The sequence below is a fragment of the Leptothoe sp. PORK10 BA2 genome (genome assembly GCF_034932105.1).
In the GTDB taxonomy this organism is placed as follows: Bacteria; Cyanobacteriota; Cyanobacteriia; order Phormidesmidales; family Phormidesmidaceae; genus Leptothoe.
On record NZ_JAYGIG010000002.1, the window covers coordinates 57,672 to 115,342 of the forward strand.

Genomic DNA, 57,671 nt, shown 5'->3' on the forward strand with positions numbered 1-57,671 from the left:
TCGCTGGCAGTCTGCTGGGTCTTGCCGTTTGGTTTCGGTCTGAATTGATCTGTCTGGCGGCCATTATAGTGGGGCTGACATTCTTACAGTGGATTAGCCGCCGGGCTTGGCTGCCGACGCTCCATGGCAAAGCTCACCTGTTTATGGCCGGGATTTTGGTGACCATTGCGGTCTTTTTTGGACTAAATCACATCATTTATGGTCACTTTTTAGGCATCCATGCGCTGCAGGTGGTTGAGGAATCGTCCATTAGCCAGCAAATATCCCAGGCGGTGGCTAACTATAAGCAGTTGCTGAATGCTCTGCTTCAATACTTTCCATTTACTCTGTGGGTGCTGGCGATGACGGTTTTAGCGGGCCCAGGGGAATGGCGGGAGTCTCGGCAGCAGATTATTACCACCTGGCTAATTCTGCTGCTGTTTGTCCTGGCTGTGCCGTTGATTATTCCGCCGGGGGCTGGCGGCAAACAATGGGGAGCGCGGTTTTATTTGATGATAATCCCGATGCTGGCCCTGATTGGCGGCATCTATATGAATGACCTGCTGAAGCAAAGGGGCGGTTGGAAACGATATTTCATCCTCGGTAGCATGGCGGTAGCATTTGTAGCAGGGGCCGAGCTCAATGTGTACCACGGTACAATGACCAGCTATCGCGATAGCGACACCAACTCCACCTCCCTGCGATATAACTACGCACCGATTGCGCCTGCGATCGCAGCCATCAATCAGCATTCAAGCCCGTATATTGCCATGTCCCATCAGTTTGTCGCCCAGCAGCTATGGGCCGCAACCCCGGACAAGCTATTCTTTTTAACGGAATCAACGGCGGATGTTTACACATTAGCCGATGGTTTATATCAACAAGGACATGAACAGTTCCTGTACATTTGCTATCCCCACCGGCCCTGTCCCACACCGGCAGAATCGAACCCATCAGTATCAGCGGCAGACACACCGTTGCAGCTGCAATTTTCCGACATTGGCACCTTTGGTAAGTATCCCCTGTATGACGTCACCATCTCCCAATTGGTAACCGCCCCTGGAACTTGAAAACGGTTAGCATCTCAACGAAGTTAATAGGGTTTCAGGCGTTGGACAACCTGCGGTTTAGCGATCAAAATCGCTGAAACGACCAAAACTCGTTAAATATTTAGGACGGTTAACCCAATTGTTAGCCAGTGGTTAGCACCCTCAGGCTGCTCAGAAGGTTGTTTCCAAGGAATATCAGCCGCTCTTCGCCCCTGCTGTCTCCGTGAATACACTTAGCTGTCCAGGAACTTTATGTTGTCAAAACAAGTATAGTTTTTCTATGAAGAGCCTTTGTCTTTGTATGCCACACCCAAGGCTTCGTGCCATTATGTCACCAGTATATTCCAGTAAAAATCTGCAGTATCAGGTTTTACATTACTGCCTTTAACAGGCTGTGCTGGTCTCTTAATCGGTGTATAAATCGAGCGGTGTATAAATCGAGGTGATTGGTTCAAAGCAGACTAACAATTTGTTGTCTAGGACACAGTTTTCTTTAGATTTTAGTTATTCTTTAATTTTTATTAGGAGCTTTGCTACATTTTATGTTTCAGCTCCCTTCGTCCCCCAGGTTTTCCACCCTTGTTGATTTACTGCGCCATCGGGCCCAAGAGGAACCAATTTGTTATCTAGGGCACAGTTTTCTTTAGATTTTAGTTGTTATTTAATTTCTATCAGGAGCTCTGCTACATTTTATGTCTCAGCTCTCTTCGTCCCCCAAGTTTTCCACCCTTGTTGATTTACTGCGCCATCGGGCCCAGGAGCAACCCGATCAGCTCGGCTACCAGTTTTTAGAGGATGGTAAAACCGAGGCTGCTCGCTACACCTATCAACAGCTTGACCAGCAGGCAAGGGCGATTGCTGCCCGGTTGCAGCAGGCAAATACTACAGGGGAGAGAGCCCTGTTGCTGTATCCCCAGGGTGTGGAAGTGGTGGCGGCCTTTTGCGGCTGTTTGTATGCCGGGGTGATTGCGATTCCGGTGCCGCCGCCGGATGCTGGGCGGATGAAGCGAGCCCTACCGAGGCTGCTGGAAATTGTCAAAGATGCCGACGCGACCTTAGTCTTGAGCAATCAGCGGATTATTGATTTGCTCAAAACCAATGAAGATGTTGTTGCATCTCAGTTTGAGCAAATGACCTGGCTCAATACTGAAGCGGTGGACTTAGCCCTGGCCGACCAGTGGCAGAACCCCCAGGTTGACCAGAATGCCCTGGCCTATTTGCAATACACCTCAGGATCAACGTCAGTGCCCAAAGGGGTGATGCTCAGCCACTACAACCTGATGCACCATTCCGACTATTTGCAGCGGGCCTGTGGCTATACCCCGGATGGGGCAACGGTCACCTGGATGCCCTATTTTCATGACTATGGTTTGGTGGAGGGGGTAATTCAGCCGCTATACACTGGGGTGCCCTGCTATGTGATGTCTCCCCTGGCCTTTGTTAAACGGCCCCAGCGATGGCTGGAGGCTATTTCTAAATACCGGGCCACCCACAGTCAGGCCCCTAACTTTGCCTATGACCAATGCGTGCGGCGGGTAAAGCCAGCCAAGCGTGAAGGCTTAGACCTGAGCTGTTGGCGGGCGGCGGGCAATGCCGCAGAGCCGATTAACCCTCGGGTGATGCGTGAGTTTGCCGAGGCCTATGCCCCCCATGGTTTTAGGTGGACCACCTTTGCCCCCGCCTATGGTCTGGCGGAAGCGACGCTGCTGGTGTCTAGTAAAGCCGTGGGCACCGAACCGGTGATTACCTCCCTGGATGCGGCTGAGCTGGAGCGGGGTCGGGTAACTCCTGCGCTGGAGGATGTTCTGCAGCGCGACCTGGTGAGCTGTGGTCAGCTGGTATGTGAGACTGAGGTGGTGATTGCCAACCCGGATACCCTGGCTCGCTGCGCTGCCCATGGGGTCGGTGAGGTTTGGGTGGCAGACCCGGGGGTGGCGGCTGGCTACTGGCAGCGGTCTGAGGCTACCGAGGAAACCTTTCAAGCCAGACTTAAGGACGAGCCCCAGGCGGGTCCCTACATGCGCACAGGGGACCTGGGTTTTATGCAGGCGGGCGAGCTGTATATCACTGGCCGCATCAAGGACCTGATTATTATTCGTGGCACTAACCATTATCCCCAGGACATTGAATGGACCGTACAGCATCTGCATCCGGCCCTTCGCCCTGACTATGGTGCGGCCTTTTCGATTATTGATGAGGGCGAGGAGAAACTGGTGGTGGTGCAGGAGGTGGAGCGATCGCATCAGCTTACCCTGGCGGCGGATGAGATTTTGGCGGACATCCGCCAGGGGATTTCGGAAGGCCATGAACTCCAGGTCAGCGCGATCGCATTGGTGAAATCCGGCAATGTGCTCAAAACCTCCAGTGGTAAAATCCAGCGGCGGGCCTGCCGCCAAAACTTTTTGGCCGGTAAGCTGGAGATTATCGCTGAGTGGAGCGAACGTCCCCAGCTATCTGGCAGTATGGGAGATTTTAAGACCGACCTGGATACCCCGGAACGTCCGGTGCAAGTGGCTTCCTATTAACAGCTGCGGCTAGCGTGGCCCATCACACTTTAAATTTTTAGGCCTATGAAACCTCTTAAACAGTATCAAGTGGCGGCAGCTCTAGAGCGCGATTTAGGTAGCCCGTTTGTGGCTAAAAATCCACTTTCCTTTGAGCAAACAGCGGCCCTGGATGAGCAGGAAGTCTTTCCTGACGCTGAGGTCAAGTGGCTTTATGACTGGGGCTTGCAGCACTATTATGTACCCACCGAAAACGGCGGTAAGTTTACCTCATTTGAGGAATTTGTCGCCTTTGTGCGGGTTCTTTCCCGTCGCGATTTGAATATTGCGATCGCATTTACCACCATGTTTTGGTCCTTTCTCACCTGGATGGCCGGCACCGACCAGCAAAAGCAAAAGCTGGCCCGGTTTATGCAGGAAGAGTACGGCACCATGTGTCTGGCCTATTCGGAACGGGACCACGGCAGCGACCTAGTGGGCGGCAGCGTTGTCGCCAAAAAAGTACCCGGCGGCTATCGCCTCACCGGAGAGAAGTGGCCGATCAACCGAGCCACCCGCTCAGGCATCACCTTTGTCCTGGCCCGCACCGATGAAGCTGGCGGCAACCGAGGCCTGTCCCTATTTATGGTGGATAAACAGGAGATTGACCCCGCTAGCTTTGGCAACAATCCCAAAATTAAGACCCACGGCATTCGCGGTGCCGACATGAGCGGCATTTATTTTGAGGACTGTTTTGTGCCCGATGACATGCTGTTGGGTAAAGAAGGCCAGGGTTTGGAGCTGGCCCTCAAGGGATTTCAAATTACCCGTGCCCTGTGTGCCGCCTTCTCCCAGGGGTCTGCCGACACCTGTTTGCGCACCACGCTCAATTTTGCCCTCAGCCGCAAAATCTATGGCAAGACCGTCTGGGATATGCCCCATCCCCGCCGAGTGCTGGTGAATGGCTTTCTCGATATTCTCACCTGCGACTGTGTCAATATCGCCGCCGCCCGTGGTTTCCATGTGGCCCCGCGACAGTTTAGCGTCTGGTCAGCGGTGGATAAATACTTTGTCCCCGTCACCCTGGAAAAAATGCAGCAGGACATTTCTGTAGTATTGGGGGCCAGGTTCTACATGCGGGATGAACATGATGCTGGCGTCTTTCAAAAAATGTTGCGGGACAGCTCCATCATCAGCGTATTTGACGGTAGCTCGGTGGTTAATCTGCACTCTTTGATCCTGCAGCGACGACATTTAGCCAAAGCCCGCGGCCGCCGTCAGCCCAAGGATTTAGCGGCGCTCCAGGAGCGGTTACGCAACAGCTTTAATCTGGCCACAGACCTGCCCACCTTTAACCCCAGCCAGCTGGAGCTGATCAGCCGGGGGGCCGATGATGTCATCCAGGGGCTGGAACCGGCATTGACCGCCCTGGAGTCCCTGGACCAGCCGCTGGATACGGCGGTTCTAGACTGTCTTAAACAACAGTACCAGCGGTTTCTCACCGTCCTGGATGAACAGGATGAAGCGCTGGCCCATGGCTCCTTTGAACATGGTCACGACCAGTCCTTTGAAGCCTTTGAAGCCGCTAAGCAATACTGCTATATCCACGCAGCCACCGCCTGTTTACACATGTGGCTCCACAACCGCCACCAGCTGGGAGAGTTTTTTGCCCAGGGCAAATGGCTAGTGCTGTGTGCCGAGCGACTGCTGGCCCAGCTCACCCCGGATCGGCCAGCGGTGCCGCTGGCTGATTACGAAACTGTAGCGGAGGAACTGTTACAACTGCATGCTGATGACAAAATGTTTTCAATTGTGCCTTTCCAGCTGGCTGGTGTAGCACCGGTTACCCCTCCGGTACCAGCGCTTTTGATTTGATGATCCCTGTTTTCATTGTTCTATACCTGTCAATTTTCTCTTAATTAAATCCGAATTAAATCCGATGACATCTTCTACAACCCAAAACCTGAACGCCACTTCCCCCGTTGCCGCCATTCAGTCCTGGCTGGTTAATCAGATAGCGGATGTGCTCTCCCTGGACCCCACCACGGTGGATGTAACTCAGCCCCTAACCCGTTATGGTCTGGACTCCATTGATGCGGTTACCATGGTGGCTGATTTAGAAGACTGGCTGGACATGGAATTGCCATCCACCCTGCTGTGGGACTATCCCACCATTGCCAAGGCGGCCACCTATTTAGTCAATGAGTTTGACGTTTCCCTAGGCTCCGACCAGTAGAGCCTAGGGGGGCATCGCCTTGAATTTTTCTGACTTTTCCTTTTGGTGGATCCTGCTATTGTTTTGTGTACCGTTTTTTACGGTGCGCTTTCTGGGTCAGGTTTTTAACGTCTGGCGCGGTGTTTTTGATACCCTCGGCATTGCGGTCCTGTCGCTGCTGTTGTTTTTTCATGCCAGCACCACCAGTTTTGCCGTTTTTCTAGTCCAGATCCTATTTAACTATGGGATGGTGCGGTGGATGATTAGCCGCCCAGCCAAACAGGAACGGCTGATTGCCACCCTGCTGATCATTTTTGATGTGGGGGTGCTGGTCTATTTTAAGTATCTAACGTTCTTTGTTGAGGATCTCCTGGGGCTGGCGGTGACGGTGCCCGACAACTGGCGATCGCAGTTTCCCCTGCCAGTATTTGGCGGCATTCCACCGGGGGTATCGTTTTACACCTTTCAAATGGTGGCCTTTGTGGTCGACTCCCTCAAGGCCCGGCGTAACAAGTCCATCGCCTTTATGGACTATGTTAACTTTGTGTCCTTTTTCCCACAGATTGTGGCGGGTCCCATTGAGCGCCGGTCGGACCTGCTGCCACAGATCTCTAACTTTAGATTTAAATTTACCGCAGAGAACTGGGACTGGGGCCTACGCTGGCTCTCCCTGGGGCTGTTTATGAAATTTGTCTTGGCGGACAACATTGCCCCCTATATTGATTTGCAGGAAGCGGGAAATGCCTGGCTGGTGTGGTTTTATGCCTTTCTGTTTACCCTGCGGATTTACTTTGACTTTGCTGGCTACAGCTTTATGGCGGTCGGCCTTGCCCGCGTACTTGGGGTCAGGCTCACCATTAATTTTTTAGCCCCCTACACCTCCCAGAGCATTAATGAGTTCTGGCGTCGCTGGCATGTGTCTTTGAGTACCTGGTTTCGGGACTATGTGTTTCTGCCCCTGATGGGGTCTCGTAAAACTTGGGCTCCGGCGTTTTTGTTTGCCACCTTTACCCTGTCCGGCTTTTGGCATGGGGCCTCCTGGAACTTTATTCTCTGGGGGGTCTACCACGGGGCGCTGTTGCTGCTGCTGCGCTATGCGGGGCGGCCCTTCCAGCGGGCCATTGGCCAGTATGTCAAACGGCCTCAGCTGATTTCCTGGGCCTTAACCTTTGGTTCGGTGGTGCTGGGTTGTTTATTTTTTATGGAGCTAAACACCACCCGTCTGGTGACAAAGTTGCTGACCCTGGTCACCCCCTGGTCCTATTCCCTGGCAAATCTCGGCAGTGCCTTTAGTCAGTACAGCCTAAATGAGGGTCTGGCCTTGGGACTGACGCTGCTACTGGCGAGCGGATTTTTACTGGTGGAGCACATTGCCGTCTGGCAGGAGCGCTCTCTGGAATATGAGCTGTTTTTGATTCCCTGGGTGTCTAAGGCACTGCTGGTCTGTACGATTTTGTTTGCGGCCAATATTCCATCTGAATTTATCTATTTTGAGTTTTAAACCGCTGGAGGGGGAGTCGGCCATGGCATGGCGAAAACTATGGAGCTGGGCTGCGATCGCAGGGTTGGCCTGGGGGGCTGGCACCCTGTATAACGTCTACGGTGGTGGCGAAACCACCTGGCTACGTTCTCTATACCAGCGGAAAGTGGCCCTGGCCCAAACCATCGAGTCGCCTAAGTTGATTGTGACCGGTGGCTCGGGGGCGCACTATACGATCAATTCCGAGGTCCTAGCCGCAGAGCTGGGGCTGCCGGTGATCAACCTGGGGATTGACGGTCCGGTGGGTCTAAACCTGATTTTGCCCAGCGTACTACCCCAGGTGAAACCGGGGGACACGGTGCTATTGATTCCCGAATATTTGCTGTTGGAGCATGAACAGGGACTGGGAGACCGCTCCGGTGCCTTTGCCCTGGCCACAGGACAGCCTCTAGCAGGAAACCTGTCGCCCCAACAGCTGGCCCAAAATGTGCTGATGTTGGGGGTGCCGTCGCTGCGGGCCATGGTCAAGTCCGCCAATGATATAGCCACCCTGGGTCGCGTCACCGGCTACTACGACGATCCGCTCACCGAGCAAGGGGACCCCACGGTCACCAAGGAACGCACGGGCCAATGGTGGCAGATGACAATCAAACAACCAGCCACCCCCTATGCGCTGGAGCGCATCGCCGCATTTCGCCAGGAGGTGGAAGCCCAGGGAGGAACGTTGTTGCTAGCGCTGCCCTGGATCTATGGCGACACCAGCGATCCAGCCACCCAGTCCAATATTGAGGCCACGACCCAGGCACTATCGGCCATTGCCCCCCTGCTGTATGATGCCGAGACCTTGAACATCCAGAACGATTCCGGTCTGTTTGCTGATACCCATTACCATCTCACCCCCGAGGCCCGCCGGTTGCGATCGCAAATCCTGGCCCAAGAGCTGCAGCCGCTGCTATCCAACTAATCCCTTTGCCCTTTTTGACCCGTTGTGCCATGGCTATCCCCATTCCCCGCCTCGGATTTTTGGAAAAACGCTATGGCCTCGACCTCAGGTCACTGGCCTTACTGCGCATGGGTCTGGCGCTGGTGATTTTAGCCGATCTGTTCACCCGCATGGGGGATTTAATCCCCCACTACACCGATGTCGGGGTGCTGCCCCGCCAGGCCGCCGCTGAGCTTTTACCAGACGGATACTGGTCACTGCATCTGATCAGCGGTCACCCCTGGGTGCAGGCAGGGTTATTTGCGATCGCCATCGCCATCGCCCTGGCGCTGCTGGTAGGCTACAAAACCCGGCTGGCGACCATCGCCTCCTGGGCCATGCTAGTCTCGCTTCACAACCGTAATCCGGTCCTGATTTTTGCCGCTGACGATGTGCTGCGGGCCGTCATGTTCTGGGCTATGTTTCTCCCCCTGGGGGCGCAATATTCCATCGACAGCGCCCTCAATTCGGCCCGGTTGCCCAAGCGCTTCTTTGGCGTCGCCACCATCGCCCTGATGGTGCAGCAGTGCTACATCTACATGTTTTCCGCCTTCTTTAAAACCACCAGTTCCACCTGGTGGCCCGAGGGCAGCGCCGTCTACTACTCCCTCAGCTTTGACCAGTATGTCACCCCGTTGGGGGCCTGGCTATTAAACCTGGGGGCGCTACTGCCCATCTTCACCTTGTTTACCCTGGTGCTGGAATGGGTCGGTCCCCTATTTCTATTTGTGCCGATCCGCACCGACCTGTTTCGCAACCTTGCCATTGTCACCTTTATTTTGCTGCACCTGGGGTTTGGGCTAACGCTCAATCTTGGTATTTTTCCCGTCCTGAGCGTCGTCACCTGGCTAGCCTTTATTCCCACCTCCACCTGGGAGGGCTGGACCAAGCGTTTTTATGGACGGGAACAGGACGGGCTGGTGATTTACTATGATGCCGACTGTGGCTTTTGCAAAAAGGTGGTGCACCTGATTCGCACCCTGGTGCTGCTGCCAGCGACCCCTTTGCGCACCACCCAGAGCGACCCAGATATCTATGCCGCCATGGAGCGCTACAACTCCTGGGTGGTGGTGGACTGGCAGGGGCAGCAGCACTACAAATTTGAAGCAATCGCCTATGTGTGCAGCGTTTCGCCCGGGTTTCGGATATTTGAACCGCTGCTGCGGTGGTCGCCACTCATGGCCGCTGGCAATCGGGTTTACGAAGCGATCGCCAACAACCGGCGTCGGGCCGGTCTGTTCACCCGCCCCTTCAAATTCAAATCCTTCTCCGTGGGGCCTTCCTGGTTAAACAACGGGCTGGCCGCCATCCTGCTGCTGCTGATCTCCCTCTGGAATCTGCGCAGCATCACCCATCACCACGCCTTTGTCGATAGCCCCAATCCAGCTATCCAGACACTGCGACGGATCACCCATAGCCGCACCGCCAATCGGCTACAGCTGCCGATGCAGGCGGCCCGGTTAGACCAGTCCTGGAGCATTTTCTCCCCTGGCCCTCCCCGTGATGACGGCTGGCATGGAGTCACGGGTACCCTGACCGATGGCAGTCCCATCAACCTGCTCCAGCCCGATCGGCCGATTGCCACCGATAAGCCCACCCTGGCCCAGCGCCAGGCGATTTACAAAAATCTGCAGTGGCGCACCTATTTTATTAATCTCAACCGTTCCGGGGGTGAAAAGCTCTACCCCCACTATGGCGACTATGTCTGCCGCCGCTGGAATCAGCGCCACACAGACGGGCAGCGGCTCAATAGCATCAGCGTTTCCTTTACCCAGGAACCCACCGTTCCCCCCGGAGAGCAACAAACCACCACCGTCACCCAACCCTGGAGTCAATCCTGTCCTCAATAGGCCAAGCACTACCCTTTGCCATGAACCACATGCCCAACTCCAGCAGAGCCAGGAGATCTCCCTAGACACCGATCGTCTGGCCCCAGTTCCAACTCAGTCTGTTTGGCTAAAATGAGGGCATAGAGTTTGGAGGTCACAGCAGATGGCCAAACGTAAGCAACGAGGAATCGCCGGGGATAAAACGATCTGCCTACCGATAGCCGAGGGGATTGATTATGAGCAATTGGTCGAGGACCGCGAGGTCTACCGTGAGTATCTAGACAACCAGATAGCATCCCATCCAGAACTCTTTCCCGAAGGCATCGAGGAGGGGTATCGATTTCATGGATGGGTGACGTCGTCTCGGCAACACGTAAAGACTCGTCGGATCTATTTGCCCCATATGGAAACGGCCTATCAGCTCCGCCCGGATTTCGTCACCCCCTACATGAGTGAGACGGCTGAGGTGGCGGGTAAAGCCTTGTACTTGAGAAAACATGGCATCTCCTATGATGGCATTGCCTATATCTTGGGGCGCTCAGAAATGCATTGGTACCGCTTGTGTCAATCACTTGAACGTGCATCCATCGTTGGTAGTACTCCAAAAACAGAGGCGACTCTCCCCCTGTAAGTGTCTATTGCCATGAACAACAGGCTCTCTCTTGAGAAGCCAGCAGGATCCATATGATCAAAATACCTTTGTTGCTCCCTGTTGTACCGCCGCCTATCGCAGTAGTTTTCAACAGTTCTCCGATGTCACCATTACCGATTTTGACAATGACCAAATACAGCAATTTATCCAGCGCTGGTTTAACTCCAAGCTAGACCAAGAAGCTGACAGCGCTAACGAGTATTGGCAACTGCTACAACAACCCGAAAACAAAGCCGCCAAAGAGCTTGCCCAGACTCCTCTACTGCTCACATTTCTGTACTTAATTTACGAACGTGAGCAAACACTACCCAACCGACGTAGCCCCCTCTATGGACGAGCCTTAAATATCCTATCGGCCACTACAATCGGCATCACCACCCCATTATGCTGCAGACTTGCTGACCGATTCAGCTCCAACCGCTCATTGCGCAATACCTCCGCACCCGCATCAGATGCCGCCCCGCTGCGGATAATGCCTGAATCAACCAGTCCCCAATAAATTCGCTAAGCTGTAGACAGTGACTGTTTTGTGCCCAGGGTTGAATCAAAAACAAATTTGCGCTGCCCATAGCCGTTGTACATTAAAAATTTCATGGGCGAAAGCTTATTTCTGGGTGTAAGGATGAGGTTGTGATTTGGTAAAAATGCTATTTAAGCAGAGACCCCTAGCCTGGATTATGGGCGGTTTGGTCCTGAGTCTGCTTGGCATTGGGGCGGTGGTTGCGGTCAGTCGTTCCCGTGACAATGGCTATGATGTGACCGCCTTAACCGTACCGGTGGAGTCTAAGGAAGTTACGGTAAGGATCAATGCCAGTGGTGAGGTTGAAGCATTTAACACGGTCAATCTGAGCCCCAAAAACGCAGGCATTGTGGCTGAATTATTGGTAGAACAGGGGGATAAGGTAGAACAGGGGCAAGTGGTGGCCCGGATGGACATGGATGATCTGAACGCCCAGCTGCGCCAAAACCAGGCAAATTTGGTGGAGGCACAGGCCCAGCTCCAGGATCTACAACAGGGTACGGATCGGCCACAGCTAGCCCAGTCAGAAGCCAACCTGGAGGCGGTAAAAGCCCAGGTAGTGGAAGCGGAGGCCAACCTGAGGTTGGTGGAAAGCGATTTGGATCGCGATCGCAACCTCTACACCCAAGGCGCAATTTCTGAACGAGAACTCGACAACAGCCAAAACGCCGTCGACAGCGCTATCGCCAATGTCAACCAACTCAGGGCACGCCTCAACGAAGCCCAACAACGCCTCAGCGATCTAGAAGACGACCCAGACCCAGAAGATATCACCCAGGCCAATGCCCGCATAGAGCGTGCCCTTGGCCAAATTTCAGCCATCGAAACCCGCATTGACAACACCATTATTCGAGCCCCCTTCGCCGGCATTGTCACCCAAAAATTTGCCGCAGTCGGGGCCTTTGTTACCCCCACCACCTCAGCATCAGAGGCTGCATCCGCCACCTCTAGCGCCATTGTCTCCATTGCCAATGGTTTAGAAGTGATCGCCGAAGTCCCCGAAGCCGACTTGGGCCAAATCCAAATCAACCAAGCAGCCGAAATTGTATCCACCGCCTATCCAGAAAACATCTTTACCGGCAAAGTGCGGTTAATCGCTCCCGAAGCCATTGAGCGCCAAAACGTTACCATCTTCCAAGTCAAAATAGAGCTAGAGACCGGCCTAGACCAACTCCGCTCCAACATGAATGTGGACGTTGCCTTCCTCGGCAATCGCCTGAGCGATGCCCTAGTGGTGCCAGCCGTCGCCGTGGTCACCCAGGGCGGAGAAACCGGTGTGCTAGTCCCCGATGAAAACGACAAAAGTATTCGCTTTCGGCCCGTCACCCTAGGTCCCCAAGTGGGCGAACAAATTCAAATTTTAGACGGTGTCACATCAGAGGACCGGGTGTTTATCGACTTACCCCCCGGCCAGACCCTGGATAATCTACGCTTTAACCGCGATGAGGAAAACTAGGCCGCCCCAGCCACACCCAGTTAGCCATAACAAACAAGAAAACAAACAACAAACAAATAAAAAAAAGGAGCAAAGACGCCTTGAGAGCGCTCTTTACCCCTAACTGTCACAGCAAAACTTAAAAACTTAACGGGCCTCCTAGACGGAGGCCTTAGTTCGATTAGCAGCAGTCAGTACCACAGTCTGTCGCGTCAGGTCTGAACTTATGCCACAGGAACAACACCAGACTGGCAAATAAAGCCTTACGCTGCGTTCTCATTGCTTGCATGGATGCTAGAACGGTCATAGTGAAGTCCTCCTGATATAGGGTGGATATACTTAACTCAGACGGTTGACCAGTAAATTGGCACGGCCATCAGTTTTTGGGTAGCTCAATCACGATAGTGCGGGTATTGTCTTTCTTTTCCTTTTTCTTGGGCTTAGTAGTTGAAGCTTCTGAAACCACGAAGAAGATGAAGCAAACTAGAAAGAAGGGTAGAAAAGGCATTTCACGAGCTCCAAGGGAAGAGAGTAGTATGAAACAGAGAAATGACAACTAAACACTGTCTGCCGGTAGGCGCTCCAGATGAAACTCAGCTAAACCACATAAAAAATTCAGCTGATTCACTGTTTCCTTACCCAACAATCACAGAATAGCGAAGGCTTCCTAGCAATACAATTTCCTTTTCTGTAGATCCGTGATCTCTTTTGTTTAGGTCGTTGCTATCTTCTCTGCAAAGGCCTTGCTACTTTTGTACAAAGTTAGGCAACTTTTACTAAAAAACGCCGTGATTCCAAGGGGAATCACGGCGTATGTGTGATTTAAATCATTTCCACTCAGGCAATATCAACGAGTAGAGTTGCTTGTCCTACCAGTGGTCCGATTAGGATCCGCTGGTGGTGGTTCAAACGTCGCATTGGCAGCACTGCCGATCATAGAAATAATAGGTAGTGAAATTAATGCAGCTATCACTAAATTTAGCCATAGTTGCTTTGTCCCTTGTAATGTTGCTATGTTAATCACCTCCTTTTTTTGCTATCAAGTGACCCTAATTAATACCCATTTCCTAGCAATTAATCAGGGTTAAAATACAAGAATAAATATATTTCTTTTAGTTCCCACTCAAGGCCTGAATTCAAAATTTTATTATGTTCATTTTCAGCCATCTTAAGTGGACATGGGGAACGTTAATTGACACAATAATCCCTTAGGTTTGTTGGGTCTACGTATAAATTTTCCTCGGGTTAGTTTTTCTATTTCTCTACCTATGCGCGTACCTTCTCCAGTCTCTGTTTCATGGTTAATCAAACCAGGACCATTGTCAGCCACAGTCAACTCATAGTGATCATTTTTGATTTTCCCAGTTACCACCAATCGTGTAGCCCCAGAAGCATGTTTTCCAACATTTCCTAGGGCTTCTTCTAGAAATCTACATAGTTTACGTTTGACTTCAATGGTGAGCATTTCCGAGTCAATGGGATCAAATGCAATGATTGTGAATTTAAGCTTTGAAAACCCGAGCAAAGGTCGCGATAGCATAGCATCATAAACCTCTTGAAATAGTTCTTGAAGAGGAATATCCAAACCAAACTTAGTGCCGGCATAGCTAACATCAAGGCTATCTTTTTGCTCAGTAGCATCCTGTTTAATAGAGTCACCGATGTAACGAATTTCGCGGTTCAAATCTTCTAGGCTAAGACAAATATCGGACAGTCCAATTGTTTCGTCACGGGTTTGTCTCAACAGGTTGGCTAGGGTTTGCAAAGGCCCGTTATGGATGGAGTCAAATACATTTTCAATGGTTCTATGACGCTCCAAGGAAAGCTTTTCAGATAGGTGACGTTCCTTTTCAAGAGCAACATTTCGCTGCTCGATCAATCCAGTCCAACGCCGCTCATTCTGGGCATAGTTGATGTAAATAAGACCATTGGCAATGACTGATGCAAGGGTGGCCGCTATGGGTAACCAGAGACCTATTTGCAGTAATAGAATGTAACTCAGTAAAATACTTGAAATTGTAATAATCGATAATCGAGCAAAGCCACTGATGACGTCCTTTGAAAATCTACTGGCGGCAATACTCAGGGTTGAGAAAGATAATAAGAATAAATATTGTGCTGCCAGATTTGTCCAGATCAACGGTTGTTTATGTTCTATCGCTTTAATCAGATGACTGATGATGTGAGATTGAACCTCAACACCGCTCACTAATTGGGAATTATCGAAGACACTATTAAAGATGGTCAGAGGGGTCTTGAATTCCTTAGGAGAACCTACCAGACTGACTATAACAACCCGATCCTTGATCAGCTGATCTGACTGGCCTTGAGCGTTAACTAAATCAGCCGCACTAATAACGTCAAAAGGTTCTACTTGTCCTGGATAGTTAATCAGAGTCTGGATATCAAATATTTCATCGCTACCATATCCATATTCAGGTTTAATTCTGGGGATCTCAACCTCACCGAAACTCATAGTTTCTGGATCTTGAATCCCATTATCTAATTCGATTGGTTTACCATCAGAATTAGTGCTCTTGAAGTAGCTTTGGACTACCTGAATGGCAAAGGAATTTTTATACTCTTCTACATTTTTATAAGCCCCTAAAAGGGCACGCCGGGCAGTACCATCTCGATCAATTACCAAGTCATTAAATCCAACCTGTTGTGCTATTTGGGTTGTGGATAGACCTGGCAGCGGCTCGGCTGGATTCGCTAGAATGGCCTCAACTGTAATTAGGTTTGGGTGATTGCTGATAGTAGGTAACAGTTGGTCTGTAAACTCTCCCGTAATTCGGTAAGACACAATATCTGTGCCCACTACGGCAGGATCACTTTTGAAAATGTTGTCTAAGATTTGTGCCAATGAACTGGCATCAATGGTGTAACCTTTCTCTTCAGACCCTGTAGCGTAGCTGGGGCCAATCTCAACGATGGTGATGGGTTTGTCAGGTGTTTCAAAGGATGGGTGAGTGGCAAATTGACGATCTAGGGCCATGAGTTCTAGGACATGAAATGCCCCTAAGGAACGGGCTCCTAAAATCGATGCAACGATGCCAAACCCCCAAAGACCAGTTTTGAGTCTCTCTAAGAGTTTTTCCCAGCGGCGTTGCTCCTCCATTAGTCCAGTAGCCCTCGCTCACGGGCGCGGATCTCGGTGAGGCTGCGGAGGTTTTTGCCTTCTTTTTTATCTACTTCAGGGTCTATTTCTAGAACATCGTAGAGTTTGTTCCAATAGTGACGAATGGTACTGGGCTGTACATTTAACTCTTGGGCAATGGCTTTGTCCTGGAGTCCTTCATGGAAGGCGAAGGTTAACACATCTAACCACTCGGGTTTGAGTTCGATGCCAGCCTGGAGCGTTTGGATCCCTCTGGTGTGGCTAAACCCTTTCAGAGCACCGTCAATGCGCTGAAAAATGTCTTGGCTGGACATACTTTTATCGACAATGGTAAAGCCGCCCTGGTGGCTGTCGATTTCTGAGCGGACCCTGACCAAAGCTTTAATGTAGGTACTTTGTACGGCGATATTTTGATTGGGGTAGTGTTTCATCACCTTCCTCAGCAGTTCGATGCCGGTTTCCACTTTGGCGTCTTGTTGATAAGCCTCAGGGATGGAGAGGTCTAGAATCGCCAAACTAAGGTGATGATTGGCCAGTTGCTCTAGGGCTTCCTGAGCTGTTTTGGCGGTGACGATTTCGTAGGTGGGGTAATGCTCACGCAGAATACCGATGGTGCCGCTCAGGACAACCTGGTGATCATCAACAATCAGGATTTTGCCGGTGGATGCTTCTTTGGTGGTGGGGCCCATGGTTCATGTTCACTATTTATGGCTGCTGTTGATGCTAAAGCGTTAACGGCCATCGGTTGCCCCCAACTTTTGACCGGTCAATGTGGATGAGACGGCTCAAGCTGGATCAGAATCTCGTTGACATCGAATACAAAGCGCTTAAAAGTTTAAGTGCCTTATTTAGCGATGTTTATACTGTAATTTTTGATACGTATTTTCAACAATAATCAAAGCCTGCAAATAGTTTCATGAAAAATGCGATCGCACTTGTAGAAAACTACAAAGACAGCAGACATTACGAATCTTGAAGCGGTTGGGTCGGGCTACGGTTGAAATGGCTACCCGATGCTCACCATCTGTTTCGGGAGATCACCCCACAACACATCATTTTGTCCGTCTCTATCCCGAGCCTAAGGCAATTTCTGCAATTCACCTGAGACCTTAGAGGCTAGCAATTTCTCAGCCTCCTAGTGTAGGTGGACAAATCTGGTAAATCAAACGGTCTACTGCACAGCTTCCATGAAAGTTATAGATGGATTTAATCGATTTTATTTAGCAATCTAGGGCAATATCAAAGGATCAATCCTATCCAGATTTGCACCTATGGTTTTCGTCGGAAAAAGCTTAAGGGTTTAACCTGGATGTGATTGAAGCATCATCTACCCTTTCAGGGGCTCCATGGCTGAGAGCAATCCCAATCGACTTAAACTTTCCCAACTGCGGGCACTGGTAGCGATCGCAAAGACGGGCACCTTTAGCGATGCCGCCTTGCAGCTAGACCTGTCACAGTCGGCTGTGAGCCATGCGATCGCAACCCTAGAAACCGAACTGGGAGTCATCCTGCTCAACCGAGGCCGCCAGGGTGCCGTGCTCACCCCCGTAGGAACAAACATCACCGCAGAAGCCGAACTAGTGCTGGAGCGACTAGACAAAATTTGTCAACAGGCCCAGCTATCCAAAGGACTTCAGTCGGGCCAAGTACGTCTGGGGGGCTTTCGCAGTGTGGCCACCCACATTTTGCCAGCAGTGATTGAACGATTCCGCCAACAGTACCCCGGCATCAGCGTCACCATCGAAGAATTCAGCCACTATCACCGGGTGGAAGATAACCTGCGCCAGGGCCGCATCGACATCGGCTTTAGCTATTTGCCCGCAGTTCCAGAGTTTGAAGCCTGGGAGTTACTGCGGGATGAATATATCGTCCTGCTCCCCCCCACCGACCACCCTATAAATGTGCACCTAACCTGGCAGCAACTGTGTAGCTATCCCCTGATCCAAACCCCACCTGGCGATGGCTGTCGTTACAACGTTGAACAATATTTAGCTCGCCATAATCAGAACATCAAGTTTGCCTACGATGTCCGAGAGGACTCCACCATCGTCAGCATGGTGCGACGGGGGCTAGGGGCGGCCATCATCGCTCGCCTGGCCGCTGAACCCATTCCCGAAGATGTGATTGTGGCACAACTCCCAGAACCCTTTGAGCGGGTCATTGGGGTGGTGACCCTGGCGGAGGCCCTGCAGCCTCCCTCTGTCTTTGCTTTTTTAGACACCATTAAAGCTGTCTGGGGAGGCAAGCCCAGCGAAGCGAAAGCTGCCTAGGCGTGGGTTGTTCCAGGCTCACCATGGCAACACCCCAGACTAAAACTTAAAACTTAAAATTCAAAACTCAAAATTCAAACCCCATCACCGACAATGTTGGAGTAGACAGCCTATAAACCTTTTCTGTGGTTCCCTTAAACGACAATAACCCCACCCGCACCAGGCCCTATGTGGTGTTTGTGCTGATCGCTCTCAATTTGGCGATTTTCCTGTACGAACTATCGCTCCAGGGCATGGGGGAAGACGCCCTCAATCAGTTTTTTCAAGTGTGGGCCATTGTCCCAGCAGAACTGACGGATAGTTTTGGTGGACGGGCCTTAAATCCTATCGGCGAGTGGTTTACCCTGATTAGCTCCCAGTTTCTCCACGGCGGGTTTGCCCACCTGGGGGGCAACATGCTCTACCTATGGGTTTTTGGCAATAACATTGAAGACCAGTTGGGGCACCGGCGGTTTATTGTGTTTTACCTGGCCTGTGGAGCATTGGCGGGGCTAGCCCAGTGGATATTTGCCCCCAGTTCTGCGGTGCCGACGTTGGGGGCCAGCGGTGCGATCGCAGGCATCATGGGAGCCTACATTATTCGCTTTCCCAAGGCCCAGATTCTCACCCTATTACCCCTGTTCATCATCTTCACCACCATTCGAGTACCCGCCATCTTTTTCCTCGGCTGGTGGTTTGTACAACAGGCCTTTTACGGTTTTGCCAGTTTAGGAGCCAATGCCGACATGGGGGCAGGCGGTGTCGCCTACTGGGCCCACGCGGGCGGGTTTGTTTTTGGCGTGGTCCTCGGTCCTCTGCTAGGTCTATTCCCTAAGGGAGAAGGCCCTTTCAACCAAGGGCGTCGTTAAAAGTTAACACCCTGACTGGGCAAGCAAACACCCCTACATCAACCAACTACAGCTCCGGTTGCCCAAAGTTAGGCACCTCAAACCCATCCTCGGAGAGGGCCGTTACAGAGACAGTATCTCCCGTAGACGTCACCGGCGGACCCACCCGAAACGGATACTCCACACTAATTTCCTCAGGCTTACTGATACCTTCATAGGTTGTCGTCACCCCTTCCACCAAAATTGTTAGGATATAGGGCACCTCAAGCACCCCATAGGCAGTCTCCGCAGCGGCAGCATCGCTAATGGCCAGCGCTTCTAAGGTGCAGGGAATCGCAAAGTTAACATAGGCAACATAGTCTCCACCCGGGGCTCCCCCCGTGGGCCAAAAAATATTCTCCACCGGTGAAAACGCCTGGGTTTCACAAAAGCCATTGGCATCCACATCCAGCTTTCCACCCGAGGGAGATGTGGGGGAAGCAAAATCAATCGCGTTACCGGTGGGATCAAACACAAGTAAATCTAAATCATCCTCGGTGTTCCAACGCAATGTGACCTGAACATCCCCCGTTTGTAAGACAGGTTCAACCTGAATCCGCCTCTGCCTCGGCGCAGTACACAGGGCCCCCAAATCATAAAGCTGCCCATTTTCATCTTCGGCATAGCAGCCGCTATGGGACGTTTGCCCTAGGGCCGTAGATACCCCCACCCCACCCCAGGCACCTAGCCCCACGAGCAAGGCTAGTCCTCCCAATCCAGGAACATTCAAGCTGATATGTCTCATAACCCACCGCATGATTTTTTTCTGACCTAAAGATTGCCATAGACAGTGGTCTGGCAAGAACCGGCAATACCCGCAGGTAGAGTATCCCAATTTCCTTAACGTACGCTAGACAGAAACTCAATAGATGTGTTATCCATGAGCACATTCATCCATTGCGCTAGCGCTCCGGTTCCCCATGGGCTCTTCTATTCTCGCTATCCTCTCATTAATCGTTATAGGCTACTCAGTTGGTTCGGTCAGGATCGTTAAGGAAGGTAATGCAGCATTAATAGAACGATTGGGCCGTTACCGTGCCACCCTAGAGCCAGGGGTGAATTTCATTGTGCCCCTGTTAGATTCCTTAGTAATTGAAGATACGCTAAGGGAACAAATTTTAGACAGTGAACCCAGAAGTGCCACCACTCGAGATAATGTCAATGTCGAAGTAGACGCCGTTATTTACTGGCGTATTTTGGATCTTGAAAAAACCTACTACTCCATTGAAGATGTCGAAACCGCCATCCAGGAGTTAGTGATCACCACCCTTCGATCTGAAATCGGTAAAATGGAACTCCAGGAGACATTCTCCTCCAGGGAAACCATCAATAAGGCCCTGTTAGATGTATTGGATGAAGCCACCGAACCCTGGGGTGTAAAAGTTAATCGCGTAGAAGTTCAAGAAATTAAGATTCCCACCGAAGTAGAGGAATCCATGCGACTGGAGCAAGCGGCAGAAATTGCTAAACGGGCGGCCATTACCAAAGCCGAAGGCCTGAAAGAAGCTGCCATCCTTGAGGCGGAAGGCAATGTTCAGTCCATGAGGCTAATTTCCCAAGCCTTTGATGGCCAGCTCAGCCAGAGCGAAATCATGAAGTTTTTAATTGCCCAACGCTATGTGGATGCAAACCAGAAGTTGGGCGAAAGCGAGAACTCAAAAGTGCTCTTTATGGACCCTCGGGCGTTGACAGAAGGCATAGTAGACCTAATGAGTGACAGCCCAGATGTAAATAATTAGGGTATCAACTTAAGCCGGAAAATCCTGACTAGGTGGGGAATCAGGGGCCAGAAGCCGAAAGCCAGTGAGGCCCTGATTCATGACTCCTGACTTCTGCATACTATCTCGGGAAAACGTCCCGCTTTGAGTTGGTACCCAATCATTAAGGAAATAATTAAGGTCAATTAAATCGAATTTATCGGGGAGCATGTCATCCCCTGAAGGAAGAATAAACAGCCTTGATTTCTTGTGCTTTGTCAGGCATGAGTTTCCGAGTTCTATTTAACTCTGGTCCGAGAATGACGTGCTCCCATTTATCGTCATCCGCCAGAAGCTTAAGTCTTTGTCGGGAAAACCTAATGCCTTCTTTCGGAGGTGGTTAAGTAATGTGCTGGGACTTTACCTAGAGCGGCTAGGATATTTAGCCTCTAAGATTTAGCCTCTAAGATATAGACTCGCCTTGCTTTCTATCGCCCTTACCCATGGTTTCCACCACTAATGACTCCCTTGAGGGTGCATTAACTACCCAATCTACCCATCGTCCCTTGCTAGGCATGACCCAAGCAGAGCTAACGGATTGGGTGCAAACCCAAGGGCAGCCAACCTATCGAGGCAAACAGCTGCACCAGTGGATCTATGGCAAAGGTGCTCGGTCCCTCGCCGACATCACCGTATTCCCTAAAACCTGGCGTCAGACCATGGAACAAGTGTCCGTTGGTCGTTCTGAAATTCACCATCGTTCCATCGCCCCCGATCAGACGGTTAAATTTTTGTTGCGGCTAGACGATGGGCATATTATCGAAGCCGTTGGTATCCCCACAGAGAAACGGCTGACCGTATGTGTGTCCTCCCAGGTGGGTTGCCCCATGGCCTGTGATTTCTGTGCCACAGGAAAGGGGGGATTTATTCGTAATTTGGCCACCCATGAAATTGTGGATCAAGTGCTAACGGTGCAGGAAGACTTTGCTCAACGGGTGAGCAATATTGTCTTTATGGGCATGGGTGAACCGCTGATCAATGCCCATAATGTGGTCCAGGCGGTCAAATGTCTCAACCAGGACATTGGCATCGGTCAGCGGAGCATCACCATTTCCACCGTTGGAATTCCAGGGCAAATTCGTCGCCTAGCCCAGCACAATCTACAGGTAACCCTGGCGGTTAGCCTCCATGCTTCTAACCAACCCCTACGAACTCAATTAATTCCCAGCGCCCAACAATACCCCCTCAAGGATCTCCTCGATGAGTGTCGTGAGTATGTTGCCATTACAGGTCGTCGGGTCACGTTTGAATATGTTTTGTTGGCGGGGTTAAACGACTGCGAAGATCATGCGGTGGAGCTTAGCCAACTACTGCGCGGCTTCCAAAGCCATGTCAACTTAATTCCCTACAATCCTATTGATGAGGTGGACTATCAGCGGCCTTCCCGTCAGCGAGTCAACCAATTTACCGATAGCTTAAAGGCGGCGGGCGTTGCCGTGACTGTTCGCTATTCTCGGGGTCTGGAGAAGGATGCTGCCTGTGGCCAATTGCGAGCATCCAAGGTAGGCGATTAATTCAGTAACAAAACCATGACGAACGGGGGCAGTTTTGTTATTACTTCCAGACATTTAGGGTGCTTAACGGGCCATTACAGCAGCAATGCCAGGGGCATAAGCTTCAATAACTTTTCCAGTCCTTTGACAAACAATCATTAAGTAGTCACAGTTCGAACATTGGGTTCGAGTGAGTTGCTGTTGATTTAAATGGTGGCGCTCGGCTAACTTGCCGCAGTTTGGACAATGAATAGTTTGAATCACGGTATTCATAGGATTTATTAAAAGGATAGGCAGGCTTTAATTATGGCAAGTTCTTGCTGGAGCGACAATGTGTCAAAAGTTACAAAAAAGGCGGGGATCGCCCTCTTAACAGGCGATCCCCGCTGTTGCCAGAGGCTTACCCAGCGTGTTTTTAAGCGACTAAAGGCAACAGAAAACAGCCGATTATATCGACAACTTAAAATATAAAAGTTATTACTCTTGTAAAGAATGTGTTTAGCCAGCCTACTCTCGAACCAGTAAATCTAAAGGTTTTTTTTAGATAGTTAGCCCTTTTAATTACTTTTTTAGGGCTTTATTTGTGCAGTCCCACAGACATGAGAATAATTATTTTCTACGGAAGACGAATATTGATTAATCATTCTGAATGGGAAGTCACTTCAACTTTAGATTTCAACTTTAGATAAAGTTAAAAACGAGGCCTACGTCTCTCGGCCCGGTAAAAAACTGCCACTAAGGCGCTTAATCACTCGATTGGCTAGGTCTGCATAGCGAATCTCTCCGGCTAAGAGTTGTCCCAGCCGTTTGGTGGCCGTTGGGCGTTTAATGCCGACTCGATAGCCGATTTTTGGCATGCGGAAAAATATGTTGGCAATGCGCTGACTCCACTGAATATCATTGCCCCATTCTTCGTGGATAGTCTCGCTATAGTGGGCTAAGGCTAGGGTGTCCCCACCCAGGGCACGATCAATGGCGACGGCAGCCTTTAGGCCACTAAAAATAGCAGGACGAATGCCTTCCGCCGTCATGGGATCAACAAGGGCGGCGGCCTCGCCCACTAAGAGTGCCTGCTGGGTATGGAGGGGCCGATTGCCATTCCACAACTTCAGGCCATGGGAGTAGAGCTGCCCTGCCTCCAGGTCGCTGCCTAAGGACTGGGCATAGGTGGCTAAGGATTCTTTTGGATTTTTGAGGGTGTCCCCCAGGAAGCGAGTGATGGCTAGGGAATGACGCTGTCGTTTGGGGAAATTCCACAGGCACCCTTGCTTCACAAGACCAAATTCGAACGCCATGGTGGGATTTTCCAAGGGGGCGGGCAAATCGATCTCCAGCACATAGGCTTGGCGTACTTTTTCGGGGTTAAAGCCTAGCCACTGGGCCATGGGGCCATCGGCTCCATCAGCGGCTACCAGGTAGCGTCCAGCATAGGGGCCCTGCTCAGTTTGCACGGTCCAACCGTCGTCTTTAAACGCGATCCCCACAACAGATGTGCCGTCCTTGAGGGCTACCCCCGCCTTGAGGGCCTGATCAACTAAGCATTGGTCAAATACTTCACGGCGGACAATCCACATGGGTTCGTCGGTTTCTAGGTCGGCTTCGATGGGATCCCCTAGCTGCCAGGTATAGCGCACGCGCCGTAGCTTTTGGTCAATGGCGGGGGTGATGTCAAAGTCTAGCCAACTGGCAACACTGGGTGCGATCGCACCCGTACAAGGCTTATAGCGGGGTAACTGATGTTTTTCAAGCAGCAGGACAGAATGCCCCTGCTGGGCCAGCTTGTACGCAGTGGTACTACCCGCAGGGCCAGCACCCACGACAATACAGTCAAACATGATGAACTCCCGATATGCCCTACGGTGACAATGCTGGCCGGACGTGGATAAAAGACTTTTACAGATTTAAGTCTTGCCAAAGAACAGCAGCGCCCACCATTCTAAGCGGCTGCGGTCATCAAACTATGCAGAAGTCATAATTGAGGGCTAGCCACAGGTATCGCCATGGAAAACCAACCCAGACAATGAACCCAGGCAATCGATCAAACCTTCAGGATTTCCTTTTCTTTATCTTCCAGGGCCTTATCAATCGTTTTGATGTACTGATCCGTTAGCTTTTGTACCTGATCTTGCAAATCACGGGATTCGTCTTCAGACAGGTCACCACTCTTTTCCTGCTTTTTTGCAAAGTCCATCCCATCTCGCCTGATGTTCCGAATAGCCACCCGGCCTTCCTCCGCATACTTGGCCGCTAGCTTGACAAAATCCTTACGGCGCTCACTAGTGAGCTGAGGGATATTTAACCGAATCACAGCCCCATCATTGTTCGGCGTCAGGCCCACATCAGACAGGGAAATAGCCTTCTCGATTTGGTTGAGGATACTGGCGTCGTAGGGTTGCACCATCAGCGTACTGGGGTCGGGGGTACTGATGTTGGCCATTGACTTTAACGGTGTAGGGCTGCCGTAGTAGTCAACAGAGATACGATCGAGTAAAGATGCGTTGGCCCGTCCAGTACGAATGGTATTAAACGAGCGCTTAGTAGACTCAACAGCCTTTTGCATCGACTGCTCTACATCGTTAATGTCAGCTAACTTCACAAGTTCCTCCCACAATTGTGCCAATTGGTTCCCCAGACATGGCACGTTGAATATTGCCATCAACGGCTAGGTTAAACACCATGATGGGGATATCGTTATCTTTACACAATGCAATGGCCGTACCATCCATCACTTTAAGATCTTTGGCTAGAACATGACTATAGGTCAAAGTGGTATAGCGTTTTGCATTGGGATTAGTGTTGGGATCGCTATCATAAACCCCATCCACCTTGGTGGCCTTGAGCAAAACTTCGGCACTGATTTCAGCCGCCCGGAGGGCAGCGGTGGTATCGGTAGTAAAGAAGGGATTACCTGACCCAGCGCCAAAGATAACCACCCGTTTTTTCTCCAGATGACGAATGGCCCGTCGCCGGATATACGGTTCAGCCATTTCCTGCATGGAAATCGCTGTTTGTACCCGAGTGGGCACTTCGATCCGCTCTAGGGCATCCTGCAGAGTCATGGCGTTCATGACGGTGGCTAGCATGCCAATGTAATCGGCGGTGGCCCGATCCATGCCAGATGCCGCCCCTTTCACACCTCGGAAGATATTCCCACCGCCCACGACGACGGCAATTTCTATACCGAGTTCAGCGGTGGCAGCAATTTCCTTAGCGATGGCATCTACTATTTGGGGATCAATGCCGTAGGCTAATTCGCCCATTAAAGCTTCGCCGCTGAGTTTTAGTAGGACGCGCTTGTAGGTATGGCCCATGCGATAACTATATTAGTGACTGAATTTCCCCATAAAGATAGCAGCCCAAGGGTGATTGGGAAACCGCATTGGGAATGGACATAGTGTACGCTTTACAATCGCGTTGGGTGATCCACGTAAATGTACGTAACAAATGAGTCAATTGGAGACTGGGTTAGCAGGTTACGGCTGGCAGGTGGGATTGGTGCTAGCCTGGCTGGTGTTGATTGGTGGGGCATCGGAAGGTTCTAGGCGACTGGGATATGGTCCTGAAATCACCCGCAAGATTGTCCACATTGGGGCGGGACATGTCATTTTATTGGCCTGGTGGTTCATGCTTCCGGCTTGGCTGGGGGTGGCGGCGGCTGTGGTCTCTGCTGGGGTGGCCTTACTGTCTTACCGATTCCCAATTTTACCGGGTATCAATAGTGTGGGCCGCCGCAGCTGGGGCACCTTTTTCTATGCGGTCAGTATCGGGGTGCTGATGGGCTGGTGCTGGCCCCAGGGCTATCCCTACTTTGGGGTGATCGGTATTTTGATCATGTGCTGGGGGGATGGGCTGGCAGCCTTGGTGGGCCAGCGTTGGGGCCGTCATAGCTATGAAATTTGGGGCGAGAAGAAAAGCTGGGAGGGCAGTCTGACCATGGCCATGGCCAGCGCCCTGGTGGTATTAGCAGTATTGGGGGGACTGCAGGGCCTGAGCTGGCCCCTGGGGATGACGGCCCTGGGGGTGGCGATCGTAGCCACTATGCTAGAAGCTGTTTCCAAGTACGGAATCGACAATCTGACCGTTCCCATTGGGGCCACTGCTACCACCTTAGCCCTTACCCATTTCCTAGGTTGAACCTAGGCTAAACCCCGTCGCCCCGCCCCAGCCATTCCCCATCAGGTCCCAGCCATAACGTTCTTCAATACTGATGAATGCGCTAGGTCATGATCCCCCAGACCGATGGATAAAATGGGCTATCTGTGCCGACAACGTTGTTTGCAAACCTTTATGAAAAAGCCTATAAAAACTCATGGTCTAGATAACCTTGCGAATCAAAAACTGATGCTAGAGTTTAGATAAGAAAAGTCTTAAAGTTTCAAAAAGCAGTTTGTTTGGTATTACCCAACCTACTAAACCAGCTTCAAGTTGGAATCTGTAGCTTTTCCCAGATCGAACTGCTCATTCTGGATATGGATAAGATTTAGTTGGCTATATTTTGTGGCATATGATCCATTAAGCAGAAAGTTTCAGATTAGAGATGCATCTAGGCACCACCCCATAGTTGAACTTTTAATTTTTACTGCTGTCCAGCCAAACGGGTACTGAAGTATTGTGTTTATGTTTAAACGAAAGCCAGCCGCTGTTCTCACCTATCTCAGTCGGACATGTGAAATTGAAGGGAATATTCATGCCGAAGGCAAGTTAGTCGTCGACGGCATCATCCACGGAATTGTTGACATCCAAGGGGATTTAGATATTTCTAAAACTGGACTGGTGGAAGGACAAGAAATCCGGGCCAACAACATCACAGTCGAAGGGGTGCTGAAGGCCCGAGTATTTGCCGAGGGCAAGCTTGTGTTGATGAGCACCGCTCGGTTAGAAGGGGATGTGGTGGCCGGTTCCCTAGAAATTGAGCCCGGGGCTTATTACACAGGCTACATTGAGACTCGCGAATCAAAGACACTGCCGCCGTCACGGGATTTACCAGAACTCTACGGCACCACTGAAACCACTGGCCCTACTACCGGAAAGCGGACATCTGCCTAGTTTCAAGCAGGACCAATAGATGACCTGCCTAACGGAATCGAAAGGCCTTAAAATCCATTGCTAGCCATAAAGGCTTTGGCAATGGTGCTAGCGGGGCTAAATTCACTCCAGCCCTAACGGGCCATACGTTTAACCTGTCCATGCAGTAGTTGTAGCTGTCTAAGGCTGGAGGCTGCGGATGTCAGATTACCAGACTTTGCTAGCGCTTCTAGCTGGGCAGCTATTTTAGCCATACCAACCGCACCGACATTGGCACTAGCGCCTTTGATGTAATGGGCCAGGGATCGTACCGCCGATGGGTCTTCCATGGAAATAGCGATTGCTAACTGGCTGAGACTATTTTCAGTATCAGCGGCAAACAACTGGAGGAGTTCTTTTTCGAACGCCTTATCCCCTCCTGCCAGCTGTTCCAATTGATTTTGGTCAAAGGTTTTAGCCATGGTGTTTTGTAATGACAGCGTGTAGAAAATCAAGAAATCATTAGTTATCTTTTATCAGCCAGCTCAATAAAACTGCGCCCAGGCCCAGCCAAAACCATGGAAATTTTGGCCACAGCCCAAACAGATGGGGGAGCCCATCAATGGCAAAACTTAGCCATAGGCTAATCAGCCAAATTAATAGGGCAGCAAAAAATGACATTGAGTCTTTAGGGTTACCTTCTCACTCTACAAAATGCCATGAAATGGCTTTGATGTTCGGTTTTTGATGGCTTAACCCACAAGAATCCGCAGGAGTGTCCGCTGGGGAACGTCCTTCGCTACTATTAAACATGCTGCGGAGAAGTCGTGCATGTCTACTGAAGTGTCTGGCGTTGGCTATCAGTCTAAAGTGAGGCAGGTTCTACTCATTACCCTGCTTCTCAATTTATTAGTAATGGGTCTTAAAATCGCGGTGGGCTTGTGGACAGGGTCCTTAAGTTTGCTGGCGGATGCGCTCCACAGTGTGACGGATAGTGCCAATAATGTGCTTGGCTTGATAACCAACCAGTTGGCATCCCCAGAACCGGATCGGGAGCATCCCTATGGTCATCAGAAGTATGAAGCGGTGGGAGCCCTGGGGGTGGCCGCATTTTTAGGCATTGCTTGCTTTGAAATTTTAAAGGGGGCCTTTGAACGACTGCTGATGGGGGGGACCCCTGTGGTTTTAACGTCGGGGGCACTGTGGATCATGCTGCTGGTGTTAGGGATTAATATCATTGTTGCCGTTTATGAACGACGGGTGGGGGTGCGTTTAGGCAGCAAGCTTTTAATTGCCGACGCTCACCACACCATGAGCGATATCTGGATCACCATCGTCGTGATTGCTGGCCTCATCGGTGTGTGGAGAGGCCTCGATTGGTTAGATATTTTTCTGGCGCTGCCCGTAGCGATTCTAGTGCTCCATAGTGGCTGGATTGTTCTCTCGGCCAATTTGCCCTGGTTGGTGGATGAAATGGCCATTGCCCCAGAGGCGATCCATCGGGAGGTGATGAAGGTGTCTGGCGTGATTAACTGCCATAGCATTGCATCGCGGGGATTATTGGGGCGTCAAGTATTTGTCGATATGCATCTAATTGTGGAACCAACGGATGTGGTCAGTGCCCATAATATTACGGAAGTGGTGGAACAGACGTTGGAACAGATGTTTGGTCCGATTCGGGTCACCATCCATGTGGAACCGCCTAACTATCACGAAGAGCACATTAGCTACCAATGATCCGATGGCGATGAACTGGCAATGGACTTAGGTGTGATGAATTTACCCACATGGATTACGGTGTCGCGGCTGGTGGCGATTCCGCTAATGTTTGGGCTACTGATAGATCCCTCGGTCAGTCATCGTTGGTGGGCCGTGGCGGTATTTTTATTGGCCGCCTGTACCGACTGGCTGGACGGTTACTTGGCACGGCGACTCAACCAGGTGACGGAGCTGGGGAAGTTTTTGGACCCGCTGGTGGACAAGCTGCTGGTTTTGGCTCCGCTGCTGGTTTTGGTGCAGCTGGGTACGGTCCCTGCCTGGGGGGTGTTTCTGATTTTGGCGCGGGAACTGACCATTGCCGGGTGGCGAGTGGGCCAGCCCAAGGTGATGGGGGCAAATATGTGGGGTAAGGCGAAAACGGTGGTGCAGATTGGTGCGATCGCACTCCTCATATCCCCCCTGGCCCAAAGTTATCCCGCAGTAGCCCTGGGATTATTTTGGCTAGCCGTGGTGCTCACCTGGTGGTCTGGGCTAATCTATCTCATGGCTTAATTCCCTTATCCCCAACCTCCACGACCATGGAAACCGATCCAACCATTGACACCCAAAACGTTTGCACTCAGACAGAACCCGACGCTTGGCACGTGGTCCAACAGCCAGACGGCCATTGCGAAATTTGTACCCAAGGTGAACTAAACTCATCCACCGATGCCCCAAATATCTGGGGACCATTTACCAGTCGCAATGAAGCTATTGCCAAACGAGTGGGATTGATTCGGGCCGGAAAATGCAGCCCCCAGTAATATTGAGACTTTAGTTAGCGGTAACGCCTTCGACGCTAGCCGCCTCGCGCTGACCTCTGAGTAAATCATTGAGGACTTCGATTGCTTTCGCATACTGGGGGTCCTCTAGGGTACCGATGCGATCGCGATCTTCACTGAGGTATTCCCGCTGATCATCCGTCAGCTCCACCATAAAGTCGGGCTCAATACCCAGAGTATTAATATCACGACCACTGGGGGTGAGATACTTAGCAATAGTCACCGCGATGCCAGAACCATCCCCTAGGCCGCGCACCGACTGCACCAACCCTTTACCAAAGGTCTTCGTCCCCACCAGCACCGCCCGATTATTATCCTGCAGGGCCCCAGACAAAATTTCACTGGCACTGGCCGAGCCACCATCCACCAACACCACCAAGGGTTTATCAGTCAAAGCTCGATTGTTGGCCACATTTTCATCCAAGGTGCCTTCACGGTTCACCGTCGAAACAATAGTCCCGTCACTCAGCCACATGCGGGAAATATCAATACTGGAATAGAGCAAACCACCCGGGTTAGAACGTAAATCCAGAACGTAGCCCGTCACATCACGCAGCTCCAGCTCTTGAATAGCCTCACGCATCTCAGACGCAGCATTGGCACTAAACTGCGTCAGGCGAATGTAGCCGACACCGCCCTCCTGTTCCGGATGGTAGGCATAGCGTACGGGATGAATCTCAATCCGAGCACGCACCAAATCAAAGTCAATCTCCTCACCCTCACGGAGTACGGTCAGAGTAACCTCAGAATCCACCGGACCTCGGATCAAGTTCACCGCATCACTGAGATCCATCCCTGCGGTGGTCTGACCATCAATACGGATCAGCACATCTCCAGAACGGAGACCCGCCTCAAAAGCCGGTGTATCCTCAATGGGAGAAACCACGACGATTTCTTCCGTTTCTTCTTCCTGGGAAATCTGGATACCTACACCGGTCAACTCACCGGAGGTATCGATTTGCATATTGCGAAACTCCTCGGGATCCATGAAGCGCGTGTAAGGATCCCCAAGGGAATCTACCATTTCCCTAATGGCTTCGTAGGCATCACCACTGTCGGTATAGTCACGATTGAGATAGTCGGTGCGGATAGCCTGCCAGTCTTGAGCATTAAATGTTTCATCAACATACTCGTTATCGATCAGCTGCCACACTTCATCGATCACCTCTTTCGGGCTCTCCCTAAAGAATGCCTGACTCTGAGACCAGTGAATGCTAGTACCTGCCACAACAACAGCCATACTTGCCAAAGCTGCCGCACCCAAAATCAGGCCATGCTTCTTGGTTGCCATAAAAAGAGATCCAGAAAAAATTAGGACGACACGTACTGAACCAAACAGTATAAATAGCTAACTCACACCTTATAAATATATAAGCTTTGCTCAGTCGACGCAGGCATCGTACATATATTTAGTCCATATAGTCATTCAATGCAGCTTAGCAACTCTTCCGGAAAATTGGCTAGATTTTCAGTCAATCTCCTACAAGTTACTAGACTAACAAACGGGGATTAAGGTTCAAAATAAGGCTTCGTTTGCTAAACAAAATTAACAAATTGGCATGATTTAACCATAAAAGCTTCCTTAGAAATACCAAATCCCCATCTAAAACCGTTGCTTTCTTGAGCAAAAAATAGTTTTAGATAGGGACACTAAATTGAGCATGACCGTTAAAGAAACTTAGCTTCCGGGCTCCACCCAACGACCATCCCCCTTAATCAAATTAATTAATTCCACCACCCCCTCCTCTTCCGGTACCCGCTTGATTTCCTCACGGCCCCGATAGAGGGAGATATAGCCCGGCGTTTTACCCACATAGCCATAGTCAGCATCTGCCATTTCCCCTGGCCCATTGACGATGCAGCCCATTACCGCAATATCCAAACCCGTCAGGTGGCTAGTGGCTTCCCGCACCCTATGCAAAACCTCCTCTAGGTTAAATAGCGTCCGACCACAAGAGGGGCAAGCGACATATTCCACCATGGTTTTGCGTAAGCCCAGGGCCTGCAAAATGCTATAGCACACCGGAATTTCTTTTTCAGGGGCCTCGGTCAAGGAAACGCGAATGGTATCCCCAATCCCCTCGGCCAGCAACGTCCCAATGCCAGCGGTGGATTTTATCCGGCCATATTCGCCATCCCCCGCCTCGGTCACCCCTAGATGCAGCGGATAGGCCATGCCCAACTGATCCATCCGTTGGGCCATGAGGCGATAGGCCGCCAACATCACGGGCACTCGAGATGCCTTTAAGGAAATAATTAGGTTATGGAAATTTAGGGACTCGCAAATACGGATAAACTCCAGGGCTGACTCCACCATGCCCTCGGGGGTATCACCATAGGTAAATAGCATGCGCTCCGCTAAAGAACCATGGTTCACCCCAATGCGCATGGCTTTGTTCTGATCGCGCAGGGATATTACCAGGGGCTCAAGGGTTTCTCTAATTTTTTCACCAATGGCATCAAACTCTGCCTGGGTATATTCCGTGCGGCTGTCACTGGGTTTTTCAAATACGTAAAGCCCCGGGTTGATCCGCACCTTATCCACATGCTTAGCCACTTCCAGGGCAATCTTCATCCCGTTGTGATGGACATCGGCCACCAAGGGCACAACCTGGTAAGTAGCCGCCAGCTTTTCCTTAATAGTCGCCAAGGCCTTAGCATGGGCCATGCTAGGCACCGTAACCCGGACAATCTCACAGCCAATCTCATGCAAGCGTCGAATCCCGGCCACTGACCCGTCAATATCCAGCGTATCTTCATTGATCATGGACTGTACGACAACCGGGGCTCCGCCACCAATAATGACGTCACCGACGGGTACTGGACGAGTCTTACGACGAATAATTTGGGTGTCGATCAGTTCGTTGGCACTGGTGTTGGCAGGGGGAGGCGTCAGGGTTTGCATACGTCGAGATACAGATGAATTTACGGTTTAGACCCCATTCAAGTTAGAGGCGTAAGCATTCCCCTAGGAAAAACCTACTGTTCTGAACGTGGATCTGGCTTATTGTCCTATTGTATTTTGCTAGCGTCCCACAAAATGCAGACGCTTACTGGCAGTCTGGACGACAAAATATCGTTTTACGCCCATAGCTCACCCTCTAGGCACTCGCTGAAAGCCTTATGGAAAAACTATGGGCGGGGATACTATAGGCAATGCCATCGAGACCGTCATAACGCTGCCTAATTTAACTTGGCAATACATTCCAATACCAGACGCTGATTAATCAAAGAGAACGGTTGAATATCCAGGGTGCGCCGAAAACATTGAATGGCATCCAGATAATTGCCTACGGAAGCATGGCATAAACCCAGGCCATGCAAAGCCCCAAAGTGATAGGGAATGAGCTCAAGGGTTTTTTCGCAGTCCTTGGCCGCCGCCAAATAGTTACCCTGCATGTAGTAAAAGACAGCCCGTCGATTCCAAGCTTCAGCAAAGTCTGGCAGGGTAACTATCAGCTGATCAAGAATCGCTTTAGCATCCTCACCTTGCTCCGCTTCCACTAGGGTTTGGCTCTCAATTAAGCGCTTAGCACCTTGGACACCCTTTTGGTGAAACCACATGTGCCAGAATTCTCCTGTTGCTTGATTGCGCACGGTTTCATCCGGATCTTTCAATGCCTGCAAGAGGCGATCAATATAGGCAGAATCCATCAGTTAAACAGGTTGATCAATCGAATTGGACAGGTGCCTAGGGCACCTATTGAGCCGTAATCAGCGGTAGCCCTGGGTTGTGAAGAAAATCACAATTCATCTGAACGATGCGGAAAGTACCCACGATGGAATGAATAAGTCTGGGGGGCGGCAATAGGTAGTGGTGTACACCACTAGGGAAAGCTAAGGCAAATCATACACGGGCGTGTCCACACGTTATAGCCCATACTCCACTTACAAAGGATCGGTATCTCTGTGTCCACGGTAATTCAGGTGCGCCCCCAGCAGTTTGTCAAGACCGCTGCACTTGAGCAGGTCATGCAGCGGGCGCTACGCTATCTCAGGTCTGGCTACTCAATTCATTTAGAAGGCCCAACGGGCATTGGGAAAACCACCTTAGCCATACATCTGGCCGATTGCCGGAGGCAGCCAGTGATGTTGGTCATGGGGGGCCATGATTTGACCGTGCAGGGGGAATTTAACCACCAAAATTCCTGGTTCAGGGTAGCCTGTCGGGAAGGATGGACCCTGATCTATGACGAATTTAATCGTTCGCGACCTGAGATGAATACGGCGTTGCTATCTGCCCTAGGGGAAAAGATGTTAGCCCTGCCCCATCCAGGCGGATTAGAGTATGTGCCCATTCACCCAGAGTTTCGGGTGATTTTTACCTCTAATGCTGAGGAATACTGTGGCACCTACAGCACCCCAAGCACACTGATTGATCGGGTGGTGACGATGAACTTACCTGAACCCAACCTCTTGGCGCAACAGCAGCTACTGGTGGAATTGATTGGGATTTCCCTTGAGGCGGCGGCCCTAGTCATTAGACTGGTGCAGCAATTTTTTCACCATATATCGCCAGAGAGCAGATTTAGTCTCCGCCCACAGCTAATGATTGCCCAAATATGTCACTGTGAAGGCATTGCCGTTTCGGCGGATGATACTGACTTTAGGCAAGTCTGTCGGGATATCTTGCTTTCCCGTTCCTCCCAGTCAGCCACCGATGCCAATGAGGTGCTTTGGGAAATATTTAATCAGCTGTCAAGACAAATGCCAGAGATTAAGCCGGTGACGACACCCCAGCTATCCCTAGAACATGCAGGCTCAGTGTAGTTTCGCCCCCATAGATCACGCCCTCTGAACCACTGCATCAATTCACGGAAAAAGACTCAATCATCCAACGGTCATCCTGCTTTTTGAGATTGTATTCAACCGTCAGCTGATCTTTGAATGAAGCCGCTTCGCTCAAAACACCAAATTGATAGGCATTTGCTGTCTCTTCCACATCGGCCGTCACCTTGATTTGATCGTCATCAATCTCTTCAGCAGATAGATTTTGGATCGATTGTTCGTACTCTACATGGACACCATCCCTCTGGTTTAGTTGGACCCGATTGGTCCACTCGGACAAGGCTGGTTCCAAGAGAATATCTTCGAGGGCGGTCACATCCCAATTGGGCCCCATGGCCTCGCCCTTGGTGGTATACCAAAGTTGAATGGCTTCCTCTGCAATTACCTGCACATCGTCACTAACCGCTGATGGGGTGCTTTCTTCAGTGGGCAGTTCGATGGCGGGACGCGCTACATCAAGATCCACGGGATCTCCCTTGAGCCTGGGTCCCCCAAACAGGCCACCAAACCAACCCAATAACTGGGCCACAATGAACCCTAGCAAGCCTAGGCCCAGCAACCCCAGCAGCAGCACAAGGGCCAAACGCCCCCATTTTGGCGACGATGATCGTCGTCGTACTTTAGCAGACGAATCATCCAACACCACACTAGAGGCCAATTCATCATCGCCTAGCTGACCATCTGGCGATAGGCTCGACACTTCTTCTGCGGTGTAGGTAGGCCGACGGGAGGAGGCAGCGGCTCCGACTCCGACTCCGACAGCAGCAGCTCCGGCAGCAGCACCCACACCCAGGGACTGTCCGGCCCCAAAGGGGGATTCGCCATAATTGGGACTGGGGGGCGACACGCCATAGCCCTGACCAAATCGGCTCTGACCAAATCGGCCCTGATCAACCTGGCTGGAAGACATCCCATCGTCGGGAGGCATTGCTTCCAAGTAAGCCTGCACTTGCTCATTGGCAAAGTAGTCTTTCAGGGTGACGTTGCTCTGGTTGAGATCCCTAAAGAAGGGGAATACATCCTGCTGCAGCCAGCGTTCGGTATAAAGACATAACCCAGGCAGCAGATCGGGAGCCCCAGAAGAATGGCTTTTAATAAAGGAAATGGGCTCATTTTCATGGCTGCGCTCTAGGGCATAGGTAGCCTCTTCGGTCTGCCCCAGCAGCACGGCACATACAGCCTGCTCTAAATACACGTCTTGACGTTCGGTCAACAGGGCAAGGCGCTGCTTGGCTTGGCGCACAAGGTTTGGCTGGTGTTTGGCAAATCCCCTTGCTAGGAGCGCATAGACGGACAAGTAGACACCGACGGAGGACGGGCGCTGGGCCTCGACCTCAAAAATATCCTGCTGTTCTGCCGACGTGAGATAGCTGCGTAACTGCTGGACAAAGCGTAAAAAATCTTCAACGCTAAGGCCCGAAGCATCATCATTGGCCCCGTCAATGCCGCCCCGTTTCGCTAGCATGGATTTCAACAGGCTAATGCCCTGCTGCCTAGCGGCTTTATCCGCTAGGGGACGGGCCACCAATTCTAGAATTCGATAGGGCTTTAGTTTATCCAGGTCTGCTTGGATATCTCTTTGCATCTCAGGAAACAGGCTTTCTCGAACCATCAGCTCTTGACCTGTTTCCAACGATTCCGCTGCATTTTCGTACTGGTGCTGCTGCCACTGCTCTCGCCCCAGCTCCAGACAGGCCAATCCGAGGGAGAGCACAACGTCGGACAGGGCTGCTTGGGCAGTTCCCTCTAAATTGCTAGGGCCACTGCTCAAATAGGGGCGTCCGAAACGAATCACCAGCTCATATTCACCGAGTTCTAGCAAAATGAGTAGGGCACCAATTAGCTGCCCCTCATAAATCTCGATTGAAACGGGTTCTGAGCCCGCCGCCAATAGCTTGGCATCATAGACCTGACGCTGGCTCGAATCCCGCAAAGCATCATAGGCCATATCAATCAGCTGCTTCCGCGACTGAATCGCAAAGTCTGAATACTCCCGCCGGGGTAACTGTAGAGTACGGTCACGGTGGGCCTGCTCCAGTTGTTCCGCTGTCGCTTGCATGGGTAAACCCAGGATTCGGTAGTGATCTAGCGGAATTTGCACAGTGACTTCCTTAGCATTCGAGTTGACTTCGACTTATAACTTATATAGGTGAAACCTTGGAGAACGTCATTGTACAGACATGGACGACCATGGGCGCACCATTAGTGTATGAAAACTACCTAAGTAGGTTGAAACACTCGTTTATGTAAAACCGCATTCATAATAGCGATGAAATGCTTATATTTGAAAGCCTACAGCAATGAATCAAACTTTTCAGCCAATTGTTCGGGGAAATTAAGGCTTTAAGCCTCCTAGACAGGGCTAGCATTTCTATGTAAATAGGAGCCCGTAAATCCACTTGCTTTAGCAGTTTCCCCAAAGTAAAAATTTTCATAACATTGCACTTATTCACCACTTAATCCCCACGATTACAGCCATTAAGTCATTGGTAATGTGGGCTTAATCTAAGTAAAATTTCGGACAGATTCGCACAGATTTAAGAACATCCACCGAGAGGAAAGCTAGATTGTCGTCTAAAATTATGTTCGGTCGATTTTAACGTAATCAGGCCAACGACTATTCTGCGTGTGGCAAGTTGATCATGAACTGATCACTATTTTTGGAATAATCATAATTTGTACTGCGGTGGGGCGATTAGCAAGCCAATGGTTCAGGAAAGGACATTACCAACATTTCAAGCGACTTCAGCAAAAATAGATCGGCAAGAGGGCCTCAGGATATACGAGGATATGGTTCTGGGGCGGTACTTTGAGGACAAATGTGCCGAAATGTACTATCGGGGCAAAATGTTCGGTTTTGTGCATCTTTACAACGGCCAAGAAGCTGTATCCAGCGGTGTGATTAAGTCCATGCGCTCGGATGACTACGTGTGTAGCACCTACCGGGATCATGTTCATGCCTTGAGTGCCGGAGTACCTGCCAATGCAGTCATGGCCGAGCTTTTTGGGAAGGAAACCGGATGTAGTAAGGGCCGGGGCGGCTCAATGCATATGTTTTCCAAAGAGCACAACCTGTTGGGGGGCTTTGCCTTTATTGGTGAAGGTATTCCCGTGGCGCTGGGGGCCGCATTCCAGTCCCGCTATCGCCGTGATGCCCTGGGGGATCCGTCTGCTGACCAGGTAACTGCTGCTTTCTTTGGGGATGGCACTACGAATAACGGTCAGTTTTTTGAGTGCCTAAATATGGCAGCGCTGTGGAAATTACCGATTTTGTTTGTGGTTGAGAATAATAAGTGGGCCATTGGTATGGCCCACGAGCGGGCCTCGTCGCAAACTGAGATTTACCGTAAGGCCAGCGTATTTGGCCTGCCCGGTTACGAGGTTGATGGCATGGATGTGCTGGCGGTGCGGGATGTGGCCCAAGTCGCGGTGGCCCGGGCCCGGGCTGGGGAAGGCCCAACGCTGATTGAATGTTTGACCTATCGGTTCCGGGGGCATTCGTTGGCGGATCCTGATGAGCTGCGATCGCAAGCCGAAAAAGACGAATGGCAGGCCCGCGACCCCATCACCCGCATGGAAGCTTACCTGATCGAGCAAACCTTGGCCGATGGCGCCGAGCTCACAGCGATCAAAAAGCGGATTGAGCTGCACATTGAGGACGCCGTCAAGTTTGCCGAAGAAAGCCCCGAGCCTTCGCCGGACGAACTCCACCGGTACATTTTTGCTGAAGACTAACCCCCGTCCAGTACATCGGCCAATTACGCAGTCAGAAATCACAGGTATCTAATGGCAGAAACACTTTTATTTAATGCCCTGAGGGAAGCCGTAGACGAAGAAATGGGACGGGATGAAACCGTCTTTGTGATCGGGGAAGACGTCGGTCACTACGGCGGTTCCTATAAGGTCACCAAAGGTCTTTACGAAAAGTATGGCCCCCTGCGGGTGCTGGACACCCCCATTGCGGAGAACAGCTTTACTGGCATGGCAGTGGGGGCGGCCATGACCGGCCTGCGCCCCATTGTGGAAGGCATGAACATGGGCTTTTTGCTCCTGGCCTTCAACCAAATTGCTAACAATGCGGGCATGCTGCCCTACACCTCCGGCGGTAACTACCACATTCCCATGGTGATCCGGGGCCCTGGCGGTGTGGGACGTCAGCTGGGGGCAGAGCATTCCCAACGGCTAGAGGCCTACTTTCAGGCAGTGCCCGGTCTCAAGATTGTGGCCTGCTCTACGCCTTACAACGCCAAGGGTTTGCTCAAGTCGGCCATTCGCGATAAAAACCCGGTGCTCTTCTTTGAACATGTGCTGCTGTACAACCTCAAGGAAGACCTCCCCAGCGATGAGTACCTGGTGCCTTTGGACAAAGCGGATGTGGTGCGCCCTGGGAAGGATGTGACCATCCTCACCTACTCCCGCATGCGTCACCATGTGCTCCAGGCGGTCAAAGGAATTGAAGCCCAGGGCTTTGATCCAGAGGTGATCGATCTGATCTCCCTGAAGCCCATTGACTACGACACCATTGGCGCATCCATTCGCAAAACCCACAAGGTGATCATTGTGGAAGAATGCATGCGCACTGGCGGCATTGCCGCAGAGATTATCGCCTCCATCAATGATCGCTTTTTTGATGAACTCGATGCACCGGTGATGCGTCTGTCCTCCCAAGACATTCCCACCCCCTACAATGGCCGCTTAGAAAGTCTGACCATTGTGCAGCCTAAGCAAATTGTAGAAGCCGTTGAAAAAATGATGATGGCCCGGGTATAGGCCCGTCCGCCTAGGGTTGTGGCACCGGGGATAGGACTTATCCCTGGTGATTTTCATGTGCCTTTTTATGTCCGGCCAAAGGCTAACTGGGCCAGGGGCGGCAACCTATAATAGGATGTTCTGTTGGATAGCTCAGTCACACAAGGATCGGTGTATGGATAGTAGGGAGAAGGGCCATGGGTAAACAACGCTCGATGCTAGTAGTAATTGTGGGACTTGCGATCGCAGCCATCTTTACCATTGTGCAACTCCCCACCCAGCTAGGCTTAGACCTGCGGGGTGGTTCCCAGCTCACCCTCCAGGTTCTACCCAACGAACAGATCACCAAAATTTCTGAACGGGAGCTAGAGGCCGTCCAACGGGTAATCGAAAACCGGGTCAACGGCCTAGGGGTGTCCGAAGCCATTGTCCAAAGCTCTGGCCAAGACCAGCTTCTGATCCAGCTCCCCGGCGTCAGCGACCCAGCCCAGGCCCAGCGAGTATTAGGGGGCACGGCCCAGCTTGAGTTTCGACCCCAGAAACAGGGCACAGAAGGCCAGTTCCAAGCCGTTGCCCAGATCGTCAGCCAGCAAGAACTTGAGCAGGAACGCCTACTGGCCATCAACAGCGATAGCCGCTCGGCAGAAGAAACAGCCGAGCTAGAAAAAATTACCGCCGACCTCCAGGCCAGCCGTGAAACCCTCAGCGAATTCTTTGACAACAGCGAACTAACGGGGGAAAAACTGGCCGATGCCATCGCCCGTCCCAGGGGCACTGCCCAATCATGGGAAGTGGTGATCGACTTCACCACCGAAGGAGCCACCATGTTTTCGGAACTGACCCGAAACATTGCGGGTACCGGTCGAACCCTGGGGATTTTCCTCGATCAACGGCTGATTAGTGCCCCCACTGTCGACGTGGAATATGCGTCCACCGGTATCACCGGCGGTAGCGCCGTGATCTCCGGCAACTTCGACGCCGAATCCTCCAAAGATCTAGAAATTCAGCTGCGGGGGGGCGCTTTACCTGTCCCGGTGGAAGTGGTGGAAAATCGTACCGTCGGGGCTACCCTAGGGCGCGATAGCATTCAACGCAGCCTTTATGCGGGCATCATCGGACTTGTCCTCGTCTTAATTTTCATGGCGGTTTACTATCGCCTGCCCGGCATCCTGGCCGACGTGGCCCTAATGATCTATGCCCTCATCACCTGGGCCGTCTACAACATTTTAGGGGTGACCATGACCTTACCTGGCATTGCCGGCTTTATCCTCAGTATCGGTATGGCCGTAGATGCAAATGTACTGATCTTCGAGCGTACCCGAGAGGAACTACGGGCGGGAAAAACCCTCTACCGCTCTGTAGAGGGAGGTTTTTACCGAGCCTTCTCCAGTATTCTCGACAGCAACGTCACCACCCTGATTGCCTGCGCCGCCCTATTTGTGTTTGGGGCTGGCCTAGTCAAAGGATTTGCCCTCACCCTAGCGGTGGGTGTGGCAGTGAGTATATTTACGGCCTTCACCTGCACCCGCAATCTGTTATTTTTCGTCATCAGCTTTCCCCAGTTTCGCAAGGTGAGCTACTTTGTCCCTAACCTAGCCACCGATCTGCCCTCTACTTCGCAACCGTCTCAACCATGAAACTGAACGTCGTCAAACAACGGTTGATCTGGTGGCTTCTCTCCGGGCTGCTAATTTTAGTTAGTCTGGCGGCCATGGCCCTGTCCTGGTCTCAGTTCGATAGACCAGTTAGGCCCGGCCTGGACTTTATTGGCGGCACCCGTCTACAGCTCGAACGAAACTGTGACGAAGCTGGGGCCTGTGACAGTCCCATCAACATTGCCGATGTCCGAGAAATTTTGGATGGCCAAGGCCTAGAAGGCGGCAGTGTACAACTAGTGGGCGACGCTGGGCAGGGTATTGCCATTCGCACCCGCACCCTAGATGTAGAAGAACAAACCACTCTCCGCTCCGCCCTAACCGACATTCTGGGGCAAGTCGATCCCACCGCCGCTCAAATCGACGTGGTCGGCCCCACCCTAGGGAAACAGCTGCTAATCGCCGGTCTGCTGTCCCTGCTGGTGTCCTTTGCTGGTATCACCGTCTATTTAAGTTTTCGGTTTAAATTTGACTATGCGCTGCTGGCCCTAGTAGCCCTGCTTCACGATGTAGTCATTACCGTAGGTGTATTCTCCATTTTGGGGCTGACCATAGGGTACGAAGCAGATAGTCTGTTTATTGTGGCCCTGCTCACCATTGTTGGTTTTTCCGTCAATGACACCGTGGTGATCTACGACCGCATCCGTGAGAACTTCACCCTCATGCCGGATCAGGGGGTGGATAAAATCGTTAATGATGCCGTTAACCAAACCCTGGGGCGTTCTATTAACACCACCTTGACGACGATGTTACCCCTAGTTGCCATTGTGATCTTCGGGGGAGATTCCCTCAAGTTCTTTGCTCTGGCCCTGATCGTTGGCTTTTTGGTCGGGGCCTATTCCAGCATCTTTATCGCCAGCACTCTGCTGGCCTGGTGGCGTTCTGGCTCTAACTCAAATACAGACATGGCCGCCCCGGTTGTAGAGTAAGCTGCCACCAGTCGCCTAGGGAAATTAGTAAAATAGGCGTTACTCGTCCTAAATCATCAAAGGCGCAATCTATACAACGTAACTAAGACGTGACTTCTCCCGACAGGTCTCAAAACATCGACAGCCCGGTTACTGCCACCGAGAAAGCAACAGAACAAGCCATTGAAGCCCTGCGTCAACAGTCCCTAACCCTGTGGTGGCAACTGACCGTGGGGGTGTGGTTAACCATTGGGCCGTTAACCCTGTGGCAGCTACGATCTGAAATCAGCTTGCTATTGGACTATTTCACTTGGACCTCTGTTTACTACGGACTTAAGTACAACTTTTTGGGCTCTTTAGGGTTCTTTTTCTGTGTTGGCCTCACCATTACCCTATTGGTGCGTGAGGTTCGCCATCTTGTCCTCGGCCTATCCCCCATCGAGCGCAAACGGTTGGAAAAGCAGTTAACCAAAATCCGGCTTCAGGGGGCGTCCCATCCCCTATGGTCCTTGGTGAACCATGCTACTCACAACTGAACGATTAATTATTCGCCCCTGGCATCCCCTCTACGATGCCCAGCAAGCTTTTGATATCTATGGCGATCCACGGGTTACCCGTTGGCTGCAGGTCCCCCCGGATTCATCCATCCATGTCACCCAAGCCAGACTGCAGCGATATGTTGAACGCACGGTCAATGGTCTCGGTGTATGGGCTGTGATTGAGCAAGCCATTAACCGGGCCATTGGCAGTCTGTTGCTAGTGCCTCTGCCCTATAGTGACAACATCAGCAGCAGCAGGAACAAAATCGAAATTGGCTGGCATTTTCGCCCCGCCAGCTGGGGCTATGGCTATGCCACCGAAGCCGCCCATGCCATCCTCCATTACGGATTTGAAAGTTTGGGGTTGTCCACCATCCATGCAGTCACTAGCCTAGACAATGGGCGCTCTCAGCGGGTGATGGTCCGGTTAGGCATGGAATGCTTCGGCGTCACCCCAGATCATTACAATCAAACACTGCTGCTTTATGGCTTGGCCGCTAATAACTACTCTTCAGGCCAACTGGAGTCAATGGCTGACAGGACCGCATCAACATCTGCACCGCTGACATAGTGCACCATCTCTGTCCAAAAGGTGCTTGTGCCAGCAGCAGGCATGGTTGCAGATTAGCTAGAGGCACTGGTGTAAAACCGCAGAGCAAATCGCCAGAACATGCGCGATGCCTGGAACAGACCGATGGCTAATAAACCGGCCCCGGCCAACCAGGCATAGTCAATGCGGTTCAGAAATATTTGAGCCGGGACCGTGGTTAAAAAGGCCACCGGAATGACAAAGGTAAAGAAGATGCGAAAGGCAGCTGGATAGGCCACGATGGGGAATCGTCCCGCCTCTAAAAAGCTGCGCAGCACCTCTGTGACGTTATAGATTTTGACAAACCAAATGCTGGTGGCCCCCAATATAAACCACAGGCTGTACAAACTCACAAAGCCCAGGGCCAGGGGGACTAAAGCCGCCAGATAGTTGCCCAATCCCAAACCCAGCTGGTGACCGGCATAGGCCACCATGGCTGCCCCCAGGACCAAGTCTGGAAATCCCCACGGTGAGATGGTACGGGTTGAGAGCCAAAACTGGGAACTGATGGGCTTTAGGAGCACAAAGTCGAGGGTGCCTGTCTGCACATGGCTGACAATGCGGTTGAGGTTGGGGCTCAAAAATGTGGCAGCAAAGCCTTGCAGCATAGTAAACACCCCCAACACTACGAGGGCCTCTTGCCATTGCCAACCTTGAAACTCATAGCCGGTGCGATAGAACAAGAATAGGCCAAATAAATTGCCACCCAAGGCCGTGAGGCTACTCAGGGTGGCAATTACAAAGTTGAAACGATATTCAAGTTCAGCTGCGATCGCAACTTCCCAAAACAGCCGCAACACGCTTAAATACCGCTGCACCGCTACCCACTCCAAGCCATCCGCCCTATGGTACCAATAAAGGTTGAAAACAGGTTGGAATGTGGGGTTTTAGTCCGCCTCAGCCCATGGCCTTGAGCCTTAATGTTGTTGAGTTCAATGCTCAATGCAGAGCCCAAAACGCAGAACTAAAAAGATTGCTGACCATCCACATAGCGCTTGAGTTCGCCTTGCAAACGATAGCGGGCTCGAGCAATACGAGACTTGACAGTACCTAAGGAAACTCCGGTAATCTCCGCAATCTCGTCATAAGGCAATCCTTGAATTTCTCTCAAGACAATTGTGGTTCGAAATACTTCAGGCAAGTCAGCAATGGCGGACTGCAAGCGATCGTAAAATTCATGGGTCATCATGGTATCCACAGGGCTAGGCTCTTCCGATGCGATCTCCCAATCAACCTGACCATCATCTAGATGACGCGGCGCATCCAACGACAGGGTACCGGCATGACGCTTGCGTTTACGCAGCTCGTCGTAAAACAAATTGGTAGTAATACGACTCATCCAGCCTTTAAATTTCACCGGTGACTGTAGACGATGCAAATTGCGATAGACGCGAATCCAAACCTCTTGAGCCAGATCAGACCGATCAGACCAATCGGGAGCGAGATGATAAAGCTGGCGATCGACATGGGACTTGTACCGTCGCATTAGTTCCGAAAACGGTGCCTGCGCCGGATAGCGATCACCCTGACACAGATTAATTAATTCGGCTAAGTCCAGCTGATTAAGTTGCTCAGCAGCCAGTTTTTGGTTATGGGACTGCAGTGTTTGAAATGCAGAAATTGTGGCAATAGAATTAAGAGCTTCACTAGATAAAGAGGGTGCGTCAAGTTCAATAGTAGTCATCATAAAAACAATTCAGGAAGTTGTTTAAGCCGGAACCGAAGCAACTAGGTATTAGACCTAGATTTAGTCAGCCAGAATGACCGGACGATAAGACTGGTAGAACAAGCATCCCTGTGAGAACCACTGAGATTGTTCGCCATTGTAATCACAGCCACTCCAAGCAAGCATCAGCCATATCAACGAGCTTATCTCCTAGAGAAATGGCTCGTTACTACTTTAGTCTGAACCCCATGGGCGGTCCGTAAAGTGTTAGTTAAGAGATACGCGATAAACGCTTTTTTTTAATAGAAAAGTTCAATTGAATAGATGAAAATATGGAGCCTATGAAGAGAATTGAATTTGATTTAAAGCTAAGCCATTCACACCACATATTAACTTTGTATAGCCACAGTTAAATTCATGTTCTCTACATATACTTAAGTACGTTATGTAGGGTTTAAAACCATCTACTTAAGCACCCATGCCAGAATAACGTTTTAACCCCCGTCGCCATAGCCAGCGATTTAACCCCAAAAAGATCACACACCATAGGATCGTAGCAACCATACTTTGGCCAATGTTGACGGGCAAACCAACGATCAGACTGGCTGGGACATAAATCAAATAGGGAAATGGCGTCCAAAACACCGCCGCCTGCATCGCCTCAGGGAATAGGGTTAGCGGAGCTACCATGCCGGAGAAAAACGTGTAAAGCAAGAAAGAAAGCTGCTCAATGGCCGCTGCCCGCTCCACCCAGAAAGCCACCATGGCATAGGTATACTGCATCAAAAAGCGTAGGCAAAAAGCCAAACTAATGGCCCCAAAGCCCCACAGGACATGGGCAGGTGCCTGACGAGCCTCGGGATATAGCCAAAGAAAGAGTCCGACTAAAGCCACAATGAACGGAAGTCTGGCCAGTCGCTCAGCCAAATGGGACAAAAAATGACGCCAGCCTGGGTCTAGGGGCTGCAGTAACAGGGGCGATAGCTTACCTTCTAAGACTTCCCGCTCAAAATCCCAAATCACCCAAACAACCGTTAGCTGCTTAACGACAAAAACCGCAAGAAAGTAACGCACCACCTGATCCGGCTGGAGATCAAACTGTCCGCTGCGGGCGGCTTCTTGCCACAGACCCATCAGAATTAAGGGAAATGAGCCGGAAAGTACCCAAAACATAAGCTCGGCACGGTACTCCAGCATGTAGGCATAGTAAACCGATAAAAGCGTCGGAATTATGCGTAGGGGACGCTGAAGATAACTAGGTAGAGGCATCGCTACGGGACATGGGAGTGCGGGAAAGCAGTTTAGTTAGCTATGCTAACAGTAGGTGAACGGGGATAGGTCAATGCTAAGAATTTCCAACTATGTGGTGATTCCCGATAGTGAGATTGAACTGCAGGCGGTGCGATCGCAAGGCGCAGGCGGTCAAAACGTCAATAAAGTTGCCACAGCCATTCACCTCCGGTTTGACATCCCTGCATCATCTTTACCAGAGCATTACAAAACTCGATTACTCGCCTTAAACGATAGTCGTATTACCAAAGACGGCATCATCAATCTCAAATCCCAGGCTTATCGCACCCAATTGCGGAATAAGACGGATGCCCTAGAACGGCTCCAGCAGCTGATTTGTGCAGCCATGGTGGAAAAAAAGAAACGTAAACCCACCAAACCAAGCAAAGCCGCTAAAAAAAGACGTCTCGACAGCAAAACCAAACGTAGTCAGCAAAAAATATCACGGGGCCGCGTGAGTGATGAGGACTAATCAGCCTTAGGCAGACTCTGGATGGAAATACTCATAAATCTGTTGAGCTAGCTGGGGACCAATGCCTGCCACTGCCGTCAACCGCTCTACACTAGCCTCACGAATATAATCAATTGAACGAAACTCAGCTAGCAAAACCTTTTGCCGATGGTGCCCCAGCCCTGGAATTTCACTCAAGCGAGAACGTCGCATCCGGTCTGTACGTTTTTTCCGATGGAAACTAACCGCAAAGCGGTGGGCCTCATCCCGTAGGCGTCGCAATAGCTGCACCCCTGGCTGATCCGCTTCAGTCGATAACGGTATTGACTCCCCAGGCAAAAAGATTTCCTCGCGATTCTTCGCCAAACTCACCACATTTAGCTCACTGAGCAAGTTCAACTCCTTGAGCACCGCCACCACCGCCGAAAGCTGTCCCTTACCCCCATCAATCATCACTAGGTCAGGCCAGTCGGAGTTCCCAACTCGTTCCTTAGATGGATCCTCCGCATACTTCCGAAACCGCCGTCGAATCACCTCAGCCATACTGGCAAAGTCATCGGAGTGACCGCTAGTCACCTCAGGATTTTTAATTTTGTAATGGCGATAGTGCTGTTTGGCCGGTAACCCATCCACAAATACCACCTGGGAAGCCACCGCATCGGATCCTTGAATATGGGAGATATCATAACCCTCAATTCGCTTGGGCATGCCCGGCAGATCCACAATCTCTGCCAAGTCCTGCATGGCCTGATGATTACGATCGGCAAATCGCTGGGTACGGGCCAGCTCGTACTGGGCATTCCGCTCCACCATTTCCACCAGTTCAGCTTTTGACTGTCTCATGGGCACTTCAATGGTCACCTTACGCCCCCTCTGCTGGGTTAGAAACTGAGCCAAAATATCAGCCTCTGGCAACGGATACTGCACCATAATTTCACTGGGGATTTCCACCGCATCCACCTTAGGGTAATGCTCCTCCAGCACCCGCTGCAGAATCTGCCCCGGCGTGCCCGACTCAGTCTCCGCCACAAATCCCAAACGTCCCACCAAACGCCCCGCTCGGATTTGAAACAGTTGAATACAGGTGTGCTGATCGTCTCCAGACAAGGCAATGGCATCCCGCGAAATCCTGTCGTCGGGGAGGGCCACCTTTTGATGGGCGCTAAGGGTTTCCAACCCCCGAATCTGATCCCGTAGTCGAGCCGCCTGTTCAAAGTTCAGTTTTTCCGCCGCCTTCTCCATCTGAGCGACCAAGATTGACTCTAGCTCATGCCCCCGCCCCTGAAAAACCATGGCCACCTTCTGGACAATCTTGTGATAATCCTCCGGTGTAATTAACTCCTGACACACCCCTGGACATTGACCAATGTCGTAATTCAGACAGGGACGATCCTTAAACAGTGGCTGACGTCGCTGCCGCAAAGGAAAGATCTTTTTAGCAATATGGAGGGTTCGCCGTAGCAGCCCCGTATCTACATAGGGACCGTAGTAGCGATCTTGCTTAGCCTTCTGACGCCGCTTCCGGGTAATAAAAATTCTGGGGTAGTCCTCTGACCAAGTGATGCAAAGGTAAGGATATTTTTTATCATCCTTAAGCAGCACATTGAAGTAGGGCTGGTGCTGCTTAATTAAATTGGCCTCTAAGGCTAGGGCCTCCGCCTCAGTGTCAGTAACAATAAACTCGATATCGACCACCTGGGTCACCATCACCGCGATCCGTGGTGCATGGTTACTGGAGTCCCTAAAATAGGAACGGACTCGATTACGCAGGCTTTTTGACTTACCAATATAGAGAATTTGGTCATCCCCATCGCGCATAAAGTAAACGCCTGGTTCCTGGGGAATTTCCTTAAGCCGAGCGTCCAAACGCTCAGGCTCCTTAAGCAGGGTCGTGTCAGCAGCAGCAGAAGGCACTAACGGTTTGTCCTGTCCTGATAGTGTTTCTCTATTTTGCATAGAAACCTTTCCCACATCAAAAAATATAGGTTTTCCTAAAAGGAACTTAAGGTTCCGGCTTGAAGGCAGAAACAGTTCTAACTCACACAATCAGAACATCCTTAATAACCCTTGCTGACCCACCAATACTTCTCGCAGCAGGCTAATAAAGGCCACCCAAATAATCGGCGAAATATCCACACCGCCAAACGGGGGGACCAACTTACGCACAGGGATCAAAAACGGCTCCGTGGGCAAATAGACCAAATTAAAGGGAAACTTATTGGCTTCTGCTTCGGGATACCAAGTTAAAACAATGCGGAAAATAAATAACAGGGTCATCACCGCCAGCAGCGGCCCCACGATCCAATTGCCAACTGTGATGCTTGACATGGTTAATTTTCCTTATCAATTATGAGCAATTCACTTTAAGAAGTGTAAAGCCTAACCTGATTTCTAGGTATATCAAACTAATTATCAACCCAGCAGAAAATCCGAAAGCCTTTACATATAAGGCACCTAGCCAGTCAACTAACGCTGAACCTGCTTTTTGCCCAAATGAAAAGACTTCTCAAGGTCAACGTTGCTCGATACTATATTAACCAAGCATTACAAACGTTTGCGGATCTAAAGAGTAGAGGCTATGACACCATCACTGACTAATTTCTTGTTGAGCCTGGTTGCTGGCGCTGCAATTGTAGTTATTCCGGTAACTGTTGCTCTTGTCTTTATCAGTCAGCGCGACAAAATCAAGCGCTAGGTTCTACAAATAGCTACCTTGAATCGGTTTTCCAGACAGGCCATGGACAACACTGGTCAACCACTTGCTTAGATGCCTAGGTATATAAGCAAGTGGTTGACTAAAATATATGTCGTATATCCAAGTCAAAAGACAGATTCCCGGTCAATGTCTTGTATAGATGAATGGAGAGTACAGCGCCAGCTGTGCTCTTTTTTGTGTTCTTGATACACTAACGCCATAAATAATTGAGGATAGGGATATCTTCTATAGCATTCGATGGTGATAGGAGACCCCAATAATGGTGCCATTAAGCCATTGGCGGTTCCACCCTAGCTTTGATTGATCAACAGACAAATTAAAGCTAGCCCGCTAGGATAGAATTGGTGGCTACGGTTAGTTAGAGTAGACGAAACGCCCGTCAACCCTATTGTCACAGAGCCGCCATCATATGAGGAAGCGATTGTGAATTTTGGTACCCCTGTTCCACTACTGATTGGATTGATTCTTATCCTCGGTGCTGTCGGCTTATTTTTTCTAGATAAACTCAAGCCAGGCTATGAGCGTAGCTCTGACAAGGTGTACTCCATCTTGCTGCTAATATCGGGTATCTTCCTATTAGCCCATCTAAATATGGAGTTGCTGGCCTCCTTTCAGCAAGTCATGCTGGTGGGCATGTTGACTACCCTCATTATTAATGACATTAGTAAGCGAGAGTCTAATCGCAACAGCTCCCGCCCAATCGAACGGGAAGGTCCGCCCCGTCGCTATGATGAGCGTCCGCGTCAGGTCTATCGCGCCGAGCTAGATGACTGGGATGCTCCTGGGCCAAAGCAACCTCGTATTCCCAGTAATCGAGAGGGTTATCGCGGTGATGGTTATGACGACCGATACGGCCCGCGTCCCCTAGAATCCCGTCCACCAGCCTACGACGATCGTCGTCCTCCAGCACGCCTACAACCGGGGCAACCAGGTCGCCCCGAAAATCGGTTCGACAACTACTCCACTGATCGCCCTGATAATCGTCGCCCCGATAACCGGGCCAGCGAGCGCGCCGACAGTTTCTATGGCAATCCGTACTATGAGGGAGGTAGTGGGTCTTCTCCAAACAATCGTCCCCAGGGACCTGCTCCACGGCCCATAGATACCCCCATTCCTGCAGGTAATGGAGCAGGTCATAGTCTTGGCGGCCTCCCTCAGCCCCCTAGAAATTCTGAACCTCGAAAGAACGACCGTCCTCCGCTCAATGTACGTCCTCGCCCCATGGACTCCAACGACAGCAGCTACACAGATTTTCGTCCCACACCGCCAGCGGATGGAAATTCTGAGCCGCAATCCGATACCCCGCCACCTCAGCCACCGGCAAATTATTAACGCTCAACTTTTCCCCCCTTCGTACAAATCTGATTTACCCAGGAAGCAGATAGCAATTTACCAATGGTCAGAAAAAAGCCAACCCAAGCCCACATCACTAAGCTCATTTCCAAAAGCCAGTCAGAATTCCTCAAAGCTCGTACTAAGAAGCAGACAGAATACTACATGGGAGCCAAATTAATTGAGGTTGGAGTAAACCCTGAAAAAGTGATTTATCGATGGAAGGTCACTGATCAGGGCATGAAGGAAGAGTGGACCTACAGTGCCTACTGGGACGATAGTAAAGAAAAAATAGAAGCAGAAGAGGGCTAGGGCTAATACAGTGCACCTATTGCACGGCTTCTTCAACCTGTCTGATTATTAGGCTGCCATCAATCGGTTGATTGATCAGCACCATGGTAGTGGTTTCGTTGGCCACAAATCCCACCCGTTCATAAAACTGCTTCTGGTTCGTCGTCATTAGATACGTGCGTTCCACATTGCTCATGTGGGGATGGGCCAAAACTGTCTCCACCAGCTTGCGCCCGAAGCCAGCTCCTTGATAATCATCATGAATCACCACATCCCAGATATTGGCGCGATACACCCCATCGGATGTGGCCCGAGCGAATCCAATCAGGGTTTCGCCATCCCATGCCGTCACGACTGGACAGCTGTAACTAATGGCCTTGGCTAAATCTTCAAACTTACGGTCGACGGCCCAAAAGGCGGAATCGTTAAAAAGGCGTCTAAGTTGCTCTAAATCCTTTGGGGCTAAAGAATCGGTATAACGAAACTGAACAGACCGAAGATCCATAGGGTTAAAGTTGTGAAAAGACTCCACCTATTCCGTCAGCCAAAAGGGGCCAATTTAAAATGGCAAATCTAACGGTGGCCAATTTAAAAAAGGAAACAAGGTGCTGATTCCAGCTTACACACCATCAAAGCAAGCAACTATCAAAGTCATTGATGCTTGGTATCAAGAAATACAAATTGAACTACAATGCAAGTCTAATTGGTTTCATTTCAATTGATGTCTGCAATGGTTTCAAATTAGACGTGATAACCACCGGTAGCAATGCGTTGGGAACAATAGGCTGTTTTATGGCTCTGGCATCTATGCCAGGGGCTGCCCATTCCCCCTAATCGTCCTACCCAAAAGATCAACCCAATCTCGCCACCCAACTGTGAGATATCTGACCAGCTACCCAACCACTTTTTTCGAGTGAGGTAAACCGTCCCTTACAAGGGGGTTTATAGGCTGAGGATATCTAGATAAGATAGGTATCGGGGTATAGTACCCACACCCGCCGTTTACTGCCCAGACATGCTGAAACGACTTTTAGGCGATCCCAACGCTCGCAAGCTCAAGCGCTACCAACCTGACGTTAAAGAGATTGCTCTCCTGGAAAATGAGATCCAGGCTCTCTCGGATGACGAGCTACGGGGTAAAACAGCTGACTTTAAGCAGCGCTTTGGGAATGGAGAGAACCTGGATGATTTACTCACGGAAGCATTTGCCGTTGTACGTGAGGCTAGCATTCGGGTTTTGGGCATGCGTCACTACGACGTACAGCTAATTGGCGGTATGGTCCTGCATGACGGCCAAATTGCTGAGATGAAAACTGGCGAAGGTAAAACCCTGGTGGCCACCTTACCTGCTTACCTCAATGCCCTGTCAGGCAAAGGGGTACACATCGTCACAGTCAACGATTACTTGGCCCGTCGTGATGCGGAATGGATGGGGCAGGTCCATCGTTTTCTGGGACTGTCAGTGGGACTCATTCAGCAGGGCATGAGTCCCACTGAACGTCGCAAAAACTATGGCTGCGATATCACCTACGGCACCAATAGTGAGTTTGGCTTTGACTACCTCAGGGATAACATGGCCTCTGCCATTGAGGAAGTTGTACAGCGCCCCTTTAACTTTTGCATCATCGACGAAGTTGACTCCATTTTGGTGGATGAAGCTCGAACACCGTTGATCATTTCTGGTCAGGTAGATCGTCCCCAGGAAAAATACGAGCAGGCAGCGGACCTCGCCCGTCAGTTAGAAACCGAGGTTGACTACGAGGTGGATGAAAAAGCCCGCAATGTCTTACTTACGGACGAAGGGTTTGAAAAGGCAGAAAAGCTACTAGGGGTAAACGACCTATTTGATCCAAAAGATCCTTGGGCCCATTTTGTATTTAACGCAGTAAAAGCCAAAGAGCTTTTTGTGAAAGACGTTAACTACATTGTGCGTAACGACGAAGTTGTGATTGTCGATGAATTTACCGGTCGCGTTATGCCGGGTCGCCGCTGGAGCGATGGCCTACATCAGGCAATTGAGGCCAAAGAGAGGGTAGACATCCAGCCAGAAACCCAAACTCTGGCATCGATTACGTATCAGAACTTCTTCCTGCTTTATGACAAGCTATCGGGTATGACCGGTACAGCCAAAACCGAAGAAGCAGAATTTGAAAAAATCTACGACATCGAAGTTACCATCGTTCCCACCAATCGTTCCATCTCCCGGCATGACATGTCGGACGTGGTGTATAAGACTGAGATTGCCAAGTGGAAGGCCTTGGCCCAGGAATGTGCTGAAATGCATGAGACAGGCCGCCCCGTGTTGGTCGGTACCACGAGTGTCGAAAAATCAGAGCTACTATCTGGCCTACTGCAGCAGCTGAATGTGGAGCATAACTTGCTCAATGCGAAACCCGAAAACGTGGAGCGGGAGTCGGAAATTGTGGCCCAGGCAGGACGTAGCGGTGCCGTTACCATCGCCACCAACATGGCCGGTCGTGGTACCGACATTATCTTGGGGGGTAATGCCGATTATATGGCTCGTCTAAAGATTCGGGAATATTTGATGCCCAAGATTGTTCGCCCCGAGGACGATCAGGGTTTTGGTGTGGCCAAGGTAGCCGGAATGGCTGGGAAGAAAGGGGCTAAAGGATTCCAAGACAATGGAAAAAAACAAAAAACCTGGAAAGCCTCCCCGGAAATCTTCCCCACAGAGTTATCGGAGGAAACTGAAAATGCTCTGAAAGAAGCCGTAGCCTTTGCCGTTAAGACCTACGGTCCCCAAAGTCTGTCAGAGTTAGCAGCTGAGGATAAAATCGCCACTGCGGCGGAAAAGGCTCCCACCGAAGATCCAGCCATCCAAAGGCTACGGGATGTGTACAAGCTCATTTTGGCTGAGTACGAGGCCCTGACAGATTCTGAGCATGATCAGGTGGTTGCACTGGGGGGATTACACGTCATCGGCACAGAACGCCATGAATCTCGTCGTGTGGACAACCAGCTGCGGGGGCGGGCGGGGCGTCAGGGTGACCCTGGTTCTACCAAATTCTTCCTGAGCTTGGAAGACAATCTGCTGAGAATCTTTGGTGGTGACCGTGTCGCTGGTCTCATGAATGCCTTTCGCGTAGAAGAGGATATGCCCATTGAATCGGGCATGTTGACCCGTTCTTTGGAAGGGGCACAGAAAAAGGTAGAAACCTACTACTACGATATTCGTAAGCAGGTATTCGAATATGACGAGGTGATGAATAACCAGCGGCGCGCGATCTACGCTGAGCGGCGGCGGGTGTTAGAAGGAGACAAGCTGAAGGAGCTGGTTATTGGCTACGGTGAACAGACAATGGATGACATTGTCGAAGCCTATATCAATCCTGAACTGCCTTCTGAAGAATGGGATCTGGAGAATATTGTCAGTAAGGTCAAAGAGTTCATCTATTTGTTAGAAGACCTGACGGCAAGTCAGATGGAAAACCTGTCGATGGGAGAAATCAAAACCTTCCTGAGGGAACAGGTACACATTGCCTACGACATCAAAGAAAGCCAGGTGGACAAGATGAAACCAGGGCTGATGCGAGAAGCAGAGCGATTCTTTATCTTGCAACAGGTGGATACCCTATGGCGTGAGCATCTGCAGCAGATGGACGCCCTCCGGGAAACCGTTGGTTTACGTGGCTATGGTCAGAAGGACCCGCTGATTGAATATAAGAGCGAAGGCTACGAGGTCTTTTTGGACATGATGACAGGCATTCGCCGTAATGTGGTTTACACCATGTTCCAGTTTCAACCGCAGCCGCCACCGAAAGCCGCCCGTGCCGATGGTCCGATTGATGTCGAAGTGGTGTAGTGCCCAGGGCAGCATGGTTCAGGGACTTTTAGTAACATAACTTAAGATACCCAAGGAGTATTGAGTGGCTTAGGGCTATAAATGTAGGAATACCTTGACTATCAAACTCCATGGTTTTTGCGGTTCCTTTTTTTGATCAGCCCCCTGCCCTAATTAGGCCAATCCATCCGCCAGACGCTGGAAATCCGTCTCTGCAAATTGCTAATCCAGCAATTGAGCCAGATACGCTTCTGGCCCAGGCTGTTATCCCGGATGGTCCAACCAATGTGGATATCAACCATGATCAGATCACCATCAGTGGTGGTGAAACGGCTGGCGCTAATCTGTTTTATGGGTTTGAGCAGTTTAATGTGCCGACAGATGCCACGGCCAATTTTTTAGCCAATCCTTCTGTACAACGGGTTGTCGGTTACATTACAGGGGGTGATAGCTCTACTATTGACGGCTTGCTAACCATCACAGGGAGCACTGCTGATTTATTTATTATTAACCCTGCTGGTATTCTCTTTGGGGCAAATGCTCGGCTGGATTTACCCGCAACGTTTACAGCCGCTACAGCCCATGGCATCAGTTTTGGCGATCGTTGGTTTAGCGTAACTGGAGAAAATACGATCCAGGAACTGAGCGGATCGCCTACGGGGTTGGCATTTTCTAACGCTTCGGGGGCCATTGTCAATTTTGGGGATTTATCCCTGGATGATGGTCTGATGTTGGCGGCGAGCAATGTTCTGGATTTTGGCAGCTTACGGTCGGCCAATGGGACTGTACAGGTGCTGAGTCACACCTCGGGACCGGTTTCTCTCAGGGATGGGCTGTTACGGCTGGACTTACCCTCGACGCCTTTGCCTGCTGACTTAATAGGAACACCCGTTGCTTTAGCAGATTTATTAACTGGGGGTACGGTAGCCCAGGCATCGGTGGTTAATGTTGACGCCCAAGGCAATGTTGCTCTAGGAGACCGTCCGATCTCAGCTGGCGATGGTGTGATTAGCCAGGTCACTGGAGAATCTGCTTTGGTAGTGGCTGAAAATAATCTGTATCTGCCCAGTAGCAACCTGGTGACTACCGAGGCATTGACCCTTTTGGGGGAACGGGTTTACATGAGCAATCGTGAATCACACCCCCTTAACCTGAACGCTGGTGGCAGGCTAACGATTCAGGGTAATGAAGGCATTAATGTCTTAGCACTATATAACGGACAAACGGCAATCACAGGTGGGGAAGTGATTTTGGCCAGCGATGGAGAAATTTCCTTGGATAGTCATATTAGCAGTCAAGGAGATATTCGATTTACTACATTGAATGATCACTCCGCAGATTTTATTAGCCTTTACGATCCGATTATTAGTGCCAACGGAAATGTCTCTTTTGGTAGCTATGAGGGACCTGCCCTCAAGGTTGAGGCAACGGGCAGTATTGTCGTTAATGGGAATATCGAGATCACTGGACCTGATGCAACACTGACAGCAGATGGATCGGGATCTGATGAAGATTTACTGGCGAGTAGTCGGGCATTGATTTTGCGGGCTGGAGAAACAGTCTTGCAAAATCCTGCAAACGTGCCTCAGCTAAATGTACCCACCCTCAATACTGACTTTGTTGCCGACGGATCGATTAGCGATCCGCCTGGCATCACCGTAAATGGGAACATCTCAACTCAAGGGACTAGCTCTTTAGACCCAGGTGGTCCGGTCATTTTGACGGCCCTTGGCGCTATTACCCTCAATGGTGAGGTGGATACACGAACCTTCAATATAAGTGGTAGTATTACTATTAGGGGGGGAGAAATTTTTACTGAAGAGCTGTTTGCAGGCACCGCCTTTGGCGATCCGAGTTCGATCACTCTCACCTCAACTACGGGCGATATTATTGTTGAGGTGATTTCGGCAGGTAGTGGGGGAGTTGATATTGACGCAGCCGGTCTCTTCCAGGCAACAGGTACCTTTCAGGCATCTCCAAGGATCACCCTCGATCCGGGTGAGGATGATGCTTTGATTGCCTTTTTGCAAGAGGCCGATCCGGATGGATTTAGTCAGCTTGATCTAAATGAGCAAGTCTTTTTTGTTATTCCCACCAGCATTGCTACCAGTCCTGAAGCAGGCCTTGGTCGTGTAAGCATTCGCCATGGTGGCGGTGGCAATACCGTTAACAACGACGATTACGACATTCAAGGCACAGGGACAGTGACGTCCACTCCATTCTTTGTGGGACCCAACGCTGAGGGGGTGACGATTACGGTCGATACCTTTGGAAGTCAACGGGTTGAGGGATTTGTGCCGCTGTTTGCTCCGGGGGAGTTTCCAACAAATGCCAGCGGCACTAATGGAGCTATTGCCCAGTTAACAGGAGATGGTAGCCTGGCCACGGCCTTTTTGGATGAGCCGTTTGTACCTGAAGTACCAGTGGTCCCGTCGGAACCGACGGGACCACTGGTACAGGAACCCCAGCCAACGGGACCACGGGTACCAGGAGCACAGCCACCCACGAATTCAGAGTTCTCTTCAGCTGATGCTGATAATTTAGAGGATGATACAGAGGAAGAAACGGTAACAGCTGACCAAGGTACAGATCAAAATACAGCCGAACTGCTGGCCCTCAGGGGCAGCAATGTCGAAGACTGTGATGCGGATGAAATCACTCAGGAAAATGGGGTAACCCTTTTGTCGGGGGATTGTCTAGAGGAAACAAATTCTGACGGGCCGCAAAGTGCCTTGCCAGTTCCACCGCTGGACTTTCCATCAGCCCCTGCCGTCATGGAGGGCTTAGATTATCAACCTCCACAGCCCATATCAGAGGACGTCACACCATTAGAAGGCGTAAACCTTTAGCCATGAAGCCTGTTTTGCGCAGAGCATGGTCTCGATGGCTAAAACGATCCATGCGAACTGTACTGGGTATATTCCTTGGCTGGCTGCTGGTGGTCCACAGTGTGTCAGGTAGTACGGCAGTCTTGGCCCAAAGTCCGGCTGAGCTGTTTGCCGAGGGACGGCAGCAGTATAGCAACTATCAGTATGAGGCTGCGATCGCAACCTGGCAACAAGCCTTAGCCCTTTATACAAAGCCCACAGACCAGGCCAACACCCTCAACGGTCTTGCGGCCGCCCACCTAGCCCTGGGCCAAAATCGAGCGGCGGTTGTCTGGGCTAGTCAGGCCCTGGAAAAAGCTCAGCAGGTGGATGATCCAGCCACAGCTGCCAGG

51 protein-coding genes and 1 pseudogene (2 of these 52 cut by a window edge) are annotated in these 57,671 nt (G+C 50.9%); 33 read left to right on the forward strand and 19 right to left on the reverse strand.

Features of this window, described 5'->3' with window-relative positions; all coding sequences use genetic code 11:
- From VB741_RS01100 to VB741_RS01145, 10 genes and pseudogenes are all read left to right on the forward strand, one after another.
- On the forward strand, positions 1 to 1,049 hold the 3' portion of the coding sequence (locus tag VB741_RS01100) for an LA_3751/LA_3752 family putative glycosyltransferase (protein ID WP_323363287.1). It extends 565 nt beyond the left edge of the window; the window shows 1,049 of its 1,614 coding nt (coding positions 566-1,614); its start codon lies beyond the left edge, outside the window; the stop codon is at positions 1,047 to 1,049.
- Between the two features lie 671 nt (positions 1,050 to 1,720).
- Positions 1,721 to 3,553, forward strand: a complete 1,833-nt coding sequence (locus tag VB741_RS01105; RefSeq protein WP_323363288.1) for a fatty acyl-AMP ligase — start codon at positions 1,721 to 1,723, stop codon at positions 3,551 to 3,553.
- A 45-nt stretch (positions 3,554 to 3,598) separates the two neighbouring features.
- Positions 3,599 to 5,386 carry an acyl-CoA dehydrogenase gene (locus VB741_RS01110; RefSeq protein WP_323363289.1) on the forward strand — a complete coding sequence of 596 codons (1,788 nt, stop codon included), beginning with the start codon at positions 3,599 to 3,601 and terminating at the stop codon, positions 5,384 to 5,386.
- An 88-nt stretch (positions 5,387 to 5,474) separates the two neighbouring features.
- Positions 5,475 to 5,744 (forward strand): annotated as a pseudogene (locus tag VB741_RS01115) (acyl carrier protein); the annotation flags it as partial.
- 22 nt (positions 5,745 to 5,766) lie between these two features.
- Positions 5,767 to 7,227: an MBOAT family O-acyltransferase gene (locus tag VB741_RS01120; protein ID WP_323363291.1), complete on the forward strand. Its 1,461-nt coding sequence runs from the start codon at positions 5,767 to 5,769 to the stop codon at positions 7,225 to 7,227.
- A gap of 22 nt (positions 7,228 to 7,249) precedes the next feature.
- Entirely contained in the window at positions 7,250 to 8,170 is a 921-nt protein-coding gene (locus VB741_RS01125) for a hypothetical protein (protein WP_323363292.1), read from the forward strand.
- Between the two features lie 29 nt (positions 8,171 to 8,199).
- Complete coding sequence (locus VB741_RS01130; protein ID WP_323363293.1) at positions 8,200 to 10,038, forward strand: DCC1-like thiol-disulfide oxidoreductase family protein; 1,839 nt, start codon at positions 8,200 to 8,202, stop codon at positions 10,036 to 10,038.
- Between the two features lie 142 nt (positions 10,039 to 10,180).
- Positions 10,181 to 10,648, forward strand: a complete 468-nt coding sequence (locus tag VB741_RS01135) for a hypothetical protein (RefSeq protein ID WP_323363294.1) — start codon at positions 10,181 to 10,183, stop codon at positions 10,646 to 10,648.
- 31 nt (positions 10,649 to 10,679) lie between these two features.
- Entirely contained in the window at positions 10,680 to 11,168 is a 489-nt protein-coding gene (locus tag VB741_RS01140; RefSeq protein WP_323363295.1) for an NACHT domain-containing protein, read from the forward strand.
- A gap of 178 nt (positions 11,169 to 11,346) precedes the next feature.
- The gene (locus VB741_RS01145) at positions 11,347 to 12,645 is read left to right on the forward strand and encodes an HlyD family secretion protein (RefSeq protein ID WP_323363296.1); all 1,299 of its coding nucleotides are present in this window, start codon (positions 11,347 to 11,349) and stop codon (positions 12,643 to 12,645) included.
- Between the two features lie 160 nt (positions 12,646 to 12,805).
- On the opposite strand, the gene VB741_RS01150 is transcribed toward VB741_RS01145, so the two are convergent.
- From VB741_RS01150 to VB741_RS01160, 3 genes are all read right to left on the reverse strand, one after another.
- A complete protein-coding gene (locus tag VB741_RS01150) occupies positions 12,806 to 12,931 on the reverse strand; it encodes a hypothetical protein (RefSeq protein WP_323363297.1) in 126 nt (41 codons plus the stop codon).
- 861 nt (positions 12,932 to 13,792) lie between these two features.
- Positions 13,793 to 15,745 carry a CHASE2 domain-containing protein gene (locus tag VB741_RS01155; RefSeq protein WP_323363298.1) on the reverse strand — a complete coding sequence of 651 codons (1,953 nt, stop codon included), beginning with the start codon at positions 15,743 to 15,745 and terminating at the stop codon, positions 13,793 to 13,795.
- A complete protein-coding gene (locus VB741_RS01160; protein WP_323363299.1) occupies positions 15,745 to 16,434 on the reverse strand; it encodes a response regulator in 690 nt (229 codons plus the stop codon). The genes VB741_RS01155 and VB741_RS01160 overlap by 1 nt, the downstream gene beginning before the upstream one ends.
- Before the next feature lie 657 nt (positions 16,435 to 17,091).
- Here VB741_RS01160 and VB741_RS01165 point away from each other — a divergent pair.
- On the forward strand, positions 17,092 to 18,015 hold the full coding sequence (locus VB741_RS01165; protein WP_323363300.1) for a LysR family transcriptional regulator: 924 nt from the start codon (positions 17,092 to 17,094) through the stop codon (positions 18,013 to 18,015).
- Positions 18,016 to 18,140: 125 nt separating this feature from the next.
- A complete protein-coding gene (locus VB741_RS01170) occupies positions 18,141 to 18,863 on the forward strand; it encodes a rhomboid family intramembrane serine protease (protein ID WP_323363301.1) in 723 nt (240 codons plus the stop codon).
- A 46-nt stretch (positions 18,864 to 18,909) separates the two neighbouring features.
- Here VB741_RS01170 and VB741_RS01175 read toward each other — a convergent pair whose 3' ends face one another.
- A complete protein-coding gene (locus VB741_RS01175) occupies positions 18,910 to 19,626 on the reverse strand; it encodes a hypothetical protein (protein ID WP_323363302.1) in 717 nt (238 codons plus the stop codon).
- Between the two features lie 175 nt (positions 19,627 to 19,801).
- Between VB741_RS01175 and VB741_RS01180 the strand changes: the two genes are divergently transcribed.
- Both VB741_RS01180 and rlmN read left to right on the forward strand, forming a co-directional pair.
- Entirely contained in the window at positions 19,802 to 20,620 is an 819-nt protein-coding gene (locus VB741_RS01180; protein ID WP_323363303.1) for an SPFH domain-containing protein, read from the forward strand.
- 461 nt (positions 20,621 to 21,081) lie between these two features.
- On the forward strand, positions 21,082 to 22,152 hold the full coding sequence (gene rlmN, locus VB741_RS01185; protein ID WP_323363304.1) for a 23S rRNA (adenine(2503)-C(2))-methyltransferase RlmN: 1,071 nt from the start codon (positions 21,082 to 21,084) through the stop codon (positions 22,150 to 22,152).
- Between the two features lie 63 nt (positions 22,153 to 22,215).
- Here the strand turns inward: rlmN and VB741_RS26220 are convergent, their stop codons facing one another.
- The 4 genes from VB741_RS26220 to pyrH form a co-directional block, all read right to left on the reverse strand.
- The gene (locus VB741_RS26220; RefSeq protein ID WP_442786263.1) at positions 22,216 to 22,404 is read right to left on the reverse strand and encodes a replication restart DNA helicase PriA; all 189 of its coding nucleotides are present in this window, start codon (positions 22,402 to 22,404) and stop codon (positions 22,216 to 22,218) included.
- Positions 22,405 to 22,835: 431 nt separating this feature from the next.
- Complete coding sequence (locus tag VB741_RS01190) at positions 22,836 to 23,966, reverse strand: geranylgeranyl reductase family protein (protein WP_323363305.1); 1,131 nt, start codon at positions 23,964 to 23,966, stop codon at positions 22,836 to 22,838.
- A 203-nt stretch (positions 23,967 to 24,169) separates the two neighbouring features.
- Positions 24,170 to 24,691: a ribosome recycling factor gene (gene frr, locus VB741_RS01195; RefSeq protein WP_323363369.1), complete on the reverse strand. Its 522-nt coding sequence runs from the start codon at positions 24,689 to 24,691 to the stop codon at positions 24,170 to 24,172.
- Positions 24,692 to 24,713: 22 nt separating this feature from the next.
- Positions 24,714 to 25,442 carry a UMP kinase gene (gene pyrH, locus VB741_RS01200; RefSeq protein WP_323363306.1) on the reverse strand — a complete coding sequence of 243 codons (729 nt, stop codon included), beginning with the start codon at positions 25,440 to 25,442 and terminating at the stop codon, positions 24,714 to 24,716.
- 133 nt (positions 25,443 to 25,575) lie between these two features.
- Between pyrH and VB741_RS01205 the strand changes: the two genes are divergently transcribed.
- Complete coding sequence (locus tag VB741_RS01205; RefSeq protein WP_323363307.1) at positions 25,576 to 26,265, forward strand: diacylglycerol/polyprenol kinase family protein; 690 nt, start codon at positions 25,576 to 25,578, stop codon at positions 26,263 to 26,265.
- Between the two features lie 483 nt (positions 26,266 to 26,748).
- Complete coding sequence (locus VB741_RS01210; protein WP_323363308.1) at positions 26,749 to 27,177, forward strand: bactofilin family protein; 429 nt, start codon at positions 26,749 to 26,751, stop codon at positions 27,175 to 27,177.
- A 113-nt stretch (positions 27,178 to 27,290) separates the two neighbouring features.
- Here VB741_RS01210 and VB741_RS01215 read toward each other — a convergent pair whose 3' ends face one another.
- A complete protein-coding gene (locus tag VB741_RS01215) occupies positions 27,291 to 27,617 on the reverse strand; it encodes an Hpt domain-containing protein (protein WP_323363309.1) in 327 nt (108 codons plus the stop codon).
- 349 nt (positions 27,618 to 27,966) lie between these two features.
- Here VB741_RS01215 and VB741_RS01220 point away from each other — a divergent pair, with 349 nt between their 5' ends.
- The 3 genes from VB741_RS01220 to VB741_RS01230 are packed head-to-tail and all read left to right on the forward strand — an operon-like array spanning position 27,967 to position 29,657.
- Positions 27,967 to 28,872, forward strand: a complete 906-nt coding sequence (locus VB741_RS01220) for a cation diffusion facilitator family transporter (RefSeq protein WP_323363310.1) — start codon at positions 27,967 to 27,969, stop codon at positions 28,870 to 28,872.
- 36 nt (positions 28,873 to 28,908) lie between these two features.
- Entirely contained in the window at positions 28,909 to 29,406 is a 498-nt protein-coding gene (gene pgsA, locus VB741_RS01225) for a CDP-diacylglycerol--glycerol-3-phosphate 3-phosphatidyltransferase (RefSeq protein ID WP_323363311.1), read from the forward strand.
- 26 nt (positions 29,407 to 29,432) lie between these two features.
- Complete coding sequence (locus VB741_RS01230) at positions 29,433 to 29,657, forward strand: hypothetical protein (protein WP_323363312.1); 225 nt, start codon at positions 29,433 to 29,435, stop codon at positions 29,655 to 29,657.
- A 10-nt stretch (positions 29,658 to 29,667) separates the two neighbouring features.
- On the opposite strand, the gene ctpC is transcribed toward VB741_RS01230, so the two are convergent.
- The 3 genes from ctpC to VB741_RS01245 form a co-directional block, all read right to left on the reverse strand.
- Complete coding sequence (gene ctpC, locus VB741_RS01235; protein WP_323363313.1) at positions 29,668 to 30,966, reverse strand: carboxyl-terminal processing protease CtpC; 1,299 nt, start codon at positions 30,964 to 30,966, stop codon at positions 29,668 to 29,670.
- Between the two features lie 387 nt (positions 30,967 to 31,353).
- Positions 31,354 to 32,580, reverse strand: a complete 1,227-nt coding sequence (ispG, locus tag VB741_RS01240) for a (E)-4-hydroxy-3-methylbut-2-enyl-diphosphate synthase (protein ID WP_323363314.1) — start codon at positions 32,578 to 32,580, stop codon at positions 31,354 to 31,356.
- A gap of 278 nt (positions 32,581 to 32,858) precedes the next feature.
- Positions 32,859 to 33,329: a tetratricopeptide repeat protein gene (locus VB741_RS01245; RefSeq protein WP_323363315.1), complete on the reverse strand. Its 471-nt coding sequence runs from the start codon at positions 33,327 to 33,329 to the stop codon at positions 32,859 to 32,861.
- Between the two features lie 255 nt (positions 33,330 to 33,584).
- On the opposite strand from VB741_RS01245, the gene VB741_RS01250 reads away from it, so the two are divergent.
- Entirely contained in the window at positions 33,585 to 34,445 is an 861-nt protein-coding gene (locus VB741_RS01250) for a MoxR family ATPase (protein ID WP_323363316.1), read from the forward strand.
- Between the two features lie 37 nt (positions 34,446 to 34,482).
- Here the strand turns inward: VB741_RS01250 and VB741_RS01255 are convergent, their stop codons facing one another.
- Entirely contained in the window at positions 34,483 to 36,564 is a 2,082-nt protein-coding gene (locus VB741_RS01255; protein WP_323363317.1) for an IMS domain-containing protein, read from the reverse strand.
- A 605-nt stretch (positions 36,565 to 37,169) separates the two neighbouring features.
- Here VB741_RS01255 and pdhA point away from each other — a divergent pair.
- The 6 genes from pdhA (at position 37,170) to VB741_RS01285 (ending at position 42,885) form a co-directional block, all read left to right on the forward strand.
- Complete coding sequence (gene pdhA, locus VB741_RS01260) at positions 37,170 to 38,198, forward strand: pyruvate dehydrogenase (acetyl-transferring) E1 component subunit alpha (RefSeq protein WP_323363318.1); 1,029 nt, start codon at positions 37,170 to 37,172, stop codon at positions 38,196 to 38,198.
- Between the two features lie 51 nt (positions 38,199 to 38,249).
- On the forward strand, positions 38,250 to 39,233 hold the full coding sequence (locus VB741_RS01265; protein WP_323363319.1) for an alpha-ketoacid dehydrogenase subunit beta: 984 nt from the start codon (positions 38,250 to 38,252) through the stop codon (positions 39,231 to 39,233).
- Positions 39,234 to 39,409: 176 nt separating this feature from the next.
- Positions 39,410 to 40,849, forward strand: a complete 1,440-nt coding sequence (gene secD, locus VB741_RS01270; protein WP_323363320.1) for a protein translocase subunit SecD — start codon at positions 39,410 to 39,412, stop codon at positions 40,847 to 40,849.
- Positions 40,846 to 41,796 carry a protein translocase subunit SecF gene (gene secF, locus VB741_RS01275; RefSeq protein ID WP_323363321.1) on the forward strand — a complete coding sequence of 317 codons (951 nt, stop codon included), beginning with the start codon at positions 40,846 to 40,848 and terminating at the stop codon, positions 41,794 to 41,796. The genes secD and secF overlap by 4 nt, the downstream gene beginning before the upstream one ends.
- 89 nt (positions 41,797 to 41,885) lie before the next feature.
- Positions 41,886 to 42,311 carry a hypothetical protein gene (locus VB741_RS01280; protein ID WP_323363322.1) on the forward strand — a complete coding sequence of 142 codons (426 nt, stop codon included), beginning with the start codon at positions 41,886 to 41,888 and terminating at the stop codon, positions 42,309 to 42,311.
- Entirely contained in the window at positions 42,295 to 42,885 is a 591-nt protein-coding gene (locus tag VB741_RS01285) for a GNAT family N-acetyltransferase (RefSeq protein ID WP_323363323.1), read from the forward strand. Before VB741_RS01280 ends, VB741_RS01285 begins: the two co-directional genes overlap by 17 nt.
- A 53-nt stretch (positions 42,886 to 42,938) precedes the next feature.
- On the opposite strand, the gene VB741_RS01290 is transcribed toward VB741_RS01285, so the two are convergent.
- The 3 genes from VB741_RS01290 to VB741_RS01300 form a co-directional block, all read right to left on the reverse strand.
- A complete protein-coding gene (locus tag VB741_RS01290) occupies positions 42,939 to 43,721 on the reverse strand; it encodes an ABC transporter permease (protein ID WP_323363324.1) in 783 nt (260 codons plus the stop codon).
- Between the two features lie 146 nt (positions 43,722 to 43,867).
- A complete protein-coding gene (locus VB741_RS01295; RefSeq protein ID WP_442786266.1) occupies positions 43,868 to 44,587 on the reverse strand; it encodes a sigma-70 family RNA polymerase sigma factor in 720 nt (239 codons plus the stop codon).
- Between the two features lie 450 nt (positions 44,588 to 45,037).
- A complete protein-coding gene (locus tag VB741_RS01300; protein ID WP_323363326.1) occupies positions 45,038 to 45,838 on the reverse strand; it encodes an ABC transporter permease in 801 nt (266 codons plus the stop codon).
- A gap of 73 nt (positions 45,839 to 45,911) precedes the next feature.
- Between VB741_RS01300 and arfB the strand changes: the two genes are divergently transcribed.
- Positions 45,912 to 46,331 carry an alternative ribosome rescue aminoacyl-tRNA hydrolase ArfB gene (gene arfB, locus VB741_RS01305; protein WP_323363327.1) on the forward strand — a complete coding sequence of 140 codons (420 nt, stop codon included), beginning with the start codon at positions 45,912 to 45,914 and terminating at the stop codon, positions 46,329 to 46,331.
- Positions 46,332 to 46,337: 6 nt separating this feature from the next.
- Here the strand turns inward: arfB and uvrC are convergent, their stop codons facing one another.
- Both uvrC and VB741_RS01315 read right to left on the reverse strand, forming a co-directional pair.
- Positions 46,338 to 48,266, reverse strand: a complete 1,929-nt coding sequence (gene uvrC, locus VB741_RS01310) for an excinuclease ABC subunit UvrC (RefSeq protein WP_323363328.1) — start codon at positions 48,264 to 48,266, stop codon at positions 46,338 to 46,340.
- 90 nt (positions 48,267 to 48,356) lie between these two features.
- Positions 48,357 to 48,638, reverse strand: coding sequence for a YggT family protein (locus VB741_RS01315; protein ID WP_323363329.1), 282 nt, complete (start codon positions 48,636 to 48,638; stop codon positions 48,357 to 48,359).
- A 250-nt stretch (positions 48,639 to 48,888) separates the two neighbouring features.
- On the opposite strand from VB741_RS01315, the gene psbX reads away from it, so the two are divergent.
- From psbX to VB741_RS01330, 3 genes are all read left to right on the forward strand, one after another.
- Positions 48,889 to 49,005: a photosystem II reaction center X protein gene (psbX, locus tag VB741_RS01320; protein ID WP_323363330.1), complete on the forward strand. Its 117-nt coding sequence runs from the start codon at positions 48,889 to 48,891 to the stop codon at positions 49,003 to 49,005.
- Positions 49,006 to 49,449: 444 nt separating this feature from the next.
- Positions 49,450 to 50,358: a Ycf66 family protein gene (locus tag VB741_RS01325; protein ID WP_323363331.1), complete on the forward strand. Its 909-nt coding sequence runs from the start codon at positions 49,450 to 49,452 to the stop codon at positions 50,356 to 50,358.
- A gap of 63 nt (positions 50,359 to 50,421) precedes the next feature.
- Positions 50,422 to 50,670 (forward strand): hypothetical protein, encoded by a 249-nt coding sequence (locus VB741_RS01330; RefSeq protein WP_323363332.1) that lies wholly within the window; start codon positions 50,422 to 50,424, stop codon positions 50,668 to 50,670.
- 16 nt (positions 50,671 to 50,686) lie between these two features.
- On the opposite strand, the gene VB741_RS01335 is transcribed toward VB741_RS01330, so the two are convergent.
- Complete coding sequence (locus tag VB741_RS01335; protein ID WP_323363333.1) at positions 50,687 to 51,154, reverse strand: GNAT family N-acetyltransferase; 468 nt, start codon at positions 51,152 to 51,154, stop codon at positions 50,687 to 50,689.
- A 510-nt stretch (positions 51,155 to 51,664) separates the two neighbouring features.
- Between VB741_RS01335 and secA the strand changes: the two genes are divergently transcribed.
- The 3 genes from secA to VB741_RS01350 form a co-directional block, all read left to right on the forward strand.
- Positions 51,665 to 54,472, forward strand: a complete 2,808-nt coding sequence (gene secA / locus VB741_RS01340) for a preprotein translocase subunit SecA (RefSeq protein WP_323363334.1) — start codon at positions 51,665 to 51,667, stop codon at positions 54,470 to 54,472.
- A gap of 110 nt (positions 54,473 to 54,582) precedes the next feature.
- Positions 54,583 to 57,300 (forward strand): two-partner secretion domain-containing protein, encoded by a 2,718-nt coding sequence (locus tag VB741_RS01345; protein WP_323363335.1) that lies wholly within the window; start codon positions 54,583 to 54,585, stop codon positions 57,298 to 57,300.
- Positions 57,301 to 57,350: 50 nt separating this feature from the next.
- Positions 57,351 to 57,671 carry the 5' portion of a CHAT domain-containing tetratricopeptide repeat protein gene (locus VB741_RS01350; protein ID WP_323363336.1) on the forward strand. 2,205 nt of this gene lie beyond the right edge of the window, so only the first 321 of its 2,526 coding nucleotides appear in the window; the start codon lies at positions 57,351 to 57,353; the stop codon falls past the right edge of the window.

Excerpts from the sequence above, each read along its gene's own strand:
- VB741_RS01105 (WP_323363288.1), top strand. The coding sequence starts at position 1,721 with ATGTCTCAGCTCTCTTCGTCCCCCAAGTTTTCCACCCTTGTTGATTTA.
- VB741_RS01110 (WP_323363289.1), top strand. The coding sequence starts at position 3,599 with ATGAAACCTCTTAAACAGTATCAAGTGGCGGCAGCTCTAGAGCGCGAT.
- VB741_RS01125 (WP_323363292.1), top strand. The coding sequence starts at position 7,250 with ATGGCATGGCGAAAACTATGGAGCTGGGCTGCGATCGCAGGGTTGGCC.
- VB741_RS01130 (WP_323363293.1), top strand. The coding sequence starts at position 8,200 with ATGGCTATCCCCATTCCCCGCCTCGGATTTTTGGAAAAACGCTATGGC.
- VB741_RS01135 (WP_323363294.1), top strand. The coding sequence starts at position 10,181 with ATGGCCAAACGTAAGCAACGAGGAATCGCCGGGGATAAAACGATCTGC.
- VB741_RS01145 (WP_323363296.1), top strand. The coding sequence starts at position 11,347 with ATGGGCGGTTTGGTCCTGAGTCTGCTTGGCATTGGGGCGGTGGTTGCG.
- VB741_RS01150 (WP_323363297.1), bottom strand. The coding sequence starts at position 12,931 with ATGACCGTTCTAGCATCCATGCAAGCAATGAGAACGCAGCGTAAGGCT.
- VB741_RS01155 (WP_323363298.1), bottom strand. The coding sequence starts at position 15,745 with ATGGAGGAGCAACGCCGCTGGGAAAAACTCTTAGAGAGACTCAAAACT.
- VB741_RS01160 (WP_323363299.1), bottom strand. The coding sequence starts at position 16,434 with ATGGGCCCCACCACCAAAGAAGCATCCACCGGCAAAATCCTGATTGTT.
- VB741_RS01165 (WP_323363300.1), top strand. The coding sequence starts at position 17,092 with ATGGCTGAGAGCAATCCCAATCGACTTAAACTTTCCCAACTGCGGGCA.
- VB741_RS01175 (WP_323363302.1), bottom strand. The coding sequence starts at position 19,626 with ATGAGACATATCAGCTTGAATGTTCCTGGATTGGGAGGACTAGCCTTG.
- VB741_RS01180 (WP_323363303.1), top strand. The coding sequence starts at position 19,802 with ATGGGCTCTTCTATTCTCGCTATCCTCTCATTAATCGTTATAGGCTAC.
- rlmN (WP_323363304.1), top strand. The coding sequence starts at position 21,082 with ATGGTTTCCACCACTAATGACTCCCTTGAGGGTGCATTAACTACCCAA.
- VB741_RS26220 (WP_442786263.1), bottom strand. The coding sequence starts at position 22,404 with ATGAATACCGTGATTCAAACTATTCATTGTCCAAACTGCGGCAAGTTA.
- VB741_RS01190 (WP_323363305.1), bottom strand. The coding sequence starts at position 23,966 with ATGTTTGACTGTATTGTCGTGGGTGCTGGCCCTGCGGGTAGTACCACT.
- frr (WP_323363369.1), bottom strand. The coding sequence starts at position 24,691 with ATGCAAAAGGCTGTTGAGTCTACTAAGCGCTCGTTTAATACCATTCGT.
- pyrH (WP_323363306.1), bottom strand. The coding sequence starts at position 25,442 with ATGGGCCATACCTACAAGCGCGTCCTACTAAAACTCAGCGGCGAAGCT.
- VB741_RS01205 (WP_323363307.1), top strand. The coding sequence starts at position 25,576 with ATGAGTCAATTGGAGACTGGGTTAGCAGGTTACGGCTGGCAGGTGGGA.
- VB741_RS01210 (WP_323363308.1), top strand. The coding sequence starts at position 26,749 with ATGTTTAAACGAAAGCCAGCCGCTGTTCTCACCTATCTCAGTCGGACA.
- VB741_RS01215 (WP_323363309.1), bottom strand. The coding sequence starts at position 27,617 with ATGGCTAAAACCTTTGACCAAAATCAATTGGAACAGCTGGCAGGAGGG.
- VB741_RS01220 (WP_323363310.1), top strand. The coding sequence starts at position 27,967 with ATGTCTACTGAAGTGTCTGGCGTTGGCTATCAGTCTAAAGTGAGGCAG.
- pgsA (WP_323363311.1), top strand. The coding sequence starts at position 28,909 with ATGAATTTACCCACATGGATTACGGTGTCGCGGCTGGTGGCGATTCCG.
- VB741_RS01230 (WP_323363312.1), top strand. The coding sequence starts at position 29,433 with ATGGAAACCGATCCAACCATTGACACCCAAAACGTTTGCACTCAGACA.
- ctpC (WP_323363313.1), bottom strand. The coding sequence starts at position 30,966 with ATGGCAACCAAGAAGCATGGCCTGATTTTGGGTGCGGCAGCTTTGGCA.
- ispG (WP_323363314.1), bottom strand. The coding sequence starts at position 32,580 with ATGCAAACCCTGACGCCTCCCCCTGCCAACACCAGTGCCAACGAACTG.
- VB741_RS01245 (WP_323363315.1), bottom strand. The coding sequence starts at position 33,329 with ATGGATTCTGCCTATATTGATCGCCTCTTGCAGGCATTGAAAGATCCG.
- pdhA (WP_323363318.1), top strand. The coding sequence starts at position 37,170 with ATGGTTCAGGAAAGGACATTACCAACATTTCAAGCGACTTCAGCAAAA.
- VB741_RS01265 (WP_323363319.1), top strand. The coding sequence starts at position 38,250 with ATGGCAGAAACACTTTTATTTAATGCCCTGAGGGAAGCCGTAGACGAA.
- secD (WP_323363320.1), top strand. The coding sequence starts at position 39,410 with ATGGGTAAACAACGCTCGATGCTAGTAGTAATTGTGGGACTTGCGATC.
- secF (WP_323363321.1), top strand. The coding sequence starts at position 40,846 with ATGAAACTGAACGTCGTCAAACAACGGTTGATCTGGTGGCTTCTCTCC.
- VB741_RS01285 (WP_323363323.1), top strand. The coding sequence starts at position 42,295 with ATGCTACTCACAACTGAACGATTAATTATTCGCCCCTGGCATCCCCTC.
- VB741_RS01295 (WP_442786266.1), bottom strand. The coding sequence starts at position 44,587 with ATGACTACTATTGAACTTGACGCACCCTCTTTATCTAGTGAAGCTCTT.
- VB741_RS01300 (WP_323363326.1), bottom strand. The coding sequence starts at position 45,838 with ATGCCTCTACCTAGTTATCTTCAGCGTCCCCTACGCATAATTCCGACG.
- arfB (WP_323363327.1), top strand. The coding sequence starts at position 45,912 with ATGCTAAGAATTTCCAACTATGTGGTGATTCCCGATAGTGAGATTGAA.
- uvrC (WP_323363328.1), bottom strand. The coding sequence starts at position 48,266 with ATGCAAAATAGAGAAACACTATCAGGACAGGACAAACCGTTAGTGCCT.
- VB741_RS01315 (WP_323363329.1), bottom strand. The coding sequence starts at position 48,638 with ATGTCAAGCATCACAGTTGGCAATTGGATCGTGGGGCCGCTGCTGGCG.
- psbX (WP_323363330.1), top strand. The coding sequence starts at position 48,889 with ATGACACCATCACTGACTAATTTCTTGTTGAGCCTGGTTGCTGGCGCT.
- VB741_RS01330 (WP_323363332.1), top strand. The coding sequence starts at position 50,422 with ATGGTCAGAAAAAAGCCAACCCAAGCCCACATCACTAAGCTCATTTCC.
- VB741_RS01335 (WP_323363333.1), bottom strand. The coding sequence starts at position 51,154 with ATGGATCTTCGGTCTGTTCAGTTTCGTTATACCGATTCTTTAGCCCCA.
- secA (WP_323363334.1), top strand. The coding sequence starts at position 51,665 with ATGCTGAAACGACTTTTAGGCGATCCCAACGCTCGCAAGCTCAAGCGC.
- VB741_RS01345 (WP_323363335.1), top strand. The coding sequence starts at position 54,583 with ATGGTTTTTGCGGTTCCTTTTTTTGATCAGCCCCCTGCCCTAATTAGG.